This window comes from Maribacter sp. 2-571 (genome assembly GCF_050589625.1).
In the GTDB taxonomy this organism is placed as follows: domain Bacteria; phylum Bacteroidota; class Bacteroidia; order Flavobacteriales; family Flavobacteriaceae; genus Pelagihabitans.
Genome location: NZ_JBNGOP010000037.1, coordinates 1 through 43,105, shown reverse-complemented (window position 1 = coordinate 43,105; position 43,105 = coordinate 1). Strand labels below are relative to the sequence as shown.

General features: G+C 43.4%; 37 protein-coding genes and 1 pseudogene. 20 read left to right on the top strand and 18 right to left on the bottom strand.

The window, feature by feature from the left end; all coding sequences use genetic code 11:
• The 9 genes and pseudogenes from ACRD7P_RS19490 to ACRD7P_RS19450 all read left to right on the top strand — a co-directional run.
• A pseudogene (locus tag ACRD7P_RS19490) lies at positions 1 to 486 on the top strand (type VI secretion system Vgr family protein); the annotation flags it as partial.
• A gap of 17 nt (positions 487 to 503) precedes the next feature.
• Positions 504 to 1,361 carry a hypothetical protein gene (locus tag ACRD7P_RS19485; protein ID WP_430909423.1) on the top strand — a complete coding sequence of 286 codons (858 nt, stop codon included), beginning with the start codon at positions 504 to 506 and terminating at the stop codon, positions 1,359 to 1,361.
• Positions 1,362 to 1,365: 4 nt separating this feature from the next.
• Positions 1,366 to 1,851: a DUF4280 domain-containing protein gene (locus tag ACRD7P_RS19480; protein WP_430909422.1), complete on the top strand. Its 486-nt coding sequence runs from the start codon at positions 1,366 to 1,368 to the stop codon at positions 1,849 to 1,851.
• Positions 1,852 to 1,861: 10 nt separating this feature from the next.
• Positions 1,862 to 4,612: an OmpA family protein gene (locus ACRD7P_RS19475; RefSeq protein WP_430909421.1), complete on the top strand. Its 2,751-nt coding sequence runs from the start codon at positions 1,862 to 1,864 to the stop codon at positions 4,610 to 4,612.
• Positions 4,613 to 4,618: 6 nt separating this feature from the next.
• Positions 4,619 to 5,293, top strand: coding sequence for a hypothetical protein (locus ACRD7P_RS19470; protein WP_430909420.1), 675 nt, complete (start codon positions 4,619 to 4,621; stop codon positions 5,291 to 5,293).
• A gap of 147 nt (positions 5,294 to 5,440) precedes the next feature.
• Positions 5,441 to 6,133, top strand: a complete 693-nt coding sequence (locus tag ACRD7P_RS19465; protein WP_430909419.1) for a hypothetical protein — start codon at positions 5,441 to 5,443, stop codon at positions 6,131 to 6,133.
• A 16-nt stretch (positions 6,134 to 6,149) separates the two neighbouring features.
• Complete coding sequence (locus ACRD7P_RS19460) at positions 6,150 to 7,217, top strand: hypothetical protein (protein WP_430909417.1); 1,068 nt, start codon at positions 6,150 to 6,152, stop codon at positions 7,215 to 7,217.
• Between the two features lie 3 nt (positions 7,218 to 7,220).
• Positions 7,221 to 7,781: a LemA family protein gene (locus ACRD7P_RS19455; RefSeq protein WP_430909416.1), complete on the top strand. Its 561-nt coding sequence runs from the start codon at positions 7,221 to 7,223 to the stop codon at positions 7,779 to 7,781.
• Positions 7,765 to 8,130, top strand: a complete 366-nt coding sequence (locus ACRD7P_RS19450; RefSeq protein ID WP_430909415.1) for a hypothetical protein — start codon at positions 7,765 to 7,767, stop codon at positions 8,128 to 8,130. The genes ACRD7P_RS19455 and ACRD7P_RS19450 overlap by 17 nt, the downstream gene beginning before the upstream one ends.
• A gap of 263 nt (positions 8,131 to 8,393) precedes the next feature.
• On the opposite strand, the gene ACRD7P_RS19445 is transcribed toward ACRD7P_RS19450, so the two are convergent.
• Positions 8,394 to 9,503 (bottom strand): hypothetical protein, encoded by a 1,110-nt coding sequence (locus tag ACRD7P_RS19445; protein WP_430909414.1) that lies wholly within the window; start codon positions 9,501 to 9,503, stop codon positions 8,394 to 8,396.
• Positions 9,504 to 9,643: 140 nt separating this feature from the next.
• Here ACRD7P_RS19445 and leuC point away from each other — a divergent pair, with 140 nt between their 5' ends.
• The 7 genes from leuC to ACRD7P_RS19410 all read left to right on the top strand — a co-directional run bounded on the left by leuC (position 9,644) and on the right by ACRD7P_RS19410 (position 16,949).
• Positions 9,644 to 11,059, top strand: coding sequence for a 3-isopropylmalate dehydratase large subunit (gene leuC, locus ACRD7P_RS19440; protein ID WP_430909413.1), 1,416 nt, complete (start codon positions 9,644 to 9,646; stop codon positions 11,057 to 11,059).
• Positions 11,060 to 11,090: 31 nt separating this feature from the next.
• A complete protein-coding gene (leuD, locus tag ACRD7P_RS19435) occupies positions 11,091 to 11,687 on the top strand; it encodes a 3-isopropylmalate dehydratase small subunit (RefSeq protein WP_430909412.1) in 597 nt (198 codons plus the stop codon).
• A gap of 108 nt (positions 11,688 to 11,795) precedes the next feature.
• Positions 11,796 to 13,307 (top strand): alpha-isopropylmalate synthase regulatory domain-containing protein, encoded by a 1,512-nt coding sequence (locus ACRD7P_RS19430; RefSeq protein ID WP_430909411.1) that lies wholly within the window; start codon positions 11,796 to 11,798, stop codon positions 13,305 to 13,307.
• 122 nt (positions 13,308 to 13,429) lie between these two features.
• Positions 13,430 to 14,485 (top strand): 3-isopropylmalate dehydrogenase, encoded by a 1,056-nt coding sequence (gene leuB / locus ACRD7P_RS19425; protein ID WP_430909410.1) that lies wholly within the window; start codon positions 13,430 to 13,432, stop codon positions 14,483 to 14,485.
• Positions 14,486 to 14,788: 303 nt separating this feature from the next.
• Positions 14,789 to 15,811, top strand: a complete 1,023-nt coding sequence (locus ACRD7P_RS19420) for a hypothetical protein (RefSeq protein ID WP_430909409.1) — start codon at positions 14,789 to 14,791, stop codon at positions 15,809 to 15,811.
• A gap of 99 nt (positions 15,812 to 15,910) precedes the next feature.
• Positions 15,911 to 16,486 carry a Crp/Fnr family transcriptional regulator gene (locus tag ACRD7P_RS19415; RefSeq protein WP_430909408.1) on the top strand — a complete coding sequence of 192 codons (576 nt, stop codon included), beginning with the start codon at positions 15,911 to 15,913 and terminating at the stop codon, positions 16,484 to 16,486.
• 64 nt (positions 16,487 to 16,550) lie between these two features.
• Positions 16,551 to 16,949 carry a RidA family protein gene (locus ACRD7P_RS19410; RefSeq protein ID WP_430909407.1) on the top strand — a complete coding sequence of 133 codons (399 nt, stop codon included), beginning with the start codon at positions 16,551 to 16,553 and terminating at the stop codon, positions 16,947 to 16,949.
• Between the two features lie 122 nt (positions 16,950 to 17,071).
• On the opposite strand, the gene ACRD7P_RS19405 is transcribed toward ACRD7P_RS19410, so the two are convergent.
• The 14 genes from ACRD7P_RS19405 to truA form a co-directional block, all read right to left on the bottom strand.
• Positions 17,072 to 18,322, bottom strand: coding sequence for a serine hydrolase domain-containing protein (locus ACRD7P_RS19405; RefSeq protein ID WP_430909406.1), 1,251 nt, complete (start codon positions 18,320 to 18,322; stop codon positions 17,072 to 17,074).
• Between the two features lie 140 nt (positions 18,323 to 18,462).
• Complete coding sequence (locus ACRD7P_RS19400; RefSeq protein WP_430909405.1) at positions 18,463 to 20,055, bottom strand: NADP-dependent glyceraldehyde-3-phosphate dehydrogenase; 1,593 nt, start codon at positions 20,053 to 20,055, stop codon at positions 18,463 to 18,465.
• Positions 20,056 to 20,289: 234 nt separating this feature from the next.
• Positions 20,290 to 21,765, bottom strand: coding sequence for a ketol-acid reductoisomerase (gene ilvC / locus ACRD7P_RS19395; RefSeq protein ID WP_430909404.1), 1,476 nt, complete (start codon positions 21,763 to 21,765; stop codon positions 20,290 to 20,292).
• Between the two features lie 77 nt (positions 21,766 to 21,842).
• Positions 21,843 to 22,373, bottom strand: a complete 531-nt coding sequence (ilvN, locus tag ACRD7P_RS19390; RefSeq protein ID WP_430909402.1) for an acetolactate synthase small subunit — start codon at positions 22,371 to 22,373, stop codon at positions 21,843 to 21,845.
• 35 nt (positions 22,374 to 22,408) lie between these two features.
• Positions 22,409 to 23,197, bottom strand: a complete 789-nt coding sequence (locus ACRD7P_RS19385; RefSeq protein WP_430909400.1) for a class I SAM-dependent methyltransferase — start codon at positions 23,195 to 23,197, stop codon at positions 22,409 to 22,411.
• A gap of 28 nt (positions 23,198 to 23,225) precedes the next feature.
• Positions 23,226 to 23,813: an O-methyltransferase gene (locus tag ACRD7P_RS19380; RefSeq protein ID WP_430909398.1), complete on the bottom strand. Its 588-nt coding sequence runs from the start codon at positions 23,811 to 23,813 to the stop codon at positions 23,226 to 23,228.
• Positions 23,814 to 23,841: 28 nt separating this feature from the next.
• Complete coding sequence (gene ilvB, locus ACRD7P_RS19375; RefSeq protein ID WP_430909396.1) at positions 23,842 to 25,575, bottom strand: biosynthetic-type acetolactate synthase large subunit; 1,734 nt, start codon at positions 25,573 to 25,575, stop codon at positions 23,842 to 23,844.
• Positions 25,576 to 25,648: 73 nt separating this feature from the next.
• Positions 25,649 to 27,325 carry a dihydroxy-acid dehydratase gene (gene ilvD / locus ACRD7P_RS19370; RefSeq protein WP_430909395.1) on the bottom strand — a complete coding sequence of 559 codons (1,677 nt, stop codon included), beginning with the start codon at positions 27,323 to 27,325 and terminating at the stop codon, positions 25,649 to 25,651.
• 297 nt (positions 27,326 to 27,622) lie between these two features.
• Entirely contained in the window at positions 27,623 to 28,462 is an 840-nt protein-coding gene (locus tag ACRD7P_RS19365) for a biotin-dependent carboxyltransferase family protein (protein WP_430909394.1), read from the bottom strand.
• Entirely contained in the window at positions 28,455 to 29,189 is a 735-nt protein-coding gene (gene pxpB / locus ACRD7P_RS19360; protein ID WP_430909393.1) for a 5-oxoprolinase subunit PxpB, read from the bottom strand. Before pxpB ends, ACRD7P_RS19365 begins: the two co-directional genes overlap by 8 nt.
• On the bottom strand, positions 29,186 to 29,923 hold the full coding sequence (pxpA, locus tag ACRD7P_RS19355) for a 5-oxoprolinase subunit PxpA (protein ID WP_430909392.1): 738 nt from the start codon (positions 29,921 to 29,923) through the stop codon (positions 29,186 to 29,188). The genes pxpB and pxpA overlap by 4 nt, the downstream gene beginning before the upstream one ends.
• Before the next feature lie 57 nt (positions 29,924 to 29,980).
• Positions 29,981 to 30,778: an alpha/beta hydrolase gene (locus tag ACRD7P_RS19350; RefSeq protein WP_430909391.1), complete on the bottom strand. Its 798-nt coding sequence runs from the start codon at positions 30,776 to 30,778 to the stop codon at positions 29,981 to 29,983.
• Positions 30,765 to 31,640, bottom strand: coding sequence for an alpha/beta hydrolase (locus tag ACRD7P_RS19345; protein ID WP_430909390.1), 876 nt, complete (start codon positions 31,638 to 31,640; stop codon positions 30,765 to 30,767). Before ACRD7P_RS19345 ends, ACRD7P_RS19350 begins: the two co-directional genes overlap by 14 nt.
• 143 nt (positions 31,641 to 31,783) lie before the next feature.
• Positions 31,784 to 32,563, bottom strand: coding sequence for a tRNA pseudouridine(38-40) synthase TruA (truA, locus tag ACRD7P_RS19340; protein WP_430909389.1), 780 nt, complete (start codon positions 32,561 to 32,563; stop codon positions 31,784 to 31,786).
• A 540-nt stretch (positions 32,564 to 33,103) separates the two neighbouring features.
• Here truA and ACRD7P_RS19335 point away from each other — a divergent pair.
• The 3 genes from ACRD7P_RS19335 (at position 33,104) to ACRD7P_RS19325 (ending at position 36,178) form a co-directional block, all read left to right on the top strand.
• Entirely contained in the window at positions 33,104 to 33,586 is a 483-nt protein-coding gene (locus ACRD7P_RS19335; protein ID WP_430909388.1) for a hypothetical protein, read from the top strand.
• 400 nt (positions 33,587 to 33,986) lie between these two features.
• Positions 33,987 to 34,685, top strand: coding sequence for a response regulator (locus ACRD7P_RS19330; protein WP_430909387.1), 699 nt, complete (start codon positions 33,987 to 33,989; stop codon positions 34,683 to 34,685).
• Positions 34,682 to 36,178, top strand: a complete 1,497-nt coding sequence (locus ACRD7P_RS19325; protein WP_430909386.1) for an ATP-binding protein — start codon at positions 34,682 to 34,684, stop codon at positions 36,176 to 36,178. The genes ACRD7P_RS19330 and ACRD7P_RS19325 overlap by 4 nt, the downstream gene beginning before the upstream one ends.
• A 255-nt stretch (positions 36,179 to 36,433) precedes the next feature.
• Here the strand turns inward: ACRD7P_RS19325 and ACRD7P_RS19320 are convergent, their stop codons facing one another.
• From ACRD7P_RS19320 to ACRD7P_RS19310, 3 genes are all read right to left on the bottom strand, one after another.
• Positions 36,434 to 39,091: a T9SS type A sorting domain-containing protein gene (locus ACRD7P_RS19320; RefSeq protein ID WP_430909385.1), complete on the bottom strand. Its 2,658-nt coding sequence runs from the start codon at positions 39,089 to 39,091 to the stop codon at positions 36,434 to 36,436.
• Positions 39,092 to 39,185: 94 nt separating this feature from the next.
• On the bottom strand, positions 39,186 to 40,649 hold the full coding sequence (locus ACRD7P_RS19315; protein ID WP_430909384.1) for a magnesium chelatase: 1,464 nt from the start codon (positions 40,647 to 40,649) through the stop codon (positions 39,186 to 39,188).
• A 128-nt stretch (positions 40,650 to 40,777) separates the two neighbouring features.
• Positions 40,778 to 41,941, bottom strand: coding sequence for a vWA domain-containing protein (locus ACRD7P_RS19310; protein ID WP_430909382.1), 1,164 nt, complete (start codon positions 41,939 to 41,941; stop codon positions 40,778 to 40,780).
• 161 nt (positions 41,942 to 42,102) lie between these two features.
• Here ACRD7P_RS19310 and ACRD7P_RS19305 point away from each other — a divergent pair, with 161 nt between their 5' ends.
• A complete protein-coding gene (locus ACRD7P_RS19305; protein ID WP_430909381.1) occupies positions 42,103 to 42,909 on the top strand; it encodes a DUF1853 family protein in 807 nt (268 codons plus the stop codon).
• The last annotated feature ends 196 nt before the right edge of the window (positions 42,910 to 43,105 follow it).

Genomic DNA, 43,105 nt, shown 5'->3' with positions numbered 1-43,105 from the left:
TTCGCCGATGCCGACAACAACATCAAGGCCATTAAGACAAGGAGCGGACATGTGATCGAACTCAACGATACCGATGGTGGGGAGATGATTACGATTAAGGACAAAAATGACAACCTTTTTTCCATTGATACCAAAAGCAATAACATCACCATCTTCTCCAATAACGATATTAACGTTAATGCAGAAAATAACATTACCGTTACGGCCAAGGAATCAATGGCGCTTACCGCAAAAAATGTTAGCATCAGCGCCGATGAGAACATCACCGTTTCCGCTGGAAAAGATTTAACTACAAGTGTTTCTGAAAATCAAAACACCCTGACGAAAAACAAAAACGTTATTGTAGAGGAAAACTATACCGTTGACGCCAAGGTTCAAGAAACTATAGCGGACGATATTACGCTGGACAGTAAATCGGAAAATTTAACCTTAAGTTCCGGTAAAACAGTCGATGTACAAAGTAAGGAAAAAGTTAAACTGTTTTAAAGCACCAGTAGTCAAGCATGACTAAGAATCCCTTAAAAACCGACTTGTTGTCGGCCGTAGACCTTAGGTTAAACCCCATGAAATTTAATGGGGTGTATGGCTGTATGATTGAATTTCAGTCGGATAACGAGGCCCATTTGGTACGTTACAAACAACGATTTGAATGCATCGGAAAAGACCGTAAAGACAATCTTAATTTCCGGATCACACGATTTGAAGATATTTACATAAACGATAAAAAGCCAAGTGTTTTTTTACACGAATTGGGCCATGCGGTCAGTTCCGTGTTATATCCCTTGGATATCGAGTGCAATCGTATGGGAGATTTCAGAACCGTTACGAATTTTAAGGAAATTCAAAAGCGATGGACCGATAAAAAAGCTTCCCTTTTAGCCCAATATAAGGATGAAAGTGTTGTAAACTATATCAACAAGGCCAGTAAAACGTTAGAGAATGAACATCGATTTCTTGCCAAGATGAAAAGTGATTATTTTTTGGCTTTGTACTTTAAACCGATTTTTCTGTACTACACGGCATCCTTTAATTTTGAAACAAACCTTTCTTTTCCGGTTTTAGGTTCGGCCAAACCGGTAAATTTCACCGTAAACCAACGTATTGACGAGAAGGCACTTGAACGAAACGCCTATAAGATCCATGTCTCTGGTACCGTAAACGACGAACGCAGTCTGGCAGATCTTGAGCAAAAATTGGATTATCCCAATTACCCCTCCGAAAGCGAAGAAGATAAAGGTTCATGTACGATCACTTACTATCTCAACAACGCTGCACAGTTCATAGCTGGAATAGATGGCGTATTTGATTTGAAGTTTGGTACTTCAAAAAAAGTTAAAGTAAAAATGTTTCTTTTAGAATAAGACCATGAGCAGTAAACACATAGTAGTTCAAGATGCATTATGCGAATGTCAATTTGGGGATTTCCCTGATAAGCTAAAAGTATTGTCCCAACAAAAAATATATGCCAATGACAATAAAGCAAGTAAAAAGTTAGTGGCGACCACTATGGAAATCGGTGGTGCCACCTTTGAAAAAAACACCTTTGGCCAATGCAAAATGCAACCTACCGGGTCTAGTTTTAAGCCCTGCCAAATCGTAGTAACAAAATGGGAAGGTTTCTATAAAAATGTAGAACTGACCAACGGAGGGCAAATACTCTTAGAAGACAGCAAAGCCATATGTCCAATTGGTGGGAGCCCATGCATCAGTATTCTGTTCCATGGTCAAACCAGCGAACAAACGGTCAATAGTTCCTCAGAGGATGAAGCGGTGGCCCAACAGGTCAATCCCCTGGTAGACCTTGAAGATTTGCAGGCTCCGGAGCTGGACGATGAAATAATACTCTCCTAAAACCTACCACATGTCAAATGCCATTGAAAAAATAGGGGTAGTAAATCCCAATGATTCGAACATCCGATATAACAAGGGGAAAAAATTTCCTTCCTACATTAAGGTCAATGCGGATGTAGAAATTGAGTTAAAGGCATTTAAATCTGAAAAAACCGGTGGCAACAGACGGCCCAAATGGATTGCAAAACCCCAAGAAAAGGGTCCGTTTACCAGCAAAGATCAGAGTGCACATACCGGGGACATTATGGGTGCGAAAGTTGAAGCAAAATTTTGTGGCCCACAAATCTATCATGTTGAAGCATATACCGGCGAACCTAGCAATAAATATCCCAATCGCATCTTAATTCAGGGGTATGCCCCCGAAAAAATAGTATTGGCCGAATGGCGCACATCGAAAGATGGTGCATCTATTGGTAGTAAGCGTAACAAGTTTGGTGACGACGTGTGGCTACATCTTAAAACGGAAGGTTTAAACGGTGCACGTTTGCGTATTAACGTTTATAACGATCAATGGGGAAGCGATGGGTTTGTTGACGGGTATACCGCCAAATGTTATGGGGGAGAAGTAAACTTGAACATCAAAAACACCTATAAATGGAGGTCCAAAACGGGCTTAATGGTTACCAATGGAGAGCAGTTTTATGTAAAGATTAAAGTAGTCGGTAAAAACTATGCGATCAATGACGGTAACGGAAAAAAAGAAATTGCAAAGTATGTTGTTTTCGACAGTGGAATCACAAAAAGAACAACGGAGAAATCTACTAGTGACCTTCCGGTAAAAATAGATCAAAACGAGATTAATCTGGAACGCTATGAGCCCTGTAGGTTTAAAAAAATCAGTATTACCGACGAAGGAAAGGAAATTGAACTTTTTGAGGAAGGGAAATTAAAAATTGACGAGAACAAAAAAAAGCAGTTTGCCGTTTCGGAAAAAATATTCTTTGATTTTGATAAATCCAATATTAAAGCTGGGGCAAGAGAAGTTTTAGATGGTATCGCAAATTTTTTATTAGATAGTCCTTTTGTTCCGGTTACCTTGGGCGCACACTGTGATAGCCGTGGGGATCATAAATACAATGACCCTTTGTCTTACCGAAGGGCTCAGGCAAGTGTTGATTACTTGGTATCCAAAGGAGTTTCAAGTACAAGAATAACCGCGAAGGGTTATGGTAAACGGAGACCATATGTAAAGGGAGAAAACCTTTCCGAAGCGGAACATCAGTTAAACAGAAGAGTTACCATCCGGTTCAACGTTTTTGGAGGAGATGCAAAAAGTATAGTTTTTAGTGCAATTTCTCCGGATATTACGCTTCGAAAAGAATTTCTCCTAAAAGTATCGGAATATGAAGTAAAGGATTGTCTAAGAAGGGAGTTGAAACAAAAGCACGACAACGAGGTGCACGTAATCGAGTTGACTAAAGAAGGGAAAAGTCAGATTTACTCTTATCCCATGAACAATGTCAATCATAAAATATTTTCTGAAACCACCAAGTTTGAATTAGCGCCTTTTGATTTTATTTTCCCTCACAAAGCTGACTTAAACAAGTTTCTGTATTATATTAATAGTTGCAGATATTACAGCGACGAAAACAAACCAACAGTTGTAGTAGAGGTTTATCCGGACATTAAGTGGACTTTGAAGTTTTTTCTTAATCTTTCTAATAAACTAAGTGTAAAATGGCAAAATTTTTCTCCAGATGAACATAAAAAAATGCAGAGTGAGGCTGGAAAAATCGGAGCTGAAAAAAGATGGAAACAAAAAGATGCATCTTTTGGTTTTAGTTTAGATTCGGAATGGAATAAATTATCGGAAAAAGTATTTAAAGATAAAGCTTCATTAGAAGCAAAATACGAGAGTAAATTCAAAAAACTCTATGATATTTTCGGAGGATTAGGAGATATATCAAAAGCCATTACCTCAAAAACCAAAGGTAATGTAAGAAATATTGGATTTAAGAACGTCCCTGTCTCTTTCGTGGTTAATCCACCTAATATGAGTTTAAATGGTGTTTGGTTCTTAAAGAGGGCAACTATAAACAAAAAACTTACTTCGAAAATTGGTACACAAATAGAAATCGACTTTACCGCTAAACCCTTAATCGGGCTTGAAATGACAGTTGATTTATTAGGTGCAGCGGTTGGGTTAGCTGCTGGGGCAATTAGCGGAGGAGCTGCTGCACCTGGAGCTATGAGAATTTATAACACTATAAAGGATCGAATAAACAAAGGAATTGATTTAGGAGATGAAAACCTTGGAGTAAAAGCCAATATGGATGTTTACGTCGATTTGGTGCTATCCAGCGTAATTAGTACCAACATTGGTTTTTCGTTAAATACTGAGGGTGACAGCAATACTAAAATTAAGCTTGAGCTTAAAAATAAGTTGAGCGTTGAATTGAAAGCTGGTGTCTTGATAAAAGGGGAAATAGCACTAATTGTTGTATCGGTCAAAGGCTATTTTAAAGCTCATGCTAGTGGGAAAGCATCCATTACATTTGCACATGGGATTCATTATGAAGAGAACTGTCTATATTATCAACCCCAATTAGGTTTTGATGGCCTAGATGCAGAATATATAGTTGTTGCGAGCGCTGGTTTATCCTTGAAAAAAGGAGTGATTGATAATGTAGAAGTTGATCAAAGTAAATCTATTACGATAGCTGAAGGTGATTTTCCACAAATAATACCGCCTTTTGATGTAATTAAAAGTATAGAAGAATTAACGGGAGTTAGCTCCAAAATACCACTAATAAAGAAGTAATCCATTATGCAGCGAAAAATAAAGTTTTTAATTGTAATTGCTCTCATCTCCCTAAACATCAAATGCCAAAATAAAAAAGATAAAGCGGATAAAGAAATGAGCACAAATGACTCCGTTATAGATATCCTGAGCATTGATTTTGAGAGTGATTTGGATAAAGTAATTTCGCTAACAAATTTTAACCTTGGTGAAAGTGAATACTCTGAGTATCTGCAAGCCTATTCGTCGGTTAGCATGGAGAAATTTAAGTTGGGAGCTATTCAATTTAATTCAAATTTTAAGGTTAATGGAATTGACATTCCCAATGACAGCTATATATCTTTTAGTTTTTCAAAAAAAGAAATAAATCAAATAAAAGCTGTTCATATCCGATACAATTTCATTGAAGATGATATTTTAAATCTATTTCAAAAAGAATTTGGTAAGCCGGATTTGCTTGGTCAAGCTGGTTCGATAAACGATTTTAAAGGAAGTAAGAACTATATATGGAAGGATGTAAATGCCAATCACTCTATAATCGTTTCTCAAAATTCTGACGGTAGTGCTTTGTCAACCGGAAATGGGGTATCCCAAAAAGTTAATTCTGTATTGATTTACATTGTAGGAAATGCTTCAATAAACTATCCTAACGGTCAAACCGAAACTGTATTACAAAGACTTATAGACAGGTTTTCATATTGAATATAGAAGCTTACAAGATAAAAAGGGGGAATAAAGTCAACCTAACAATTTCAAAAAAATATGGTTAAACAGCCTTATTACACGATAAATTTTAGTGTTACATCTTGCATGTTCGAGATACGGGTCAACGACACCCCAGTAATATGTATGAATATTCCTGGACAACTAAGCTCAAGAATTCCCATTAATTTTGCAATTTCACAAAGTGGAAATCAAGAAATCAGCATTACTATTTTACCAATATTTGGGAAAAACGAAATTGAAAAAAATGTAAAATTGACGTTTAACATCGAGTGTTTTGATGCTTGGGCCAATATGGAATATAATAGTAATTTGTATCAATATGAATCTCCTGAAATTAAAATAAGTAAACCAATCCCTATTTTAAAAAAGATAGAATCCTTGGCAATGGACGTCCCTTACATACTGGATAAAAAATGGAAAGAAGGCGAAACTTTGACGGATGTTAAAAAAATACGTCAGAAATTGACCAGAACCTATTTGGAATTGGGAAATATCATTCAAAATCAACAATTTGATTCTTTTAAAGAGATGCTAAAGAATAGAGAAAAAACCATGGCTACCTCTATGTATTTATCTACTCAAGAATCAGAAAACAGAATTAAAAGACTCATTTTAGACTTTCAAAACGGTTTTAATGTCTTTAGTGTTGCTAAAGAAGCAGCTGTAGTATATTCTGCCTATGGAAAAAAAGCCGCATTAAAAAAACTCAACGGTGAACCTGCACTAACCTTCTCAAATATCGAAACAAAAGAAGAACTAATGCTCGATTTAGAATTTTATCTTCCAAAAAACTCAGAAGAGTTTCACATTATTTGACCGGAAATACGACACCTTGGACTTCCACGTAAACAACACCGATACGGCCATTACGGTATTCTTGACGTTTTTCTCCATTGCGTTCGGGCTGTTCTACTATCTGGCGTTCACCTCGCTCTTTAAGTTAAAATTAAGCCCGATATGGCCATTATTTGTTGTTCCTCCGCTCATCGTGGTAATTGTAGCCTCATGGGACGCTGGCTACGTTCCCTTGGCAGGATTGATCCATTTCCCCATATTGGCATTGCTGATGATCTTTGGCGGACTCTATAAATGGCTAAAGGGCGAAAAAAAGCCTTTTAGCGCTTTCTTGGAAGGTTTGGGCATACTGATACTAGGTATCGGAATCATCGCTACCATGCCGTATAGCATCATCGCGCTATTTGCATATACCATTCTGATGCTGATTGTTAAGCCGAGTAAAAAAAGTACCTTCTACGAGTTACAAACCATTTTACCCACCTCAAAAATACGGTCAATGGCCATGGGATTGGTCGAGGTCAGCGGTAAAACGAAAATGTTGGTCCCCGTTACCTCTAAAATCAAAAAAACACCCTGTATTGGATACGTATATAAAATAGATGCCATTTCGAAAGATAAAAATGGTAGAAAAAGCTATTCCAATATTTCTACCGAAACGGTATGTAACGATTTTACCCTAACGGATAGTAGTGGAACAGTGACCATAAAAGGCTCCGAGCTGTCTCTTTTGAACCTGAAGGAATCCCCCCATTCCTATGCTTCCAACAACAAACGTTATCGCCTTTTTTTGTTGTTGGAAAACATGGAGGTCATGCTCATCGGAAAAGCGACGCACGAAAAGCAGAATGTTGTAATCCAAAGAGATCAAAACAAAAATATATTCGCACTGTCACCAAAGAGCAGTGTAGCCAACTGGAACACTAATCGACCTTTGCGACAGGCTTTTAAAAGATACGCCCTTATCCTAGTAGCGCTGATTTCGCTTGTACTGTTGTGTGACTTTACCGAAAACAATGGAACGCTCAGCATCACTTTTGCGTCGGTTCAAGAAAAGCTGGACTTAAATAAAAACCTTAACTTTCAATTTTTCTCCAATGACTGATCTATGGAAAATATAGTTGCAATTATAGTATTGGTGTTGATCGTAATACTCCTGATCAGCACGGGCATCAAAATATACAACCGCTTGGTAATGCTCCATTCCAATACCGAAAAGGCTTATGCCAATATTGATGTACTTCTAAAACAAAGGGCAGACGAACTACCGGAGCTTTTGAAAATCGTAAAAGGATATATGAAGTATGAAGACGGTTTGTTGACCAAATTGGTGGAATTACGTACCGCGTTTTTGAATGCCACAAAAGAGGAAGACAAAGTAAAAACCTACAATGCACTTTCTTCCGGTTTGGCCAAAATGATGGCGGTGGCCGAAAATTATCCCGATTTAAAGGCGACCGATTCCTTTATGGCCCTAAGAACCAGGGTTTCCGAACTAGAAGACCATATTTCGGATAGAAGGGAACTTTTTAACGAAAGTATTACCAACTATAATATTGGTATAAAGGAGTTTCCCGCGGTATTGTTATCCAAGCCGTTAGGCTATCGGGAGAAAACGTTGCTTCAAATTTCGGCCGCCGAAAAACAGTACGATGGAATTGAATTTTGATTATACGACCCTTGCTGAAACCTTGCAGGAGCATCTTCCAATATTAAAACGTATTGCCTATTTTGGAATTTTGGCCCTGATGGTCCCGATTATTCCCTTTGGTCGTTCGGCAAAAACATCAACACAGCGCAAAGCACCTTACCTTGCATATCTCTTCATCCTATCCACTTGGATCATGGGAGCGGTAGCGATGGCCATAATGACCGCCTTGGACCAACCGACAATCAAGCTCTTTCTGGTGTGGATCATAATTTTTTTATCAAACCTGTTTTTTATTCTTCTCAACGGTAGGCGCATTTATAAGTTCTTTCAGCGCCTGAACCATCAACTACAAGAAGATAAGGGGTAAAATATACAATGCCCGCATTGTCTGCGCGCTTAAAAATTGTTCTTATACCATTTCAAAGTTAAAATGGTATTATTCCGGTGTTGCTAAAAAATCGTACTAAAATGCAAAGGTCTCCAGTAATTTTTAGCTGTTTTTGAACAGGTACACAATTTTGGGACATGGTATGGAAATTCTATCAAAACCTCCGCCCTGTTTCAAGCTATGGTCAAACTCCAAAATCACAGAACACCTTTTTTCAAGGCCGGAATTTAGAAAGCCCCGTATCATTCCTTTATTAAAATGGACCGTACATCGTGCTTTAATGGTACCGAATTTAAAACCGTACCATCAAAGGTAAGGTAGACCACTCCCCCAATGATATCGGGAATACTGAGCGAATAGCCCACGAGGACCAAGCTTCTTTTGAAATCGATTTGAATATCGGAGAAGGTAACGGTACTTCCCAGCGTACCTTCCAAAGACGTTTTCAGTTGAAAAAGGTCTACCGATGGTTTGATTACCTGGTCGGTAGCAAAATCGTAAATTTCCGGGGCAACAGCTATTACACTTGGCGCCGGGAAAGCACTATAGTAAAGCATTTGCTCCTCGGCAAAAACAGTAGCTAAAAAACCGACGGCAGTTGTATGCATAAGGGCCGTATTTTTTCCCTCCTGTAGCAGTTTATAACCGTCAATATCATAAATTTCATAACGACCATCCGTGTAAAAAAGATACAGCAACCTATTGTTTACTGTGGCAAAATTAAAATCTTCCGATAAGGACAATATTCCGGGTGTTCTTTCTCGTTCCATATCGACCAGCGTAAGGGTCCTTTCGTTCCCATTGATACGATACACCCCATAAATCGACTCAAATTGAAAGGCGGCCGACGGACTTGAAAGCCCTAGATCGAACTGAATACATCGTTCCGTTGTTTTTTCAAAAACATTTAAAAAAAACCGTTCTTCATCGTCGTCCAATGCGTCGAACAAAAGACCAAGGTAATTTTCCGAGCCCGAAGCGGTAAAAATCGCAATAGCACTTTGTTCCGCACAAAAATCCTGCAAAGTGTATACTTCACCGGAATCCACGTTTCGTTGCCAAACTTGGGTTCGCCCTTCGTTACGTACGAGCCCGGTAACCAATCCGTTCCTACCGTAGACAACAAATTGTGGCCCTATAATACCGATTTCCGCAGTAAGATCGGTCAGTACGGTTTCCGTTAAGGTCGCAGAAACATCGGATTGATATACCGTTCCTTCAGTTTCCCCCAAAACTGCGATCGCCGGCAACCCCAGGGGTATTTCGTTCCCTACTTCCGGCAATTCCGCTAAATCGGTAGTACAGCTGGAACAGACCAAAAGAAAAAGCAGTAATTTTTGAAAATTCAGCATACCAATTTTAACAATAAAGATAGCGGTTTCCCTTCAAACCCAAGGATTACTTTGAATGTTGAACATCGTAATTTTACGACCCAATAATTTATTAAAAGCACTAGTTTCCTTAGTTTTGTAGCCTTAGAAATAACCATGTTATGAGCGCAAAGAAGACATTATTCGACAAAGTATGGGATGCCCACGTCATCAAAAGCATCGAAAACGGTCCGGATGTACTGTTTATCGACAGGCATATGGTTCATGAAGTAACCAGTCCGGTCGCCTTTTTAGGCATTAAAAATCGTGGTATTCCTGTAATGTATCCTGAAAAAACGTTTGCTACGGCCGACCATAACACCCCTACCATTAACCAACATTTGCCCGTGGCCGATCCGCTATCGGCGAACCAGTTGAAAATGCTAGAAGAGAACGCGACCGAGTTCGGGATTTCCTATTGGGGATTGGGACATGAAAAAAATGGAATTGTACATGTGGTAGGACCGGAATATGGAATTACCTTGCCGGGGGCTACCATCGTATGTGGCGACTCCCATACCTCCACCCATGGAGCGTTCGGGGCCATAGCCTTTGGTATCGGAACCTCAGAGGTGGAGATGGTATTGGCCAGTCAGTGTATCATGCAGGCCAAACCCAAAAGCATGCGCATCAACGTGGAAGGTTCCCTGAATTTTGGGGTTACTCCAAAAGATGTTGCCCTTTATATCATTTCAAAATTGACGACTTCGGGCGCTACGGGATATTTTGTGGAATATGCCGGAAACGTTTTCCGTGAAATGAGTATGGAAGGCCGTATGACGGTTTGTAACCTGAGCATCGAAATGGGTGCCCGCGGCGGAATGATCGCCCCGGACGAAAAAACATTCGAGTATGTAAAAGACCGTGAATTTACACCAAAAGGGGCCGCGTGGGATACCGCAATGGACTATTGGAAAACCTTACCTACGGCAGCGGACGCGGTTTTCGATAAAGAGTTGACTTTTAACGCCGCCGATATCGAACCGATGATTACCTATGGGACCAATCCCGGAATGGGAATCGGTATTTCCAACGGTATACCGACCGCAGAAACGGTAGAAGGAGGTGTCGCCACTTATAAGAAGTCCTTAGAATATATGGACTTTAAAGAAGGGGACAGCATGATGGGCAAAAAAATCGATTTTGTATTCTTGGGGAGCTGTACCAACGGTAGAATCGAAGATTTTAGGGCCTTTGCCGCAATCGTCAAGGGCCGTAAAAAAGCACCTAACGTAACGGCCTGGTTGGTGCCAGGATCGCATAAAGTGGAAGCGGCCATAAAGGAAGAAGGCATTTTGGATATTTTACAGGAAGCCGGGTTCGAACTAAGGGAACCGGGATGTTCGGCCTGTCTGGCAATGAACGAGGACAAAATTCCCGCTGGCAAGTATGCGGTGAGTACCTCCAATAGAAATTTTGAGGGAAGACAAGGTCCGGGTGCGCGCACCCTGCTGGCCAGCCCACTGGTCGCGGCCGCCGCGGCAGTGACCGGTCAGGTGACCGACCCAAGGACTTTAATGGAATTGGAAACTGCCTAAGCACTATAAACAGACTAAAAAACGCATTACAATGGCATACGATAAGTTTACGACACTTACTTCATCCATAGTTCCCTTACCCATAGAGAATGTGGATACGGATCAGATTATTCCGGCCCGATTTTTAAAGGCAACCGAGCGCAAGGGGTTTGGAGACAACCTCTTTAGGGATTGGCGGTACAACAGTGATAATACCATCAAGGAAGATTTTCCGTTGAACGATAAAAAATATAGTGGTAAAATTTTGGTAGGCGGTAAAAATTTTGGTTCAGGGTCTTCCCGTGAGCATGCCGCTTGGGCCATTTACGATTATGGTTTTCGGTGTGTGGTGTCCAGTTTTTTCGCTGATATTTTCCGTAATAATTGTTTAAACATAGGGGTATTGCCCGTGCAGGTAAGCGCTTCCTTTTTAAAGGAAATTTTTGAAGCTGTAGCTGCAAATGCGGATACCCAGCTAACGGTAGACCTTCCACAACAGACCATAACCATAGTTCCTAGCGGAAAACAAGAGAAATTCGACATCAACGCCTATAAAAAAGCCAACATGACCAATGGTTATGACGATATCGACTACTTGTTGAACATTAAGGAGGATATCCGTGAGTTCGCCTTGAACAGACCTTTATAAAAACCGATTTTACCCATAAAACGATGACCAAACGGTAATTGGAACGTTCCAAACACCAGGTCATACTAAAATTCAATTACCGCCCTTCTAGGACAACGCATTACTCCCATGAAAAGACAGCTGGAAATAATGGATACTACCCTCAGGGACGGGGAACAGACTTCAGGGGTATCCTTTTCCGTTTCCGAGAAACTCACCTTGGCAAAATTATTGCTCGAAGAGTTAAAGGTAGATCGTATCGAAGTGGCTTCGGCAAGGGTTTCCGAAGGGGAACTTGAGGCCGTTACGCAGATTACGGATTGGGCCTCCCAACACGGGTACTTGAACAATGTAGAAATTTTGACCTTTACCGATGGCGGTATTTCATTGGATTGGATGGAAAAAGCAGGGGCCAAAGCACAGAACCTGCTTACCAAAGGCTCCCTGAACCATTTGAAACACCAACTTAAAAAGACGGCGAAAGAGCACTTTTCCGATATCGCGGAGGTTTTCGAAACTGCCGAGAGCAAGGGCATCATCAACAATATTTATTTGGAAGATTGGAGCAATGGCATGCGGAATTCAAAAAACTATGTGTTCGAGTTTCTTGATTTTCTTAGTTCGCAGCCCGTAAAACGGGTGCTGCTTCCCGATACTTTAGGAATTCTTACCCATTGGGAAACCTATTCATTTCTAGAAGAAATTTTACAGCGCTATCCCAAATTGCATATCGACTTTCATGGACACAACGATTACGATCTTGGCGTGGCCAATATTATGGAGGCGATCAAGGCCGGATGCCATGGATTACACTTGACCGTGAACGGTATGGGAGAACGCGCCGGTAATGCACCAATGGCCAGTGCCATTGCGGCCATAAAAGATTTTTTACCGCAGATAAACCTAGGCGTCAACGAAAAGGCATTGTACAAAGTCAGTAAACTGGTATCGGCCTTCACCGGTGTGGGCATTCCTGCGAACAAACCCATCGTTGGGGAAAACGTTTTTACCCAAACCGCTGGCATTCATGCCGATGGAGACAACAAAAATAACCTTTACTTTAGCGATTTAATGCCGGAGCGTTTTGGCAGAAAACGAAAATATGCCCTAGGGAAAATGTCCGGAAAGGCCAATATTCAGAAGAATTTACAAGAGCTCGGGCTGACCCTAAATGACGATGAATTAAAAAAGGTGACCCAACGCATCATCGAATTGGGCGATAAAAAAGAACGGGTTACCAAGGACGACCTTCCCTACATCATATCGGATGTATTGGATACCGATTTTCAACAACGGGTATTCATCAAGTCGTATGTATTGACCCATTCCAAAGGCTTGCGCCCCTCCACTACCCTTTCGGTAGAGATCGACGGAACCGTATATGAGGAAAATGCTTCCGGAGATGGTCAGTACGATGCCTTTATGCAGGCCTTACGTAAAATCTATTCGACAAAAAAACTGGTATTGCCCAAGTTGATCGACTACGCCGTGCGCATACCACCCGGGAGTCACTCCGACGCCTTATGCGAAACCATCATTACCTGGGAAAAGGAAGGAAAGGAGTTTACCTCTCGCGGACTCGACTCCGACCAAACGGTATCAGCGATCAAAGCAACGGAAAAAATGCTGAATATCATTTAGGCAAATACAACCACCTATGCTGGCATCGCCATTGGGCATCGGCACTAAAACACCATTAAAAAATTAGGCACTAATTATTTAAAGAACAAAAAAACAACTCATACTAAAGAATAAACCAACCTATGGATTTGAATATTGCCCTGTTGGCCGGAGACGGCATCGGACCTGAAGTTATTGACCAAGCGGTAAAAGTTTGCGACGCCGTAGCCAAAAAATATGACCATAACATTAAATGGACCCCCGCCCTTACAGGTGCCGCAGCTATTGAAGCCGTAGGCGAGCCCTACCCGGACGAAACGCACGAAGTCTGTGCGAATGCGGATGCCGTACTTTTTGGAGCGATCGGACACCCCCGTTTCGATAATGACCCTTCTGCAAAGGTACGTCCCGAACAAGGTTTGCTTAAAATGCGTCAAAAACTTGGCCTGTTCGCCAATGTACGCCCTACCTTTACCTTTCCTTCTTTGGTGGATAAATCCCCGCTTAAAAGGGACCGCATCGAAGGGACAGACCTGATTATACTTCGGGAACTTACGGGAGGGGTATATTTTGGGGAAAGAGGCCGAAAAGATGATGGCAATACCGCTTTCGATACGATGACCTATCAGCGTTTTGAAATACAACGCTTGGCAAAAAAGGGTTTTGAGATGGCCATGAAACGATCTAAAAAGTTATGCTGTGTGGACAAGGCCAATGTTCTGGAAGCTTCGCGGCTCTGGCGGGAAACCGTTCAGGCCATGGAGAAGGACTATCCGGAAGTAACGGTCACCTATGAGTTCGTAGATGCCGTTGCCATGCGTTTGATCCAATGGCCGAAAGGGTATGATGTTATCATCACCGCCAACCTGTTCGGGGACATTCTTACGGACGAGGCTTCCGTAATTTCCGGATCCATGGGCCTAATGCCCTCTTCCTCCGTGGGAAGTACCGTTTCCTTGTACGAACCCATACATGGTTCCTATCCGCAGGCCACCGGCAAGGACATTGCAAATCCCTTGGCTACCATTTTATCGGCGGCAATGATGTTCGAGGACATGAACCTTACCCAAGAAGCGGAAAATATCAGAAGCGTTGTAAATAAGGCCCTAGCGGAAGGCATCGTAACCGAAGATCTAGCAGAAGGCGGAAAGGCGTATAAAACCAGTGAAGTTGGCGACTGGCTCGCCAAAAACATATAATTACGATGACAAGACAAAAACCTGGTAGGCACCATCCTATCAGGTTTTTTATCGAACTCATTTAGACTTTTTGGATTGAAGCGAAAATTATCCATTTTAAGGCCTGTTGAAGACTTTTTTGAGTTTCATAGCAGGGCTACGGGAGGAAAAAAAGACAAAAACAGGGCTGTAAAGGGCAATTTTTCAGCCAATTAAAAAAGTCTAAATGAGTTTATTATACAATAGGTCCGTTTCCCATAAAACGATACGATTTTTACGATTTTACTGTTATAATAGTCCAAGTACACTAAAATGCGTAAGACTATGCTTTATTGGATTTTGGGTTTGATAGTGGTCGGAGGTGTACTGTTGTTCGCATTGGCACAAAACAAAACTGCCGCGCAACCTTCCCTCCCCGAAGTACCCGAACCCTTTCGTGCCTATAAAAATTTACAAAACGGGCAAGCTGACGAAGGTGACCGATTTTATCAGATCATCGGTCCTGAAAATTCAGACTATATCACACCCAAGTACTACCACCCGGCAGATTCCTCTTTGATCATGATGTCCAATAACTATTCCGGAATCCATAAGAATGGGAAACCTTGGATGGACACGTATGTTAAAATAGATCACAAAGGAAACGTTATCGATTCCTTATCAAGACCCTATACCGAGTATCGCGAACGTTTTGGTCACCTACTCGCACCCGAACATTACAGCAGTTGGTGCATGGATGGGGATGTTTCGGAAAAGCCTTATAACGATCTTTCCCTGGATGCTGCGAAAACCGATCGCGAAATGCTGGGCAATTTTACGGACCATTATGTGAAAGCCGAAATTGTAACCTATCGAAAGGATTTTGATAGGGATTCCAAAACATGGATCCATCGGGCATTTTTGTTCAAGGATGGTGAGTGGTCGTTAATTTCCCAAGGCGACCGTCTCGACTTTGAAAAGCTGTTCCAACAGTTTCCGCCAAAACCGTCCCATGAAAAAACGGAACTTTTGCAACTGGGTGCCAAGACCGTTCGCTGGTCGGAAAATACCGAGACCCTAAAACTGATGCACTTTCAAAAACAACGACATCATAAAGAACGTTCGAACGGTGTTTTCAACCCAAACAATGCAACAATTTCCGCACATTGGACCGGGGAAACCTTCTTCAACCTTACCATTGGCCAAGATACCATCCCATTTTCGTTACAAATACGGCAGGAAGAAAATGCCCCAAAACGACTTCTGCTTGCCAACCGAGGGTATTTAACACTCTTTCAACACCCGAAATTGGATTTCGCATTGATCGGGCTCAAGGAAGGGACCTGGTATTGCGTCCGACCGAGGTAGCGCATAGTAATCGACCAATGAAAGGACGCTCTAAAACGGCTTAAAAGGAGTATCTTACCATAGCTTAAAAACGATACAAAACCTTCAGAACTTGGCCCCATGATAAACTCCTTTTCAACATATCTTGATCAGTATGGATCCCTTTCGGAAGAGGCCCAGCTGTCCGTTGCGCGTATTTCGCATCCCACTCATTTGCCCGGTAACCATGAAATATTGAAACAGGGCAATACGTTAAAAAGTATTTACCTGATATTGAGCGGGTCGGCCAGAATGTATTACTACCATGACGGAAGGGAGATTACGAACCAATTCTTTTTTGAAGGGGAGGTAATCGCCGATATGGAGAGCATTTATTCCGGAAAAAGAAGCAACTATACGATTCAACTTCTAGAAGACTGCAGCCTTATCGAAATGCGGTATTCAGATTTGGAGAAATTGTTTCAACAGTTTCACGATCTGGAAGCGATCGGCAGAAAATTGGCCATTGCCTGCTATCTTGAAGAAAATCAACGCAACAGATCGTATCAAAAAAACACTGCAAAAGGTAGGTATTTCGATTTGCTTAAAACCTACCCCGACATATTGAACAGAGTCAATCTAGGCCATATATCGTCATATATTGGGGTTACACAAGTACAACTGAGTAGGATACGATCTAAAATTGCCGCTTTTTAACAAATGTAAAAAGAAACGGACTTCTAGTTTTGCACCTTTACATGGTACTATTTAAAATAATATCATGTCTAAAAAATTAGTGAATCCCGAAGAATTGTTCGACGGGTCCGTATTTGGAATGTCGCAGGCGGTCATCGATACGAATGCAAAACTTTTGTTCATTTCCGGACAAGTAGCCTGGAACCATAGCTTTGAAGTAACCTCCCCTACCATAGAGGGCCAATGTAAAAAAGCACTTGAAAATTTAAGTGCCGTTTTGAAGGCATCGGATGCAAGCATTGCCGACCTCTTGCGGGTAAGGGTTTATGTAAGGGGGGAATTTGGAGCGTATTTAAATGTGCTGTCCCCCATCCTAATGGAATACCTGGGGTCTTCAAAACCGGCGCTTACCGGTATCGGTGTTGCTTCCCTTGCCTCTCCCGATACTTTGATCGAAATAGAAGGGGTGGCACGCCTGGGCTAGTATTGATGTTGGTCTTAAAGTTGCGTTAGGGGTAGTGTGAACAACCCTACCCATAGGTAAATGCGTTTTATGACTTTATTTTAAAAAAATACGCAAAGAAACTGTGGTAACAAAAACCCATATTACTCCAAAATTTCAAAGTGTTTTTGGATAAGGCGTTGCATATCGGGAACGACGGTACGTGCCAATTTGGAATTTCCGTTTAAAAGCACGCAAATACCAAAATCTCCATCTGGATAGAGGGCAATTTCGTTTCGGTAGTTGTTTACACTACCGCCATGATGCCACATCGTCGTTTTTATTTTGGTATCGGTGTCCTGAAATTGGTGAATACGCCATCCAAAACCGTAATACGATTGTTGGTGGCCTTCCCAACGTTGGTAATATTTATTGTTGTCGTTCAGTGCGATTACGGGCTGAAACGCTTTCGCAATATCCTCCTTTGGCATCACCTCGGGGTGGTGGCCCAGCAAAAAACGCATCCACTTTGCCATATCTAGGGCACTGGCATCGATTCCACCGGCGACTACGGCATTGTAGTAACGGTCTTTCAACGGTCGGCTCTTCCATCCCTTTTGGGATTTTGTGTGCGGAAGGGCCACATTAGTGGACTTCATCAGAACGTTATGGTCCATTGATACCGTTTTCATATCCAAAGGTCCGAAAAACCGATTGTTCAAAAGCTCCCGAACTTCCTTTCCGGTAGCCTTATGCATGATTTCTTGACTTAATGCGAACATCGCATTCTGGTAACTGTATAGTTCACCGGGTTCGCTGATCGGTCGAACTTCGGAAAAGCGGGCCGCTATGCTTTCGATCGGCAAACCGGCCTCTACCAAATTGGTAAAGCTATGATAGGGCGTACCCGCGGTATGCGATAAAATATGCCCAACCGTTATTTTTGAGGTATTTGTGGGATTTCCGAGTTGAAATTGGGGAAGGTAATCCGTTACTTTATCCTTCCAATCCAAATTGCCCTTGGCCTGCAGTTGTGCCGCCAGCACCCCGGCGAATCCTTTTGATAGGGAACCAAGACGAAATAGGGTCTCTCCGTCTACTTTTTGGCTTCTACCGACCGAACGCTTTCCAAAACCCGTTGCCACAATTATGGAATCCCCTTTTACGATACTTACCCCGGCACCCACAATATCGCCCGAGGCAATGGCTCGCTCAAAATAATCGGCTATTGCATTGTGTAATTGCTTTTGGCGTTTTTGAAATTTCCGGCTCGTTTCGCGTTCCTTTAAAACCTGGGCTTCGGTCAGCTCCGGCCTATCAACGGCCTGCTCCGTGCGTATGACCTGATAGGCCGTAATCGCCAAACAGGAACAAATGACCAATAAAAGACTTCCTAAGATTTTTAAACGTCGCACAATAGTTCCGTTGTAGGTTGATTTGGGCAGTTGACTTTGCGTTATACCAGTACAACGTTCGAATAGATAAAATGTTACACCAAAACATATACGAATATGTTATGGTATTATACTACTTTACCTTTAATATGGTATTCGTACTATAAAATATAGTCCGTGCTAACAAAGTTCGAAAGCTTGGCCTCGAGCAACTGCTGTATGGTTTCGTTATTCAGATCGTTGTCCTTGAACGCTACAAATGTTCTTATGGAGAAAGAGCGTAAGGCATCGTGCACGCTGAGGGTGGCTTGGGCCGAATCCTTCCTTCCCGTAAAGGGATACACGTCCGGTCCACGTTGACAAGAACTATTCAGGTTAACCCGACATACCAAATTCACCAGGGTATCGATCAATGGGCTAAGCGTATACACATCTTTTCCAAAAAGGCTCACCTGCTGCCCATAATTACTTTCGGCCATGTCGTCCAAAGGCTCGTCGATTTCTTTAAAAGGTACCACCGGAATCACCGGTCCGAACTGTTCCTCTTGATACACCCGCATATCCTTGGTTACCGGATACAATACCGCCGGCCAAATGTAATTGTCGAAACGTTGCCCTCCCTTTTTGTTCATGATTTTGGCACCTTTTTCTAAGGCGTCATCAATCAATTCTTGAATGTAATCCGGTTTTCCGGGCTCTGGCAAAGGGGTCAGTTTTACGCCTTCTTCCCATGGGTTTCCGAACTTCAGCGCATCTATCGCCTTACTAAAATCCTGTAAAAAGGTTTCGGTGACCGACTGTTGCACGTATACCACTTTAAGTGCGGTACACCGCTGACCGTTAAAAGAAGTTGTTCCCGCAACAACCTCATCGACCGTGAGTTTCATATCGGCATCGGGCAATACGATGGCCGGGTTTTTAGCTTCCAAACCAAGTACCAACCGCAATCGATTGCTTTTGGGGTGTTGGTTCTGTAGGGCATTTGCCGATTTGCTGTTTCCGATCAAGGCCAAAACATCGACCTTGCCGGTTTTCATGATGGGAGCCGCTACGGCCCTGCCTCTACCGAAAAGTACATTGATGACCCCTTTTGGGAAACTATTTTGAAAGGCTTCCAATAATGGGGTAATCAATAAAACTCCATGTTTTGCCGGTTTGAAAATCGCCGTATTCCCCATGATGATCGCTGGAATGAGCAACGCAAAAGTTTCGTTCAAGGGATAGTTGTACGGTCCCAAACAGAGTACTGTTCCCAAAGGACCCCTTTTCACATGGGCATACACCCCGTCATGTTTTTGAAATTTAGCCGAATTGCGGTCCAATTGTTTGTACTCTTCAATGGTATCATTGATATACAGTACCGTTCGATCAAATTCTTTTTGGGAATCGGGCAAGGACTTCCCTATTTCCCACATGAGCAACTTCACAATTTCGGAACGTTTGGTTTTCATTTGTTCCACAAACTTCTCCATACATTCGATACGGTCTTTCACATGCATGGTGGGCCATATGCCCTTTCCTTTATCATAGGCTTCCAATGCGGCATCCAAGGCTTCTAACGCCTCCTTTTCCCCCATATCGGGTACACTTCCCAGCAAGGTAGGCCGGTACTCCGCAGTAGCGGATATCGTAGAATAGACCGATGCGGTAGCCCCGTTCCATTTTTTAAGTTCCCCATTGGCCAAATACGTATCGTGTTCAATGGTATTTACTATTTCAAAATCGTTCGGTATGCTAACATTCGTTTTGTTCATAGGTCTCGTATTAATGCTGAAGTAATTTAAACTTTTTCTTTTACCTTCAAATTTCGCATTTTGCACCCTGACTTTGCCATTTTTTTATACCATAACCGCGGCTATGCTATAAAAAAATGACTTCGTCAGGTCCCAAAAGCCTTCATTTTCGGTTCCAAACAAAAAGTTTAAATCACTTCACTGTTCGGAAAAAACTAAACTAAAAAAATCCCTGATTTCTCAAGGATTTGGTCGTTAAACTATCGGTTTCATTGCAGTCATGGATGCCCGAAGTCGCGCACCGACAATTTCTACCGGGTGTTCCCTTAAAATTTTATTCACTGTAATCAACTTCGCATTATCAACCTGCCCTCCCGCATTTTCCGCGTAATGGGTGCCAATAACGTCGGTATCGATTTTTTTCATGAAATCGGCCAGTAAAGGTTTGCATGCATGGTCGAACAAATAGCATCCATACTCTGCCGTATCCGAAATGACACGGTTCATTTCAAAGAGTTTTTTTCTGGCGATGGTGTTGGCAATAAGCGGTGTTTCGTGCAATGATTCATAATAGGCCGATTCCGCAATAATGCCCGATTCGGTCATCGACTCGAAAGCCAACTCTACTCCTGCCCGTACCATGGCCACCATCAGTACGCCGTGGTCATAAAATTCCTGTTCTGAAATGGATGCGCTGCCCGCCGGTGTTTTTTCAAAAGCGGTTTCGCCGGTAGCCGCACGCCATGTCAGTAGATTTTTATCGTCGTTCGCCCAATCTTCCATCATTGTTTTGGAAAAATGTCCGGTCATGATGTCGTCCATATGTTTTTGGAACAACGGACGCATAATATCCTTCAATGCTTCGGACAGTTCGAAAGCCTTTATCTTGGCCGGGTTGGATAAACGGTCCATCATATTGGTGATACCACCGTATTTCATTCCTTCGGTAATGGTCTCCCAACCGTATTGGATCAACTTGGAGGCATATCCGGCATCGATACCTTTTTCCAACATCTTATCAAAACACAGTATGGATCCCGTTTGTAGCAATCCGCACAAAATGGTCTGTTCTCCCATAAGGTCGGACTTTACTTCGGCTACAAAAGACGATTCCAACACACCGGCCCGATGTCCGCCCGTTGCTACCGCATATGCCTTGGCCTGTTCCAAACCTTTCCCTTGAGGGTCGTTTGCAGGGTGTACGGCAATTAGTGTAGGTACGCCAAATCCTCTTTTATATTCTTCCCTAACCTCGGAACCTGGGCACTTGGGAGCACACATGATGACCGTCAGATCCTCACGTACCTGCATTCCCTCCTCTACAATATTGAACCCATGGGAGTAGGACAAGGTTGCACCCTCTTTCATTAAGGGCATAATGGCATTGACCACATTGGTATGCTGCTTGTCCGGAGTGAGGTTGATGACCACATCGGCATTCGGCACCAATTCTTCATAGGTTCCAACGGTAAAACCGTTTTCGGTAGCGTTCAAATAGGACTGTCGTTTTTCTTGGATCGCCGCAGCTCTTAAGGTATAGGAAATATCCAGTCCGGAATCGCGCATGTTCAATCCTTGGTTGAGCCCTTGTGCACCGCAACCGACAATAACGATCTTTTTTCCCTTTAACGCCGATACACCATCGGAGAATTCGCTCGATTCCATGAATCGGCATTTACCCAATTGGGTCAATTGATCTCGTAAGGACAGTGTATTAAAATAATTTGCCATGAATAATTTGAATTTTGTCTCCATCGCTTTTCGCGTGGATATATTAGGGTTAATGAATGCTTTAAATGTTTTAGTCGTTATTCCTGCTCCGTAAACTCGTTCAAGAGTGCCGTAATCTGCATTACGTCCTTGGTCACCGAAATACGTCCCGATCGCACAAATTGCATAATACCAAAGGGCTTTAACGCCTCATACATTTCGTTGATCTCGTTTCTACGACCACTTTTCGCAATTACAAAAAAGTCACTCGCCACGGTAACGATCTGGGAGTTGTTCTCTTTAATAATGTTCTGTATCTGTCTTTCATCGAACAACAGGGCGGACTCAATTTTAAATAAGGCCGATTCCTGATAAATGGTTTCGTCATCGGTATGGTAAAAGGCCTTGATTACCTCAATCTGTTTTTCGATCTGGCCTACAATATTGTGTACCCATTTTTCAGTGGTATGCACCACGATAGTAAACTTTGAAACACCATCGATTTCCGATTTGGAAACATTAAGGCTTTCAATATTAATGTGACGCTTTAAAAAAATACCAGAGATCCTATTGAGCAATCCAACATTGTTCTCTGAATAGACCGATATGGTGAACCATTGCTTTTCCATACTTCTTTTATGTTCCCGTTCGCAATCGACGGGTTTTATTTTAAGTTGTTATTTTCAATTTTTCGTGCCAATACGCGAATGCGTTTGTAATCGGCATACCATTTACTATTTTTGAACAGCGCTCCCGAAACGGAACCTTGTACCTCTTTTTTAATCACGGACGCCTCCTCTGCTGCTATTCCCTTAAAAAATGGTTTGGCGAACATGCTCAACCAATCCAAAATTCCCGTTTCCCCATCGGCTAATTCCGTAGGGCGGTCGTACCATTCGGCCAATGTGACCTCAAAGCCGTTGCGTTCCAACAGTGAGGTATAGGTACTTATGGACGGGAAATACCAAAGTTGTAAGGCCGATTGTTCCTTATACCCTTTACTGAAAAGAATGCGACGTAGCGCTTGGATTACGGTATCTACATTGTTTTTACCTCCAAACTCCAGTGCTACTCTGCCGCCATACCGAAGATTTTCAAACATGCACTTTACCGCTTTTTCCGGCTCGATTACCCAATGAAGGGTAGCGTTCGAAAAAATACAGTCAAAAGGGTGCGAACCGCTAAAATTACGGGCATCCCCTTTTAGAAAAGTACACAACGGGTAGGTATTTCTGGCTTTTTTTATCATTTCCGATGAGGAATCCACGCCAACTACACTTCCAGAGCGTGTACGTAACGCTTCCGTTAACGCTCCCGACCCACATCCCAGATCAAGTACCTTTTCCCCTTTTTTGGGTCCGAGCATATCGACCAAATCTGCACCGTATCGATATACGAACGAATGTTTATCGTCATATAAGGTACTATCCCATTTGTATGCTTCTTGCTGCATTGCTACGTTGGCTATCTTTTTTGTCGTTTTATTCTGGTGCAGTTCTTACCGCCAATAGTACCCCTGTGGACCAATTGAGTTTTGTCAATGTAAAATCCTCACGTCCCTGCAAATAATCGATCAGTCGCGCAACATGCAACTCGTGTCCTTCTGGCCAGTTCGGTTGTGCGGTCATGTCATCAATGACATAATACCCCCCTACTTTTACCAAACGCAACGTTTCTTCGATCTCACTGTATTTTCCGGGCCATGCATCCGCAAAAATGAGGTCAAATGCCGCTCCTTCATAGGATTTGATCCAAGTGGTCCCATCTTCACAAACAAGGGATACCCGTTCATCATTTCCAAAATACCCGGAAACGATATCGATCAGGTCAGTGTCGTTATCGACACTGATCAAGGTAGCATCCCGGTCGAGACCCTCGATCATCCAAGAGAGACTCAATCCGATTCCCGAGCCCAATTCCAATACCCTTGCCCCTGGTTTTGAAGCGATCAAGGTTTTTAACAACGTACCGATATGGATATCGGATGGCATCGTAAAACCGATTTCTTCGGATTTCCTAGAAATTTCCGAATATAGCTTCGGCACCTTATGTACTTGTGTATCGTCCATTTGCTTTGGTACGCTAGTGTAAATCGTATTATTTTAGTCGAATTTCCGAAACGGATGCTCCCGATGGGATCATTGGAAATACGTTATCCTCCTTTTCTACCTTTACTTCTAAAAAATAGGGTTTGTCCGAGGCGATCATGGTCGCCACGGCGTTCTTAAGGTCCTTACGCTCCGATACCCTTTTCGCTTCGATATGGTAGCCTTCCGCTATTTTTACAAAATCGGGGTTTACCATAACGGTGGAAGCATAACGCCGCTCAAAAAACAGCTCCTGCCACTGGCGCACCATTCCCAAATGATCATTGTTCAATACCACTATTTTTACCGGAACCTGGTGTTGAAAGATAACACCGAGCTCCTGAATCGTCATTTGGTACCCGCCATCACCGATAACGGCCACGACCTCTCTATCCATGGCCCCCATTTTGGCACCTATGGCCGCTGGTAGCGCAAAACCCATGGTGCCCAAGCCCCCTGAGGTAATGTTACTTTTCGATTCACTGAACTTTGCATAGCGGCAAGCGATCATTTGATGCTGCCCTACATCGGTTACGATGACCGCGTTGTTCTTGGAGGCCTTATTGATCTCTTCGATCACCTCGCCCATGGTCAACCCTTCTTTTACGGGTTCGATATCGTTTTTGATTACCTCCTTGAATTCTATTTCATATTTTTCTTTAAAGACGTTGTGCCAAGCCTCATGGGTGTTTTTGGCCACAAGCGGCAATAACAGTTCCAAGGTTTCCTTGGCATCGCCCAATACCGCAACATCTGCCTTTACATTTTTATTGACTTCGGCGGGATCGATCTCAAGATGGATTACTTTGGCCTGCTTGGCATAGGTATCCAAACTGCCCGTAACGCGATCATCGAACCGCATGCCAATGGCAATCAGCACATCACATTCGTTCGTCAACAGGTTCGGACCATAATTTCCGTGCATGCCCACCATTCCTACGTTTAGGGGATGGTCGGTTGCAAGTGCCGAAGCTCCCAAAATAGTCCATGCGGCAGGAATCCCCGTTTTTTCAACAAAGGATTTTAATTGTTCTTCCGCTTTTCCTAAAATAATGCCCTGGCCCCAAACAATAAACGGCTTTTTGGCGTTATTGATCAACTCCGCCGCATCTGTTATGGCCTGCTTATCCGGAGTTGGGGTCGGTTTGTAACTGCGGACCCTTTTGCAGGGCTCGTAGGAAAAATCGAATTCCTCGAATTGTGCATTTTTCGTAATATCGACAAGTACGGGTCCCGGACGACCGGACTTTGCAATATAAAAGGCCCTTGCCATAATTTCCGGAATTTCGGAAGCCTTGGTTATCTGATGGTTCCATTTGGTAACCGGGGTCGATATTCCGATAATATCAGTTTCTTGAAAGGCATCGGACCCCAATAAGTGTCGTGATACCTGGCCCGTAATACAGACCATCGGCGTAGAATCGATTTGTGCGTCCGCCAGGCCGGTCACCAAATTGGTGGCTCCCGGACCTGAAGTAGCCATTGCTACCCCGACTTTACCACTGACCCTTGCATACCCTTGGGCGGCATGGGTGGCACCTTGTTCGTGTCGGGTCAATACATGGGTCAAACGGTCCTGAAATTTGTAAAGCTCGTCATATACGGGCATAATGGCCCCTCCGGGATATCCGTACAACAAATCGACACCTTCGGCCAAAAGGCAATGTATGATAGCTTCGGCCCCGGTAATTCGAATGGTGCTCGGTGTCTTTTGGTCTTTCGTTTCTTTCTTTAAAAATTCCATAAGCGTGTTGGTATGGAAGGTATCGGCAACAATACCTTTGAAGGTCCTTTTTAGGGAACCTTCCGTTTACGTTTTATATTTCATCGGTAACACAACCTTTTGAGGCCGATGCTACGGTTTTAGCATATTTGTACAGGCTGCCCCTTTTTACCTTCAAGGGCGGACATACCCACTTTTCCCGTCGCTTGGCCAAAACGGCATCGCTCAGCGCTACGGAAATGGTATTTTTTTCAGCATCTATGGTGATGATATCCCCATCTTCCAAAAGGGCTATGGTCCCTCCTTCTTGGGCTTCCGGACATACGTGACCGACCACAAAACCATGTGTACCTCCCGAAAAACGACCATCGGTAATGAGGGCAACATCCTTTCCGAGTCCCGCCCCCATAATCGCCGCCGTTGGCTTCAACATTTCTGGCATTCCCGGACCTCCCTTTGGCCCTTCGTATCGGATGACCACAACATCGCCTTTCTGCACTTCGCCTCTACCTATACCGGCATTGGCCTTAAACTCATCGTCATATACTTTGGCGGCCCCGGTAAAATGAAGGCCTTCTTTTCCGGTGATCTTGGCCACAGCGCCCTCCTCGGCCAAATTGCCATAAAGAATGCGCAAATGTCCTGTTTCCTTAATAGGGGCATCCATACCCATAACCACCTTTTGTCCTTCTGCAAGGCCAGGTAGTTCCGCTAAGTTTTCCGCGACCGTTTTTCCGGTCACGGTCAAGCAATCGCCATGGAGCATTCCATTGTCCAGCATAAACTTCATTACTGCCGGAGTACCGCCTACCCGGTGCAAATCTTCCATCAGATACTTCCCGCTCGGTTTCAAGTCCGCCAAAAAGGGCGTGGTATCGCTAATCTTTTGAAAATCGTCGAGGGTAAACGATACATCGGCCGCCTTGGCTATCGCCAAAAAATGCAGGACCGCATTGGTGGAACCTCCCAACAGCGTTAAAAGGCGTACCGCATTTTCAAAAGATTTTCGGGTAATAATATCACTGGGTTTGATGTCTCTTTTCAATAGCGTTTCCAACGCCTTTCCGGAACGCAAACAACCTTCTTTTTTTTCGGGACCCAAAGCGGGGTTGGAAGAATTGTAGGGCAATGCCATTCCCAGCGCCTCTATGGCCGAAGCCATGGTGTTGGCGGTATACATACCACCACAGGCACCTGCTCCCGGGCATGCGTTTTGTATGACACTTTTATAATCGGCTTCGCTCATGGTACCGGCCACTTTCTCGCCCCATGCCTCAAAGGCCGAAACCACATCCAATTTTTTATCTTCAAAACAACCGGAAGCAATCGTTCCGCCATACACCAGTACCGATGGTCGGTCCAATCGGATCATCGCCATCAGCGCACCCGGCATATTTTTATCGCAACCAACAACGGTAACCAAACCATCGTAGTTCATTGCCTGCACCACGGTCTCCATAGAATCGGCGATGATGTCACGTGATGGCAGGGAATAGCGCATCCCATAGGTCCCCATTGAAATTCCATCGCTCACCCCTATGGTATTAAAGATCAAACCTACTGCACCTCCTTCGTTTACGCCTTGTTTTACCTCTTTGGCCAAGTCGTTCAAGTGCATGTTGCAGGGGTTTCCCTCGTATCCCGTGCTACCGATACCGATCAACGGTTTTTTCATATCGTCCTCGGTCAGTCCAATGGCATAAAGCATGGCTTGCGCGGCGGGCTGCGTGGGATCCTGGGTAACGTTCTTGCTGTATTTATTCAATTCCATTAAAGGCACTTGTTTTAGTTAATCAAATATATCCGGTTTTAAAAAGTTTGTGGTCACTTTTCAAAAAAACAATCTAAATCCAATTGTATTTATATCAACATAAAAACCTATTAATCAATTACTTAAGTTGAATTTATTATCATATTCAATGGTTTTCCAAAGTAATGGTTACTATGGGATAGATTTCATACGATCCTAGCGGGACAATCACTTGGATCAGGAAGTGGCAATGACGATTTCAAAACGGTCCTCCATTAGCCACGGTGAAGTTTAAACCACTTCAATGATAAGGGTGGTCTAAACCAGTTTGAAGGAAATGGTATCGGCGAATTTCTTTTGCGCCAAAATCGCAATCGCTTTTTTTGACAATTGCAGTATTCTGGGGTAGCCTCCCGTGGTCTGCCCGTCCTTCATCAATATAATAAGCCTGCCTTCAGGGGTAAGTTGAACGGTACCGGGAAGCGTTGCCGAAGTAAGCATCGTATGCCCGTGCCCCAAAACGGTTTCCTGTAATTGATACGCCATTCGGTTGTTCTCCTTGGATACCGAGAAACCGTCGGAAAAAATCCGTTCCAATTGTTTGTCCACCAAAATACCGTACTCGGGACCTTTGAATACATCAAGGACGTTTTCATCCAAAAAATCTTCCGTTTTAAAAGCCGTAATTTTTGGTTCAAAAGACATATCCCTATCAAAAGCCAACACGTCCCCATCGGAAATATGGTTTGTTGGCGTCACCGGAAAAAACATGGACTTACTTCCCAAAACGGAATCGGTCTTGAACCCATCTTTTATGGCCAAATACCCCCGAAATCCTTTTTCCAGTTTTCCGTAGGATAAAATGTCTCCCTCGGAAACGGCGTATATTTTATGGTTCTCGATCGGGGTATTGTTCAAGGTAGCCGACATTTGGGCACCTCCCAATACCACATGCGTGGCTTCTCCGAACAGGAGGGTAGGCCCCGTCATGGTAATTTCCAAAACTGCGGCCTTCGGGTCATTCTCCAATAGCCCATTGATCTGGTTTACGGTGAGGTCGTCCATAATGCCGGAAACCGGTACGCCCTTGTCCCGATAACCGAACCTTCCAGTATCCTGTACCGTAGTAAAAAATCCGGATTTTAGCACATTAACCATTCAGTAGCGATTTTTCGACTTGATAGATTCCTACTTCTCCCTCTATTTTATGCAGCTCGTACTCCGATCGCGAAATGGCATAAAATTGCACTTGATCTCCAACGCTTATCAAACAGGGTGTCTCTTTTGTGGCATCAAAAATCGGTACCGAACAGTTTCCGATAATATTCCATCCCCCGGGGGATTCCTGTGGGTATATACCGGTTTGTTTTCCTGCCAGCCCGACAGCTCCTTTCCTGACCCGCAACCGGGGTTTTGGCCGTCTTGGAATTTCCAATGCCGCGGTAAGCCCCCCCAAATACATGAAACCGGGTAAAAATCCGATGCCATATACCGTGTAGCTATTTTTGGTATGTAGGGTGATAAGTTCTTCGGTGGAAAGCCCCAACCGATCGGAAACGGCCTCTAGGTCTATTCCAAATTCCGCATCGTAGCAGACCGGAAGTCTCCAAAGGTACTTTTGCCCCGGAGGTGTTCCCGTCCTCTTTTCGTATAGCGCGAAAAGGGTACTTTCCATTTCCTTCAAATCAAGAGGTTCCCTTTCGGAAATCAACGTAAGGGAATTATACGCAGTAACCAAGGCTATCGGTTCCGCTTTAAAATGCTCCCTTAAACATTGCGCATATTGTAAAATGTCATTTAGGACGACCGTGTCTACTTGATCGGGCCATTCCACTAAAATTGCATGCACTCCAAAAGACCGTATTCGTATGGGATAATCGTTCACTTTCTTATTTGAGTATCATGTTTTGGTAACTGTCGCGAAAGATACGTTATTATTTGTAATGCGTTTTCGGTATCGCCATGTATACAGTAGGTATCAGCGGTAAGGGCTACATGGGAGCCCGCTATGGTTACCACTTGGTTTTTCTTCACCATTGTCAAAAGGTGCTCCAAAACGGCTTCCGGTCGCGAAATCACAGCGCTTTCCATAGCTCTGGAGACCAAACTAAGGTCGTCATTATAGTTTCGGTCGGCAAAAGCTTCCGTGCGGACAGAAAATCCATGTTCAAGGGCCACTTTCTCGAATATGGAGCCGTAGGGTACAACCACATTACAATTGCCTTTGAACGAAGTGATCGCGCTCAAAAAAACAACACTCAATGCCTCACTCTTGGCCAAATCATTGTATAGGGCCCCATGGGGCTTTATATGTGAAAGAGGAACGTTTTCTTGCGCTAGCAACCGTACCAGTCCATTCACTTGAAAGCCGATAGTTTCTACAAGGGCCTCAGGCGACAACGCCATGGTCTTACGCCCGAAATTCGCCCTATCGGGATAGGAAGGGTGCGCGCCAATGGACACGCCATATTTTTTGGCCAAACGGATAACGGACCGCATACTACGTTCGTCTCCCGCATGGCCGCCACAGGCGATGTTGCAAGACGATATAAACGGCAACAGCTCCGCTTCATTGCCCACGCCCTCGCCCACGTCACAGTTTATATCGATATCCATCATGCCCATACGGGTTTACATCGTTTTGCCATATGGCTACCTTCCCCTACAGTTTTCATTTTAATCCAAAGCATCGGCAATACCTTCTTTAAACTCTTGAAAATCCTGTAAATAATTATGTCCGGCCCCATTTACGGTATAGAACTTCTTATTGTCTCCGGGAATGGATTCAAAAAGGTCCCTCCCCTGTTGGAAAGGAATTACCCTGTCTTCCGTACCATGAAAGACATACACCGGGCAATCGACCTTTTGAAGGTATTCGTTGGAAGGAAACCGATAATGCGACAGCCAATCGATCGGGAAGATAGGAAACCGATGTTTTCCCAAGGCTACGGCACTATAATATGGAGATTCCAAAATAACTTTCCATGGCGTGTTATCAGCTGCAAGTCCGGCAACGATTCCAGTTCCAAAAGAGCGACCGTAGAGGATCACCACCTTTTCTTCGTAACGGGCGAGCGCATAATCATAAAAGCGTTGGGCGTCTTTCTTCAAGGCCGCTTCGCTCAGCGTGCCGGTACTTTTTCCATAGGTACGGTAGTCTACCAATATGGCATCGTATCCCTTGCGATCGATCAAATTGGCCACATGGATCAGATGCGAAACGTTGCCCGAGTTTCCATGGAAATAAAGCACCAATCCTTTTGAACTATCCCTTTTAATGTGCACGGCATTCAATACTGCTCCGTCTTCAGCCGTCAAATTGAACTCTTCAAAAGGTTGACAGAAGTCGTAAACGTGGTTCTTTGGCATTTTTGAGGGAAGAAAAATCAATTTTTCCTGAAAAGTATAGGTCAATGCCAACAACAACCCATAAAGTACGACCAGAATGATCCCGATTTTTTTAAGCCTTCTCATGCGTCACTTTGGATGAGTGGTTTACCTTATGACTAGACCCCTTTAAGTCGACCGTCTCCGATTTTGATGTCATGATTTCATTTAACATTTTATGATAGGACTCAAACTGATTCAAATTCTTATGCCCACCACCGATTACGGTATACAAACGGGTGAGCTTGGGTTTGATTTTGGATAGTTTTACGCTTGTTTTGTACGGAATAAGTTTATCGTCGGTCCCATGAATGATATGTACGGGGCAATTTACATATTTCAACCATTTATAGGTCGGCATCGGAAATTTTATCAAAAGGGACAATGGCATAAAGGGAATGTATTTTTTGGCAACCTTGCTCAAACTGTAATACGGGGCATCCAAAATGAGCATTTTGGGGTTGTTCATCGAGGCCAATTTAGTCGCAAAACCAGAACCCAACGACCTGCCGTACAAAATGATATAGGACTCCTTAACATTCTCCTTTAATTTGTTATACACCACCTGCAGGTCGCGCTTTATAGCCTTTTGGGTGCGCCTACCCGTGCTTTTACCAAACCCGCGATAGTCTACCATGATCACATCGTACCGATGCCGGGTAAAATCTACCGCAAATTTCCCCCAACCTTTAATGCTTTTTGAATTTCCTTTTAAATAGAAGACAACGCCCTTTGGATTTTTGGCCTTAAAGCGCAACCCGTTAATTATGGCCCCGTCCCTGGTTTCGATGTTGTATTCCTCAATTTCCTGATTTTCATAATGAAATTGGAAATCACTGGGAAGTTTCTCAGGCTTGAACATGATCCAATCCTGCAAAAAATAGAGCGCTACGCTGATGAGAACGTACCCAGATAGAACCAAAAGTAACATGGAAACCCAATACGGCATTCTCGTTTGTTTGCTACAAGATACAAAAACCGTATTAACCTGGTTTCTCGGTTTTTAAAACACCGGGGCCAACTCGTTTTGAGCCGGAAAAATCCGATTGCCCTATCCGGAAGATAGCTATTCGCTTTACGATCTTTGCTATATTATAGTTTAAGTGTTTTTAAATGCAGGCCCGATCCCGGTGCAACGTAGGTCAGCGTTTTTGAATACTCCTTTTTAAGGGATTCCCTAATGTCCGCAATACTCAGTTCGCCCTTCCCAACTTGCATCAAAGCACCCATGATCATGCGTACCTGATAACGCATAAAACCTTCCGATATGATATGTAGAAGATAGCTCTGTGTCGGAAAAAAGTTGGCGGTAAAAAGCGTATTGCGCTCTAAATAGCATTTTGTAATGGTCCGTATGGATTTTGTGCCGGGCCGAATGCGCGCGGTGTATGCCTTAAAATCATGAGTGCCCTCGAAACAACGGGCCGCCGTTTTCATTGCCCCGATATCGAGCGGCACTAAAATATTGGCCATAAAGGGAGCACAAAATGGATGGTTCTTTTCCCCAAACGAAAAAAGATATACGTACTCCTTTAGTTTTGGGCTTTGTATAATATTAAACGTACGGTCAACGGTCGTTATCTGGGTTACCCGAATATCCGAAGGCAGGTTGCTGTTTAAAAGCTCCTGAAAAGAAGTCAAATTCGCTATGGGTTCTGTTACGAACAATTCAAAAACATAGGCCAATGCGGAGACCTTGGCGTCCGTTCGGCTCGCTCCCAAAATTTTGATCTCCTGGTCGGGAAGCACAAATTTCAGGGTTTTTGAAAGCATGCCTTCCAAGGTTTTTTGACCGGGCTGTTTTTGCCAACCACTGTAACGAAAACCCAAAAATTGAATTTTAACTAAATAAAAGAAACGATACCTGCTCATTTCGTCAAAAAATTAACGTATTTCTTATTGATTTCTTTTTTTAGTATTTTTGTAATCGAAAACCAACAATTTTTCGTCACAAAACAAAGTAACGACAAAACTTTGAAAACCAGTGCTCCCAGGTATAAGGGACATCTATTAAAGTTATGTCTTACATCAGGTATTGGGCCATTACATCAAACATGGCATCCCAAAATGAAGCCAATCCTTTAACCATGGGAAACTAAAACAGGTTTAGGAAATCGCTACGGTGCGGTTCACGGAATTTTTAATTCTATAAGGCCTAGTATTCGGTGGCAATCCTTTTTTGTTGTTTTCAGTTATGATTTATTGATGTGTTCAAACCAAAATTGAAACTACCTTTTTAATGAAAATCGATATCCCCCATGTTTTTAATGTTGTTCCGTACAGGCATTTCACCACACTTTTTAAGGCCTACTCAACATTCTTTACGCTTCATCGATTTTTTCCAATAAAGAAAATTACCGCTCGTTCTAGGAATAACAAATGGGTTGCCCAAGACCTAGAAACCTACTTACGATGAAGTCTATTTTTAACATCCTTCCGTGGAAGCGAGGGTTGGTACTTTCTATATTGACGCTATTGATACTAGTCGTATCAAGTTTTTATGGATTGTATACGAACAAGTTTTATTTTTTCAAGTTCGACAACTACCTGATACCATTGGTTACCTTGGTCCATTTTGCATTTTTATACGTCTTATGGTTTAAAATAAAGGAAGGCGAGGTTACCGACCCCCAAATGCGCAACTTGGAATATGCCCTCTATGTTATTTTACCGATTTACGCCTATAAACTGATCAATACCATAGCCATTCTATTCAGTGCCAACGATTTTGAGAACCACATCATCCCAAGTACGTTCATACCCATAGGGCTATTGGTCTTAACGGCATATATTTTGATTATCGCGCTCACCCTTTTGGCGTTCCAATATCGAAAGGTACTGGTAGGCAATTACAACTTTGATGAGATCAACAGGCATATCGACACCTGGGAATAGTTCGTTCGCTGTAATTCCGTAGGCCCTATTTTCCCATTTTTTAAAATACCCTTGGCTTAACCCTTCTCCTGGAATCCTATTTTATTGGTGTTGCGAGAAGGCTGTCCTTCGACTTTTATGGATATCCATTAGCATCCGGTATACGTTGGGAATACCGCTGTTCCATTAGTAATACCAGAAATGGTATAATCTTCTGCCTTTTCCGATATTCCCTGACCCTTATCGCTTTGACAAATAGACCGATTACTCCATAAGATTGTAAGGATTTGTTGGGAATTACGGCTATTAATGAAATCACTTACAGAGCGTTTTGTAAAGCGGCGTTTTTCCGGTCATATTCGATCCTTTTAAGGCCCGTGATGCTTTTGTGATACTTTTTAACTTCTTTCGTATAAGAAACATGAAGCAGATCCTAATTATAGAAGACGATCCAGAGATCATAAGGTTGTTGGAAATCCATCTGACCGACATGATCTATGATACCGCAAAGGCAATGGATGGTAAGGAAGGACTTCAAATGGCCTTGAAAAACGATTACGACCTTATCCTATTGGACCTCACCCTGCCAAGTATGGACGGTGTTGAAATTTGCAGAAGTGTTCGGGCAAAAAAAAATACGCCGATCATTATGCTCACTGCCAAATCCGAAGAAATCGATAGGGTTCTGGGGCTAGAAATCGGAGCGGACGATTATATAACAAAACCCTTTAGTATTCGAGAGTTATTGGCCCGTATCAAAGCTGTTTTAAGACGGTCGGAGCAAAAGGAAGTTTCCGTAACCGATTCCTCAAAAATTAATGCAGATGGCCTAGAAATCGATATCGATAAGCGAAAGGTGCTTCTTGAAGATCAGAAAATAGAACTTTCGCCCAAGGAATTTGAACTGTTGGTATTGATGGCCTCCAACCCCGGACGAAATTATACCCGAAGTGAATTGTTGAACATTATTTGGGGCTATAACTTTGAGGGTTATGAGCATACCGTAAACTCGCATATCAATCGGTTACGCGCCAAAATTGAGTCGGACATGGCCAACCCTACCTATATTTTGACCACTTGGGGAGTGGGCTACAAATTTAATGAGGATAGTATACTATGAGCACCGTTGAAAAAACACTGACCCCTAGATTGGTGAAAAAGCTATGGATGGCTTTCATTGCGCTCATCATATTGATGGGAACCTCTTACATGCTTATAACAAGCTACTTTGCCCAAAAGCACCATGAGGAAACTACCCAGCGACTGAATGCGGATGTTGCCCACCACGTAATCGCGGAAAAATTTGATGGCGCTTCGCCTTTTTTGGATGATGGAAGCGTAAACAAACCCTTGTTCGGAGATTTAATGCACGACATGATGGCGGTAAACCGGGGGATAGAGGTTTATTTGTTGGACAAAACAGGGGAAATACTCTACTCCGTGGTTTTGGACCATGGAGAAACAGCACCCGCTAAACGAGTCTCCTTAACGCCTATCGAATCGTTTATTGCCCAGAAGGGCGAAGGTTTTGTAAGGGGTGACGATCCCAGAAATCCCGGGGAACAGAAAATTTTTTCCGCGGCACCCTATAGTGTAGATGGTCGGGAAGGATATGTTTACATTGTGTTGGCAGGTAAAAACTTCCAGCAGGTAAGCGATACGCTTTGGGGCCAATATTTTGCGCGTTTGGGTATTGGGGCCACCCTACTTACTACGGTTTTTTCCATTCTTTTAGGCCTGCTGGCCATATGGTTCCTTACCAAAAACCTACGATTGATCATCACGACCGTACGCAGATTTCAAGATGGTGACCTCAGTGCCCGAATCGAAAAACCGGAAACATCCGACATTGCTATTTTTGCGAAGTCCTTTAACGGAATGGCGGACACCATTGTCGACAATATGGACAAACTACAATCGGTAGATATGCTAAGAAGAGAGCTGATCGCCAATGTTTCGCACGACCTTAGAACCCCCCTGGCCATTTTAAAGGGCTATATCGAAACCTTACAGATCAAGGGCGATTCCTTAACCGAAAAAGAGAAGCAGACCTATTTGCAGATTACCCATGATAACGTGGACAAACTATCCAAACTGATCAATCAGTTGTTCGAATATTCAAAACTTGAGGCGGAGCAGGTTACTCCGATAAAAGAGCCGTTTTCCATTACCGAACTATCCTACGACCTCATCGCAAAATTTAAGGTGCTTGCCGGTAAAAAAGATATTGTACTACATTTAGAAAAACCGCAGGAAAACCACGTTGTTTTTGCGGATGTAAGCCTTGTGGAACGGGCGCTACAAAACCTGATCGAAAACGCCATAAAATATACGGAACCCAAGGGGACGGTCACTTTATCACTCGTTCAAAACGGAAATCAGGTGGAAATTAATATTAGTGATACCGGCGCCGGAATACCAATAAACGAACAGCCCTTTATTTTTGACCGATACAAACAAGTGGATAAAAACGATCCGAAAAAAACAGGATATGGCCTCGGACTGGCCATCGTTAAAAAAATAATGGACCTGCACGACACTACCATTACCGTACTGAGCAAACCGAAGGAAGGGAGCTCTTTTATTTTCAATTTACCTGCCTACCAGGTGTGATGGGAAATTGATTTCTATGAAGAAGGAAGCCGGTTCTGTTAGGACCGGCTTTGCTTTTAAAACAGGAAGAAGAGTGCAAATTTTGTATACCCGCTAAACCTTAAAACTGCTGACAAACAATGAAATGGTTTTTTAATTGACCAAAGTCACGGTGTTTTTCCCATTGCCCAAGCGATAACAACGTTTATACCATTTTAAGCAAATACGTCAAGAAAAGCACGCGTCGGATCGTCATATTGCAAAGCGCGAACGGGGTCATTCAACAATAACCTTTTCAAATAGATTTTCCAGTCCGGTATTGATCCTTAAAATATAAATACCTGGTGGGAGTCCCTCCACAGAAATGGTCCTTTCTGCATTATTCGACCCTGGCGGCTCTACTAACGAAGACACCATTTTACCGTCCATTTGATACATCGTAAAGGTCCTAACGGCCTTTTGGTCCGTATCGGTAATTATCGATAACGTTTCTGAGGCAGGATTGGGGTATACCGATACCGAAATACCGTTATCCGGCACGTATACGGCTTCTATGGGAGCAGCGGTATCGGAAACCACGACAGTGGTCGTAGGGGCAAAAATATCCGCTATGGCCACGGTATTGTCCGTAGTGGTCCATTGGTAGAACCGAAAACCTTCCATTTCATCCGCGGTAATTACGACCTCTGTTCCCAAAGGGTAACTGCCGCTTCCCGTACCCCCAACAACGTTCAGAACGAATTGAAGGACGGGTTCCGCTATAGCGCTATCCTCATCGGTACAATTTTTTTCTTTAAGCCGTTCCACCCAATCGCCTTCCGGCCAAATCGATTGCGCCCAAACGGCCATCTGTTTTACCGTGGCACATGAAATACCCTCGGTGTCCTCCATTATCGGTAATAAGCGATATAGGGTGTTCATATGCTCCATTACAGCAACCGAATACAATTGATTGGTATTGAACCTCGGAATATTAGTAGTCGGTACCGCATCGATCGGTTCGATTTTGGCCCATTTGGAAACTTCAGAAACATCTGCCGGTACCTGCCGACTCCAATCCCCTTCCTCAAATTCCGCCACCACTTTTAGCCATTCCAACAAAAGCGCATTTTGTAGCTTGCCACTCAAGCCAGGCTCATAAAAATTTACACTTTCATGGGTCGTCTTTTCACCTTTCGGCTGTCGCATCAAAAATTTTGGATGTACAAAACGCATGATCCATCCTTTGGAAGAGGTTCCATTGGTATTGCTTTGGGACTGATACATTTTTATCAACGACAAAAATGTTCTTGCCCCTTCCCAACGTTTGTCGGGCGTTCGTTCGGCAGCTTCCCACAAGTGCCGCATCTGATAGGGCCAATCTACAGGGTGCACAATATACGTTTTGTCCAGATCTAAACCTTCCCCGCTGTTCAAGGTAAGTTGCAGTTGGTACCATACGGTAGATCTATAATCCCCCACCAAAGGATTCTGACCCTCAAAATTATTCTGGTTATCGGCGACAATATGTGGTGCCACCTGATGTACCGCCTGAGCGCTCATAGGCCATTGCCAGGCTTCCGAACCGGGTCGAATTTCCACCGCCCGGTCTTCCAACCGGTTTAGCTTGATCATTTCCCAGTACCGAAGCGCCAGCCATTTTGCCAATTGTTCTTTTGCAAATTCAGGACTATTATTGTTCAAATACTTTGCCTTGATCTGGCCGATAGCCGTACTGCCCTGAGCACGCCATGCACTTCCCCTGTCATCCGTGCGCCCCTCCGCTATAAACGTCCTAAAGTCTTCCTGAAAACCGCGAATGTTCTTATCGAAGTCCTTATCGAAAAGCACTGCTTCCGAGTTGTTCCGCATGTTCTGCAGTAGTGCCTCATAACGGCTGTAAGCCTCAGAGCTTTCAAAATAACTTCCTTTCCAAATATCGATAGGGTGTACTTTTGGCAACCACTCGTTCCAATCGGGGAACTGAATGGCCAGCGGTATCTTGGTAATATCCAATTGCTTATTGTGGTCAACTACTTTTTGAATTTCTTTCGTACCTGTTCCGTTTGGGAACATGGCCCGTATCGTTTCGGCTTCATCGTCCGCTACCGCTTCAATGCCCGCCCCGGCCGCCCAGTACCTTACTGATTTATCCTCAAGGGATTTCCCTGGTTGATAAGGGGGGTTGTAAGGCCTACCGAGCCGTTCGATATTTTCGGACGCTCCGAGGCTCCGTATGTAACTGGCGATCATTTTACCCTCTTCCTCGGTAAGTTCATGGAATTGGGAACGTTCGATAATGGACGTATTCGAATAGGCGAAATATTCCAAGTCGGCCCCATTGGTTGCATGGCAACTGGCACATTTGGCCTTGATCGCATTTCCTCCCGGACGATCCACTATAGTTGCCGTTTCCCAAAGCTCCTTGCCCGCTGTAATAGCGGCCTGACCGGCAACAGGTGGTCGCCAGCTGCCAGGATCGACCGAAACAAAGTCGTTTTCCCCTAATAACGGGGTACCACTTGGGTTTTGAATATTGACCCCAAGAACGCGAAAACCGATGGTGTTCCCATCGGTACCATTATATCGAAAACCTATTGTTTGGGTTCCCCGATTTTTATCAAATGTTCCAAAGCTCTCCAAACCAATCTTAAAGCGCAGTGTATGATAACCGCCACCCTGTCCACCGTATTGGTCGTCGGGATAAACAATGGCCTCATCCATCAATTCCGACCAAGGACTATTATTGATCTTGATACTTGCCTGGCCTTCAAATTTTAACCCGTGAATTTGTAGGAGTAACGCCCCGGTTTCGGGAAGGCGAATCGGTAATTGCACTTGTTTTACAGCGGTAGTTGCGCTTAACACCTCTATAGGCAAGGTTATCCGTTGGGATCGACCGCTAAAATAAGCCAACGTTAACAACAGCGTCAAGAGCAGCTTTTGGGCATTCATGTCGTATCGTTTTTTGGAGAAACGAAAAAAGGCAACTGCTATTGCATTTTTTGGTCGTCTCACCCGTATTTACGACGAAAGAAAGGTATTCAGATCAGAGGCCACTGATAAAGCTTCCGTAAAGGTCTTTAAATTGATAGCCTTCCGCAAAACGGTTCTTGCTCAATTTCTTGTGGGCGACCAGTCCCCAAAGCACCAATTCCTTTAAAAAATAAGCGTCTTTTTCGGGCCAATCGGGTTGATGTGTTTTTAACAATTGGTTCAACTCTGGAATGCCGTCCAAGGCCCGCTGGTATTCCTCATCGGTGAAATCGTCCAACAACTCGAACCCTTGTCCTTGAAAGAACCAATGCAGCAATTCGTCATAGGGTGTTTCGGCATCTTTGCGTTCGAGTTTTTCAATTTTCGGGAAATACAAGGGAAACATCGATTTCACGGCATCATCGATCAAAATGGCCGCTACCCCATCGGCCCCTTCCTGCTCGCCTTCATAGACCAACTCGATTTTACCGGTTATCGCTGGGATCACACCCAAAAAATCGCTCAAACGAACCATGGTGTGTTCCGCCCCGGTCTGCAAGGCGCGTCGTTCTGCCGTACTCAGCAAATTTTCGAAAGCGGTAATGCTCGTTCGGGCGCTCACGCCACTTTTTGCATCCACATACTCGCTATTTCTTGCCTCAAAACTGATTTGCTCCAAAAGGTCCTTGGCGATATCGGGCACATATACCGCGCTAGTTTGGCGTTCATCTAGAATGGCTTCTTGCTCGGTGATTTTCCTAGCGGTTTTAATATCTTCGGGATAATGTGTCAGAATCTGAGATCCGATACGATCCTTCAAAGGGGTAACGATACTTCCCCTATTGGTGTAATCCTCCGGGTTTGCCGTAAACACAAACTGAAGGTCCAAGGGCAAACGCAATTTGAATCCCCTGATCTGTATGTCGCCTTCCTGTAAAATATTAAATAGCGATACCTGTATCCGTGCCTGTAGATCGGGCAACTCGTTGATTACAAAAATGCAACGGTTGGCCCTTGGTATCATTCCAAAGTGAATTACGCGATCATCGGCATAGGAGAGCTTGAGGTTTGCCGCTTTAATGGGGTCCACATCCCCGATCAAATCGGCTACGGTTACGTCCGGTGTTGCCAATTTTTCAAAAAAACGGTCCTCTCTATGCAACCAGCTTATTGGGGTATCGTCGCCCTTTTCAGCAATCAGTTCCAAAGCAAAACGGGACATTGGACGAAGCGGGTCGTCATTGATTTCCGAGCCTTTTACAATAGGTATCCATTCATCCAACAAGGTGACCATAAGTCGCGCCAATCGGGTTTTTGCCTGACCTCGTAACCCCAAGAGATTGATATTATGCCGTGATAATATGGCACGCTCCAATTCTGGAATTACGGAATCTTCATAGCCCCAGACTCCGGTAAAGGTATCTTCCCCATTTTTTATTTTATCGCGTAAATTATCCCTTAATTCGTCCTTAATGCCTTTTGTTCGGTATCCTGTTTTCTTTAATTCGCCCAAGGTGGCGATTTTCGTATGGTTCAATTTTTTATTTTTTAAAAGAGTTTGGAGAAAACGTCAACAAAACTATAAACGCCAAAGTGGTTTTTTCTGTCTGACGGGATCTCCCTCTAGTTAGTTATATTCAGTTTATTTTTTGATTCGAAGACGGTTTACTTTAACCTTTTTCTTCTATTGCTCTCATAATCCTCAAAAATCATTTCACCCAGCCCTTTTAAACCGGTAAAAAACGCCTTGCCCTTATTGGCTTCCGTAAAATGACGGATGAACTGCATCAAATAAGGGTCTTGGGCAATCATGAAGGTGGTTATGGGTACGTGCAATTTTCGGGCTTGCCGGGCCATATTGTAGCATTTTTCCACAATAAAGTCGTCAAGACCCACACTGTTTTTGTAATAGGTACCATCCGGCATACGCAAACAACTGGGTTTCCCATCGGTGATCATGAATATTTGCTTATTGGTATTTCGTTTTCTCCGGAGCATATCCATGGCCAATTGCAGACCGGCTACCGTATTGGTATGGTATGGCCCTACCTTTAAGTAAGGAAGGTCCTTTATCGGGATGGGCCACGCATCGTTTCCGAACACTAAAATATCAAGGGTGTCTTTTGGGTATCGCGTGGTAATCAGTTCCGCAAGGGCCATCGCCACTTTTTTGGCAGGGGTAATACGGTCTTCCCCGTAAAGGATCATACTGTGGCTGATATCGATCATCAACACCGTGCTCATTTGTGCCTTATACTGGGTATCTTCCACCACAAGGTCTTCCTCGCTCAGCGAAAAACTTCCAATACCATGGTTTACTTGTGCGTTTTTAAGGCTTTCGGTCATCGAAATGTGTTCCAGACCGTCACCATATCGGTATTCCCTAAAATCGCCCGTATGCTCGTCCCCTTGTCCTGATTTACCGGTTTTATGGTTGCCCGCGCCACTGCGTTTTAGTTTCCCAAAAATCTGGTCCAAGGCACGCTGGCGAATAATGCGTTCCATTTTTGCTGTAATGGAGATATTACCCTTGCTGCTGCCCTCATCACCTTCTTCGCCTTCTTCGCCCATTTTACCACCACCATCCTCAAACTCCTCGCGGATGTAGCCCTTTGCCTTTAAATCCTCAATAAAGTCTTCAATGGTATAATTCTCATCGGTAAGCTCGTATTCTTTGTCCAGTTCGCGCAACCAGTCGATAGCCTCATCAAAATCACCGGAGGTATGGGTGATCAATTCCTGAAAAATTTCAAAAAGTTTGTCAAATGGGGACTGTTCGGGTGCCTCATATGGAGAAAAACGAAAGCCTTTTCTTGTATTCATAGCCATCTTATAAAATTAACACATTTCCTTTGGAAAGGCCTTATTTTTAGGAAAAGTTAACGCTTCTACCCTTTTTTGAAGCTATTATCGTAGTCTTGTTTGCCCGTAAGGCACGGCTAGGACAAGAGTCCAATTCGCGTATTTTTGAGACACCAATGAAATCCCAGATGATGGATAAAAAGAGTTATGGTTTTTTAAGTACACCTCCCCTTTGGACCAAAGAGCAGTTCGGCATTCGGCAATTTGAATTCCCAACAATAGCCACCGACACCTTTCGTCTAAAACCGATACCGACCAACAGGCGTTTGGGCCACCAAATGGAATATGTGTTTCAACAGTTGTTGGAACATGATCCATCATACGCTATTATTCTTCACAACCTCCCCATTAAAAATGAAAAAAGAACACTTGGTGAAATCGATTTTATCCTTCGCGACTTAAAAACGGAAAAACTGCTGCATGTGGAACTTACGTATAAATTTTACATTATCGACCCCGATATTTCGGAACCGATACACCGCCTCATGGGGCCTAATAGAAGGGATATGTTCTTTACCAAGATGGAAAAAATAAAAAACGAACAGTTTCCCATATTGCACAGCGAAGAAGGTGTCGCGGCGCTCCGGGCACGTGATATCGATGTGAAAAGTATCATACATCAGGCGTGTTTTAAAGCACAACTCTTTTACCCCTACAACGCTCCAAAAACATCCATTAGACCTTTGAACAAAGCCTGTATTGTTGGGTATTGGCTCCATTTTGATACAATTAACGGTATTCCGTTCAAACAATGTCTGTTCTATATCCCCTTTAAAACAGAATGGCCCATAGTGCCCCATATGGCAGTACCTTGGATTTCCCATTTTGAATTGTTAATGGAACTGCAATTACGAATGCTCAAAGAAAACGCGCCCCTCATTTGGATCAAAAAAGAAGACGATACTATTGAAAAGTGTTTTGTGGTATGGTGGTAGTTGTTAAGTGACAAGTTCAAACTCAAAGTCAAATTCAAGTTCAAATTCAAGTTCAAATCCACAATTACTTATTACTTAACGTGAGTTCGATATAACTATATGTTCAAATACAGTTGTTAGGTATCCACGAAGTTATTTTTCAGGGAGGGTTTTTTATCCTTGAAGCTGTATGCTATTAAAGCAGCAAAAATATTGT

Excerpts from the sequence above, each read along its gene's own strand:
- ACRD7P_RS19485 (WP_430909423.1), top strand. The coding sequence starts at position 504 with ATGACTAAGAATCCCTTAAAAACCGACTTGTTGTCGGCCGTAGACCTT.
- ACRD7P_RS19480 (WP_430909422.1), top strand. The coding sequence starts at position 1,366 with ATGAGCAGTAAACACATAGTAGTTCAAGATGCATTATGCGAATGTCAA.
- ACRD7P_RS19475 (WP_430909421.1), top strand. The coding sequence starts at position 1,862 with ATGTCAAATGCCATTGAAAAAATAGGGGTAGTAAATCCCAATGATTCG.
- ACRD7P_RS19470 (WP_430909420.1), top strand. The coding sequence starts at position 4,619 with ATGCAGCGAAAAATAAAGTTTTTAATTGTAATTGCTCTCATCTCCCTA.
- ACRD7P_RS19465 (WP_430909419.1), top strand. The coding sequence starts at position 5,441 with ATGAATATTCCTGGACAACTAAGCTCAAGAATTCCCATTAATTTTGCA.
- ACRD7P_RS19455 (WP_430909416.1), top strand. The coding sequence starts at position 7,221 with ATGGAAAATATAGTTGCAATTATAGTATTGGTGTTGATCGTAATACTC.
- ACRD7P_RS19450 (WP_430909415.1), top strand. The coding sequence starts at position 7,765 with ATGGAATTGAATTTTGATTATACGACCCTTGCTGAAACCTTGCAGGAG.
- ACRD7P_RS19445 (WP_430909414.1), bottom strand. The coding sequence starts at position 9,503 with ATGCTGAATTTTCAAAAATTACTGCTTTTTCTTTTGGTCTGTTCCAGC.
- leuC (WP_430909413.1), top strand. The coding sequence starts at position 9,644 with ATGAGCGCAAAGAAGACATTATTCGACAAAGTATGGGATGCCCACGTC.
- leuD (WP_430909412.1), top strand. The coding sequence starts at position 11,091 with ATGGCATACGATAAGTTTACGACACTTACTTCATCCATAGTTCCCTTA.
- ACRD7P_RS19430 (WP_430909411.1), top strand. The coding sequence starts at position 11,796 with ATGAAAAGACAGCTGGAAATAATGGATACTACCCTCAGGGACGGGGAA.
- leuB (WP_430909410.1), top strand. The coding sequence starts at position 13,430 with ATGGATTTGAATATTGCCCTGTTGGCCGGAGACGGCATCGGACCTGAA.
- ACRD7P_RS19420 (WP_430909409.1), top strand. The coding sequence starts at position 14,789 with ATGCTTTATTGGATTTTGGGTTTGATAGTGGTCGGAGGTGTACTGTTG.
- ACRD7P_RS19415 (WP_430909408.1), top strand. The coding sequence starts at position 15,911 with ATGATAAACTCCTTTTCAACATATCTTGATCAGTATGGATCCCTTTCG.
- ACRD7P_RS19410 (WP_430909407.1), top strand. The coding sequence starts at position 16,551 with ATGTCTAAAAAATTAGTGAATCCCGAAGAATTGTTCGACGGGTCCGTA.
- ACRD7P_RS19400 (WP_430909405.1), bottom strand. The coding sequence starts at position 20,055 with ATGAACAAAACGAATGTTAGCATACCGAACGATTTTGAAATAGTAAAT.
- ilvC (WP_430909404.1), bottom strand. The coding sequence starts at position 21,765 with ATGGCAAATTATTTTAATACACTGTCCTTACGAGATCAATTGACCCAA.
- ilvN (WP_430909402.1), bottom strand. The coding sequence starts at position 22,373 with ATGGAAAAGCAATGGTTCACCATATCGGTCTATTCAGAGAACAATGTT.
- ACRD7P_RS19385 (WP_430909400.1), bottom strand. The coding sequence starts at position 23,197 with ATGCAGCAAGAAGCATACAAATGGGATAGTACCTTATATGACGATAAA.
- ACRD7P_RS19380 (WP_430909398.1), bottom strand. The coding sequence starts at position 23,813 with ATGGACGATACACAAGTACATAAGGTGCCGAAGCTATATTCGGAAATT.
- ilvB (WP_430909396.1), bottom strand. The coding sequence starts at position 25,575 with ATGGAATTTTTAAAGAAAGAAACGAAAGACCAAAAGACACCGAGCACC.
- ilvD (WP_430909395.1), bottom strand. The coding sequence starts at position 27,325 with ATGGAATTGAATAAATACAGCAAGAACGTTACCCAGGATCCCACGCAG.
- ACRD7P_RS19365 (WP_430909394.1), bottom strand. The coding sequence starts at position 28,462 with ATGGTTAATGTGCTAAAATCCGGATTTTTTACTACGGTACAGGATACT.
- pxpA (WP_430909392.1), bottom strand. The coding sequence starts at position 29,923 with ATGATGGATATCGATATAAACTGTGACGTGGGCGAGGGCGTGGGCAAT.
- ACRD7P_RS19350 (WP_430909391.1), bottom strand. The coding sequence starts at position 30,778 with ATGAGAAGGCTTAAAAAAATCGGGATCATTCTGGTCGTACTTTATGGG.
- ACRD7P_RS19345 (WP_430909390.1), bottom strand. The coding sequence starts at position 31,640 with ATGCCGTATTGGGTTTCCATGTTACTTTTGGTTCTATCTGGGTACGTT.
- truA (WP_430909389.1), bottom strand. The coding sequence starts at position 32,563 with ATGAGCAGGTATCGTTTCTTTTATTTAGTTAAAATTCAATTTTTGGGT.
- ACRD7P_RS19335 (WP_430909388.1), top strand. The coding sequence starts at position 33,104 with ATGAAGTCTATTTTTAACATCCTTCCGTGGAAGCGAGGGTTGGTACTT.
- ACRD7P_RS19330 (WP_430909387.1), top strand. The coding sequence starts at position 33,987 with ATGAAGCAGATCCTAATTATAGAAGACGATCCAGAGATCATAAGGTTG.
- ACRD7P_RS19325 (WP_430909386.1), top strand. The coding sequence starts at position 34,682 with ATGAGCACCGTTGAAAAAACACTGACCCCTAGATTGGTGAAAAAGCTA.
- ACRD7P_RS19320 (WP_430909385.1), bottom strand. The coding sequence starts at position 39,091 with ATGAATGCCCAAAAGCTGCTCTTGACGCTGTTGTTAACGTTGGCTTAT.
- ACRD7P_RS19310 (WP_430909382.1), bottom strand. The coding sequence starts at position 41,941 with ATGGCTATGAATACAAGAAAAGGCTTTCGTTTTTCTCCATATGAGGCA.
- ACRD7P_RS19305 (WP_430909381.1), top strand. The coding sequence starts at position 42,103 with ATGATGGATAAAAAGAGTTATGGTTTTTTAAGTACACCTCCCCTTTGG.